Below are 56,661 nucleotides of genomic sequence, written 5' to 3'. Positions count from 1 at the left end.
GCACATCCAGTCCGATGACTCGTTTGTGTAGCGCTACCAGTTCCATGCCATCTCCCGTCGAATTACACTCAACAGTGGAAGGGGGCGGGTGCCAGAACTGAAAGTGCCTGAAGGCGACAAGTCGCCGACGGCCTGTTTAACGTGCGCTCTCTATGGAAGCAATCCGGGGTACGAGTCAGTTCGGCGGGTCACGTTAGCTTGCGGGGTCGAGCCGCCAAAAAATTGCGCGACCTCTTCCCGCCTCCTTCCACCCCGAATTCTCTTTCATCATCAGGGGTGGCGGCCATCGCAATCACCGTTAGCCCAGACGAACTTGCAGACTTGACCGATACCCCGGTCAAGTCCCTGCAGTGCAGCTGGCTTGACCAGAAGGGCTGGATCTACACTCTGTCTCGTATGGGCAACCCCAAGGTACTGCGTTCATACGCAGAACAGAAATTGGGAATGGCATCTGCTCACCCCGGTGATAGCGAGCCAGATTTTACCGCCTGGACGACAGCATGATTGGACGCAGGAAAACTGGCCTACACCTTGGGATGAGCCGTCTCTACGAGTACCGTGGTAAACGAGTGACGACCTACTTCACGGTCACACCCGACAACCGGCGGATCAACCTCGGCCACAACCTGAAAGACGCGAGGCGCAAGCTTCTCGAACTGGACGGAGAGGCACGTCCGGCCGGCACCATTGGCGACCACCTCGACGAGCTGATGAAGGAGCGTAAGCGCCTCATGGAGCGCCGGAAGCTCTCGCCTGAGACAATCGACAGCAACGAGCTAGAGCTCGTCGCGCTGAAGAAGGCATTCGGCAATATGGCACCCGAGGCCGTCCGCCCGAAGCACATCTGGGACTACTTGCACCTTTATCGCGGCGCTGAGGCGCCAGTTCGGGCCAATCGCGAGATCGCGCTGCTTTCCCGCATGTTCTCGCGCCTGGTCAATGCCGGCGCGCTCGACCTGAACCCCTGCACAGGCGTCGAGCGCAACGAAGAGAACGCGCGCGACCGCCTCGTGAGCGACGCCGAGTTCGACGCCTTCCTCACCTTCTGCCGCGCGAACGGACACCTCGACGAAGACAGCCCAGCAAAGCGGACCAGCGACGCCGGCCGCCGCCTCGCCCTCGCCGCCCACATTGCATACCTTACGGGGAAGGCACTCGGTCAGGTGCTGAAAATCAGCCGCACGCAGATCAAGGACGACGGGATCGAATTCGGCAAGCGCAAGCGCGGCGCCCGCACCTTGGTCGAATGGACCACCGAACTGCAGGCCGCGGTCGACGAGTGCCTTGCCCTTCCGTCGAAGATCACGAGCACCTACCTGATCTTCAGCGGCGACGGCCAGCCCTACACCGCAACCGGCTTCAAGTCGATGTGGCAGCGGATGATGAACGCGTGGGAAGAAGCCGGCAACGAACGATTTACCTTCCATGACCTCCGCGCGAAGACCGTCACAGACACGACCGAAGCCGGTCGCAAAGCGAGCGATTTGACTGGCCATCGCACCGAGGCGGTCGTGAGCAAGGTCTATGACAGAAGGCGCATAAGAAAAGCGCCGGCGGCCCGCTGATCTTACAAACTTCGTAAGAAGCGACACCGCCGGCGCCAAGGTATAGCTCGTAAGCTATTGAATTACTTGGGGCGACATACCGGGATCGAACCGGTGACAACTGGAGCCACAATCCAGTGCTCTACCAACTGAGCTAATGCCGCCACTTTCAAGGTTGCAGAAACTCTGCAACCAAAAAATCATTTGGCCTGCCCGACAGGGATCGAACCTGTAACCCCCGGCTTAGAAGGCCGGTGCTCTATCCAATTGAGCTACGGGCAGAAATCCCGCGGGCATTTCGGGGTTAGCTGGTCGGGGTGGAGGGATTCGAACCCCCGACATCTTGCTCCCAAAGCAAGCGCGCTACCGGACTGCGCTACACCCCGAGAGCGGCGAATAATACACACCTACTCGGCGTGCGTCAAACATGTTTCTTCGGACATGAAGAGTTTGTTGATGCGCGCCTCGCGAGGGAGCCGGATTGCTGCTCGAATCGCGGGCGAAACGGGGGCTTGCTTGCTCGTTACAGAAGATTCTGCTATTAGTTCGCTTCCTTCAATTACCAACCGGAAGTCGAAGTCATGCCAGACGACACACTGCAAAAGCAATTCCCGCCCTATGTTCCCGCCGAAGGCGAGGAGTACATGAGCGAGAAGCAGCTGGCTCACTTCCGCGGCATGCTCGAGACGGTCAAGCAGGAGCTGGTCGGGGATATCGAACGCACGGTGCACACGATGCAGGACGAAGCCACTGTGTTTGCCGACCCCAACGACCGGGCGAGCCAGGAATCCGATATTGCGCTGGAGTTGCGCAACCGGGATCGTGAGCGAAAACTGATCAAGAAGATCGACGAAGCGCTGGGCCGGATCAATGCGGGTGAATATGGCTATTGCGACAGCTGCGGCGTCGAAATCGGCCTGAAGCGCCTGGAGGCGCGCCCAACCGCGACGATGTGCATCGACTGCAAGACGCTCGAAGAAATGCGCGAACGCCAGGTCGCGAAGTAAACCGGCCCGCACCCGCTCTCCGGCGTCGCCGCGGGCGGGAACCGCTTCATGAAAAAAGGGACGCCATGGCGTCCCTTTTTCTTCAGCTCGGTTCGTCGCTTACTCGGCCGGCTGATCCAGCAGCGCCTTCATGCTCAGGCGAATCTTGCCGCGCTCGTCGGTCTCCAGCACCTTGACGCGCACCGCCTGCCCTTCCTTCACATAGTCTGCGACGTTATTGACGCGCTCGTTCGCGATCTGCGAGACGTGCAGCAGCCCATCGCGACCCGGCATGATGTTGACGATCGCGCCGAAATCCAGGAGCCGGACCACGGTTCCGTTGTAGACCTTGCCGACTTCGACTTCGGCCGTGATCGCCTCGATCTTTTCCTTTGCAAGCTGCGCGCCTTCGGCACTGACCGACGAGATCGTGACGCTACCGTCGTCCTGCAGTTCGATAACGGTACCGGTTTCTTCCTGCAGCCCGCGGATCACCGCCCCGCCCTTGCCGATGACATCGCGGATCTTCTCCGGATTGATCTTCATCGTCAGCATGCGCGGCGCGAACTCCGATACTTCGCCGCGATGCGACGCCAGCGCCTGCTTCATCAGCGCGAGGATATGGATCCGTCCCTCCCCGGCCTGGCCCAGCGCGACCTGCATGATTTCCTTCGTGATGCCCTGGATCTTGATGTCCATCTGCAGTGCGGTGATGCCGTTCTCGGTACCCGCGACCTTGAAGTCCATGTCGCCGAGGTGATCCTCGTCACCGAGGATGTCGGTCAGCACGGCGAAGCGATTGCCTTCCTTGATCAGGCCCATCGCGATACCGGCGACGTGCGCCTTCATCGGCACCCCGGCGTCCATCATCGCGAGCGACGCCCCGCATACCGAAGCCATCGAGCTCGAACCGTTCGATTCGGTGATCTCGGACACAACGCGAACCGTATAGCTGAAGTCCTCGTCTGCCGGCAGCGCCGCGATCAGCGCGCGCTTGGCGAGGCGACCGTGTCCGACCTCGCGGCGCTTCGTCACCCCCATGCGGCCGGTTTCGCCCGTGGAGAACGGCGGGAAGTTGTAGTGCAGCATGAAACTTTCGCGGTACTCGCCGGCGATCGCATCGATGATCTGTTCGTCGCGCCCGGTGCCGAGCGTGGCGATGACCAGCGCCTGGGTTTCGCCGCGGGTGAACAGAGCCGACCCGTGCGTACGCGGCAGCACGCCGACGCGGATGTCGATGGGTCGCACGGTACGCGTGTCGCGTCCGTCGATACGCGGCTCGCCCGCAAGGATGCGGCTGCGAACGACACCGGCTTCGAGGTCATGGAAGATGTCCTTCAGCTCGTTGCCCGACGGCGGGACTTCGAGGCCTTCGGTCACGATGGCAATCGTCTGCTTGCGGATTTCGCTGATCCGCTGGGTGCGGGCCTGCTTGCTCGTGATGCGGAAGGCTTCTTCGAGCTGGGCGCCGGCCAGTTCCTTGATGCGGGCGATCAGCGGCTCGTTTTTCGCCGGCGGCTGCCAGTCCCACTCGGGCTTGCCAGCCACTTCGACCAGTTCGTTGATGGCGCGGATCGCGACCTGCATCTGCTGGTGGCCGAACACCACCGCACCGAGCATGACTTCTTCCGACAGCTCCCTGGCTTCCGACTCGACCATCAGCACGGCCGCCTCGGTACCGGCGACCACCAGGTTGAGTTCGCTGGTCTTGAGCTGTTCGACCGTCGGGTTCAGCAGGTACTGGCCGTCGCTGTACCCGACGCGGCATGCGCCGATCGGGCCGTCGAACGGAACGCCGGAAATCGCCAGCGCGGCCGACGCGCCGATCATCGCGGGGATGTCCGGATCGACCTCCGGATTCAGCGACAGCACGGTGACGATGACCTGGACTTCGTTATAGAAGCCTTCCGGGAAAAGCGGGCGGATCGGACGGTCGATCAGGCGGCTGGTCAGCGTTTCCTTCTCGGTCGGGCGGCCTTCGCGCTTGAAGAAGCCGCCGGGGATGCGCCCCGCAGCGTAGAACTTCTCGACGTAGTCCACGGTAAGCGGGAAGAAATCCTGTCCCGTCTTGGCCTCCTTGGCGGCGACGACCGTCGCCAGCACGATCGTGTCGTCCATGTTAACGATCACGGCACCGCCGGCCTGGCGAGCGATCTCACCGGTTTCGAGCGTTACGGTATGGGCACCGTACGCGAAGGTTTTCTTGATAGCGGTAGGCAAGATGAAGATCCTCTCGATAAATGGTGCAGCAAACTACAACTGCGATGTTTAACAAATCCGACGCTGCAAAAACAAAGCCGGTGCGGCCCTTCGGGACCCGCACCGGCTTGCCGGCTTAAATTGCCTTTTTCGACGCTGTCGGATTCGCCACGGCCAGCGTGATTACTTGCGCAGGCCCAGACGCTCGATCAGGTTGCGATAGCTGTCGGCGTTCTTGCCTTTCAGGTAGTCCAGCAGCTTGCGGCGCTGGCTGACCATCTTCAGCAGGCCACGGCGCGAGTGGTGATCTTTCGCGTTGGCCTTGAAATGACCGGTCAGCCCGTTGATGCGGGCGGTGAGAAGCGCGACTTGGACTTCCGGGGAACCGGTGTCGCCTTGGGCGCGCTGGAAGTCGTTGACGATCTGCGACTTGGATGCGGTATCGAGAGCCATGTGGGTGTTTACTCTTTTCGTTCTGCCAATCAGAAGCGGACGATTATACCGAACGCTGCCCGGAAAACTCAATCGTTATCAAGATTGTTGCGCTGTGACGACCGTCGAAACGAGACGTTTCGGTGACAATGTGCCGTTTCCGTCGCATTCCCCCAGCCCGAGGTAACGGCCTTCGCCGTAAATGCGCACCAGTCCCGCGGTGCCGCAGGCAACCGCAAGCACGCGCCCCTGCAGAAGCAGGCCCGCCTGGGGGGCATCGAGTTCGATGCGCGGCAGATGAACCACCAGCGCATCGACCGGCGCCAGCAGCCCGGCGCGCGACTCCGGAGGCACCGCTTCCAGCGCCGTGAGCGTAACGGCGTCGTCTACATGGAATGGTCCGATCCTTGTCCGCCGCAGCTCAGTGAGATGCCCGCCGCAACCGAGCAAGCGGCCCAGATCGGTGGCCAGCGTGCGGATATATGTTCCCTTGCTGCAATCGACGCGGATCCGCAACGAATCACCCTCCACGCCGAGCAGTTCGAGCGCATGGATCGTCACGGGGCGCGCGGCGCGCTCGACCTCGATCCCCGCACGGGCGTATTCGTACAGGGGCTTGCCGTCGCGCTTGAGCGCCGAATACATCGGCGGAACCTGTTCGATTTCACCGGTCAGCGCCGCCAGCGCGTGGCGGATCGAATCGTCCGTCACGTGCACGGGAGCTGTTGCGATCGGCGCGCCGTCCGCATCGCCGGTGTCCGTTTCAATGCCGAGCCGCACCGTGGCCTCGTAGGCCTTGTCGGCATCGAGCAGCATCTGCGAGAACTTGGTGGCTTCGCCCAGCGTCAGCGGCAGCAATCCGGTCGCCATCGGGTCCAGCGTCCCGGTGTGCCCTGCCTTCGCCGCATTCAGGAGCCGACGCGCCGTCTGCAGTGCGGCGTTCGACGTCAGGCCCCGGGGCTTGTCGAGCAGCAGGACGCCGTCGACGATCCGGCGTTGATGCCGGAATTGTTTCGATGCTTTCAAATCTGCTCAGCTCTCCGGATCGTCCTTGTGGCGGGCGTCATCATCCCGGACCACCTGGTCGATCAGCTGCGACATGCGACTGCCGCGTTCGACCGAACTGTCGTAATGAAAATGCAGCTCGGGCAGGGTGTGGATGCGCACCCGTTTGCCGAGCTCGCGACGCAGGAAGCCGCTCGCGCGACGCAGCCCCGTCAGGATCTCGTCGAGCCCTTCCTCGCCCTTCATCGACGTGAAAAAGACTTTCGCGTGCGCGTAATCGGGCGTGATCTCGACATCGGTCAAAGTGATGAACCCCACGCGGGGGTCCTTTACTTCGAGCCGGATCAGCTCGGCCAGTTCGCGGCGGATCTGCTCCGCCACGCGCTGGCTTCTGGAAAACTCCTTGGGCATGATTTACAGGGTCCGGGCGATTTCCTGGATCTCGAACACCTCGAGCTGGTCACCTTCCTGGACGTCGTTGAAGTTGCGGATCGAAAGGCCGCATTCGAAACCGAACTTGACCTCCTTGACGTCGTCCTTGAAGCGCTTGAGCGACTCGAGCTCGCCGGTGTGGATGACGACGTGGTTGCGAAGAACACGCACCTGCGACCCGCGCTTGACCACGCCTTCGAGCACATAACAGCCCGCGACGGTCCCGACCTTGGGCACCTTGAACACCTGGCGCACCTCGACCAGGCCGATGACGTTCTCGCGGCGTTCCGGCGCCAGCATCCCGGACAGCGCGGCCTTCACCTCGTCGACCGCGTCGTAGATGATGTTGTAGTAGCGGATATCGATGCCGAAAGTTTCCGCCAGCTTGCGTGCGCCCGCATCGGCACGGGTGTTGAAGCCGATGATGACCGCTCCCGAAGCCTGGGCGAGGTTGACGTCCGATTCCGAAATCGCGCCTACCGCGGAGTGAATCGCGTTGACCCGGACTTCCTCGGTGGACAGCTTGTTCAACGCCTGCACCAGAGCTTCCTGCGAACCCTGCACGTCTGCTTTGATGATCAGCGGCAAGGTCTTGACTTCGCCTTCCGCCATCTGTTCGAACATGCTTTCGAGCTTCGCCGCCTGCTGCTTCGCGAGTTTGACCTCGCGGTATTTGCCCTGGCGGAACAGCGCGATTTCGCGCGCCTTCTTCTCGTCGGCCAGCGCGATCGCCTCATCGCCTGCGGCCGGCACGTCCGACAGGCCGAGAATTTCGACCGGAATCGACGGGCCGGCGTGATCGATCGCCTTGCCGTTCTCATCGAGCATCGCGCGAATGCGGCCGAACGTCGCCCCGACGAGCATGACGTCGCCCTTGCGCAGCGTGCCGGACTGCACGAGCAGCGAGGCAACCGGCCCACGACCCTTGTCGAGCCGCGCCTCGATGATCAGACCCTTCGCGGGCGAATCGACGGGCGCCGTCAGTTCGAGCACTTCGGCTTGCAGCAGCACGGCTTCGAGCAGCGAATCGATGCCCGCACCGGTCTTCGCCGACACGTTGATGAACATCACGTCGCCGCCGTACTCCTCGGGCAGCACACCCTCGGCGACGAGTTCCTGCTTGACACGATCCGGATTGGCGTCGGGCTTGTCGATCTTGTTGACCGCGACGACCAGCGGCACGTTGGCCGCCTTCGCGTGGTGAATCGCTTCGCGCGTCTGCGGCATCACGCCGTCGTCGGCCGCGACCACCAGGATGACGATGTCGGTCGCCTTCGCGCCGCGGGCACGCATCGCGGTGAACGCCTCGTGACCCGGCGTATCGAGGAACGTGAGCATGCCGCGCGGCGTCTCGACGTGATACGCGCCGATATGCTGCGTGATGCCGCCCGCTTCACCGGAAGCGACTTTCGCCCGCCGGATGTAGTCGAGCAGCGACGTCTTGCCGTGGTCGACGTGGCCCATGACCGTGACGACCGGGGCGCGCGGCTCGACCGTCGCGTCGTGATGCGCTTCGGCGCTCTCGAGGTAGGTATCCGGGTCGTCGAGCTTCGCGGCGAACGCCTTGTGCCCCATTTCCTCGACCAGGATCATTGCTGTTTCCTGGTCCAGCACCTGGTTGATCGTCACCATCGATCCCATCTTCATGAGAATCTTGATGACCTCGGCCGCCTTCACCGACATCTTGTGCGCGAGGTCGGCGACGGAAATGGTCTCCGGCACATGAACTTCACGCACGACAGGTTCGGTCGGAGCCTGGAAGCTCTTGTGCTCGTCCTGCGCACCGCGCCTGCCGCCTCCGCGCGCGCCGCGCCACGATCCGGTGGTGGCGCCGACTTCTCCGCGCGTCTTCAGGCCGCGGCGCTTCGCGCTTTCGCCAGCCGTCTCGCCGCGCGCGGTGCGCTTCGCGTCCTTGCCGGCCGGTTTTTCCTCGGTCTTGGCGGGGCGATGCAGCGTGCCGGCAGGCGCCTTCGGGGCCTCCTTGACCTGCGGCTTGGCTGCTTCGGCACGCCGCTCAGTCTCGGCACGCACACGTGCCTCTTCTTCGGCACGACGTGCTTCAGCCGCCGCCCGCGCGGCCGCTTCGCGGTCCTGTTTTGCCTTCAGGTCCGCCGCCTGGCGCGCACGCAGCTCTTCGTGCCGTCGTGCTTCACGTTCGCGGGCAGCGCGCTCTTCGTCGCTCAGGATCGACACTCGCAGCGGCGGCCGGGAGGGCGCCCGGGCGGGAGCCTCGGTTTTCGCCGCGGGTGCGGCAGCTTCCACTGTTGCGGGCTCTGATTCCGGCTCTGCTTCCGGCTCAGACTCGGGTTCCGGTTGAGCCTCGGGTTCGGAGCGAGGCTCAGGTTCCGGCTCGGGTTCGACGACGGGTTCCGGTTCGGGCTCGCGCACGGGTTCCGGTTCGGGAATGGCTTCCGCGACGGGCTCGACAATGTTTTCGGGTTCGGTCACCAGCTCGATTTCACCCATCGGCAGGCCGGCAGCTTCCTCTTCGATTTGCGCGCTCTCGAGCGTACCCGTCTCGGCGCTCACGTCATCGCGTTTCATGAAGACGCGCTTCTTGCGCACCTCGACCTGGACGGTGCGGGCGCGGCCCGACGAATCGGTCGCACGGATTTCCGACGTTTGCTTGCGGGTCAGGGTGATCTTGCCTTTCGGCTGGCTCTGGCCGTGAGACCGGCGCAAGTATTCGAGCAGTCTGGCCTTGTCCTGTTCAGTCAGCAGTTGATCGGCACCGGTCTTCTCGACTCCGGCCTTCTGCAACTGCTCGAGCAGCACCGAGGCCGGCATCTTAAGTTCGCCGGCGAACTGGGTTACGCTCATCTGTTCCATCAATGCCCTCCCGTCATTCTTCGAACCAGTGCGCCCGCGCGACCGAAATCAACGCACTTGCCCGTTCTTGTTCGATCCCGGCGATCTCGACCAGCTCATCCACAGCCAGGTCGGCCAGATCATCCCGGGTCAGGACACTGTGCCGGGCCAGCGTGGCGGCAAGCGACTTGTCCATTCCTTCCAGGTTGATCAGATCGTCGGAAACGTTCTCCAGATGCTCTTCCGTGACGATCGCCTCGGTAAGAAGCACATTTCGAGCCCTGTTGCGCAGCTCGTTGACCGTCCCCTCGTCGAATGCCTCGATCTCGAGCATTTCCGCGAGTGGCACGTATGCGATTTCCTCAAGCGACGAGAAACCTTCGTCGATCAGGATGTCGGCAAGTTCATCATCCACATCGAGCTTTTCCATGAACAGCTCGCGCAGCCCCTCGCGTTCCTGACCGGTCTTCTGGGCGGACTCTTCCTCGCTCATCAGGTTGATCGTCCAGCCCGTCAGTTCGGAAGCGAGCTTGACGTTCTGCCCGTTGCGCCCGATCGCGATCGCCAGGTTGTTCTCATCAACAACGACATCCATCGCGTGGCTTTCCTCATCGACGACGATCGAAACCACTTCGGCCGGCTGCAAGGCTGCGATCACGAACTGCGCCGGATCGGCGGACCAGACGATGATGTCGATCTGCTCACCAGCGATTTCGTTGCGCACCGCCGTGACGCGCGAGCCGCGCAGGCCGACGCAGGTGCCGATCGGGTCGATGCGCGGGTCGTTCGACTGCACCGCGATCTTCGCCCGCAGACCCGGATCACGCGCGCAGGCCTTGATCTCGAGCAGGCCGTCTTCGATTTCCGGGACTTCGAGATCGAAGAGCTTGCCGACGAATTCAGGCGCGGTGCGTGACAGGATCAGTTGCGGGCCGCGTGCGCCACGGTCGATGCGCAGCAAAAACGCCTTGACCCGGTCGCCGACGCGCAGGTTTTCGCGCGGAATCATCTGATCGCGCGGAATCACCGCTTCGAGCCGCCCGATCTCGATGATCGCGTTGCCGCGCTCCATGCGCTTGATCGAACCGGAAACCAGGTGTTCCTTGCGTTCGAGGAAGTCGTTCAGGACCTGCTCGCGCTCGGCGTCACGGATGCGCTGCAGGATGACCTGCTTGGCTGCCTGGGCGCCGATGCGGCCGAAATCGATCGGCTCGAGCGGCTCCTCGATGTATTCGCCCACCTGGATGTCCGGGGCGATGTCGCGGGCGTCGATGATGCCCATCTCGGCCTCGTCATTGACGACCTCCTCGTCGGGCATCACGACCCAGCGGCGGAAAGACTCGTAGTCGCCGGTATCGCGGTCGATCGTGACCCGCACGTCGGCTTCATCGTTGATGCGTTTCTTGGTTGCGGAGGCGAGCGCGCTCTCCAGGGCGCCGAACACGATGTCCTTGGCCACATTCTTTTCGCGCGCCAGCGCATCCACAAGCAGCAATATCTCGCGGCTCATTAATCAAAACCTCCACATCCGAAAGCTCAAAACTTGGGCACCAGGCGTGCTTTCTCGATTTCATCGAAGGGAAAGGCCACCTCGCCCTTCTCGGTGCGCAAACGCACCACGCCTTCGCTCAGTCCCTCGAGCACCCCGACGAAATTTCGCTAATTGCCGATCGGCATGCGTAGCCGGACCTGCACCTCGTCGCCCGCGAAGCGTTCGAAGTCGGCGGTTTTTTTCAGCGGCCGATCAAGGCCGGGCGAGGAGACTTCGAGCCGGTCGTAGTCGACGTTCTCGACTTCGAACACGCGGGTGAGCTGATTGCTGACCGTGGCACAATCGTCCACCGTCACACCCCGCTCGCTATCGATGAAGACACGCATCAGCCGCCCCTTCGGGGAAGTCTCGAAATCGACCAGCTCGAAGCCGAGCCCGCTGACCACCTGTTCAACCAGACCTTCGACGTCCATTTCCACGCCCACAAATAAAAAATGGGCTAACGCCCATCCCTGTTGATTCCAACCGAAAACTGGAGGACCGAAAATTAGACCCGCCAAAGCCTTAAAATTATAACTGTTATATCTACAACAGGCAATTCACGCAACCCTGCCCGCCGGCACTCCCGTCACGCGCGGCGGCTGTCCCGCTGGTCCTCTTTCGGGTCTCGCTCTATCATCGGCGCGATGGCTTCAATACGCCCCCGTACGTCCGCCCCATGCAAAACCTCACCCAGGAGACCGTAATGACGCACCCCCTTTCGGCGCCGCGACCGACTCCCGCCACGCCCGGAGGCGCCTATCCGCACCTGCTCGAGCCTCTCGATCTGGGTTTCTGCACGCTGAAGAACCGTGTGCTGATGGGGTCGATGCATACCGGCCTCGAAGAGTCCGGCAACGCATTCGAGAAACTCGCCGCGTTCTACGCCCGGCGCGCGCGCGGCGGAGTCGGACTGATCATCACCGGAGGCATCGCGCCCAATGCGGATGGCGTGATCTTTCCCGGCGCGTCGGTGCTGACGAGCGAAGACGAGGTCGCCCACCATCGTCCGATCGCCGCGGCGGTGCATGCCGAGGGCGGGAAGATCTGCATGCAGATCCTGCATACGGGCCGCTACGCCTACCATCGCGGCTCGGTCGCCCCGTCGGCGCTGAAAGCGCCGATCTCGCCCGCGACGCCGCGCGAGATGAGCGAAGCCGACATCGAGCGCACGATCGAGGATTACGCCCGCTGCGCGGCACTGGCCAAAAGCGCCGGTTACGACGGCGTCGAAGTGATGGGGTCGGAAGGCTACCTGATCAACGAATTCACCGTGCCGCACACCAACCACCGCACCGATCGCTGGGGCGGCAGTGTCGACAACCGGCACCGCTTTCCAATCGAGATCATGAAGCGCGTGCGCGAGCGCGTCGGCGCCGAATTCATCATCATCTACCGGCTGTCGATGCTCGACCTCGTCGAAGGCGGCGCACCGTGGGAAGAAATCGTCGCGCTGGCGAAAGCGGTCGAAGCCGCCGGCGCAACGCTGATCAACACCGGCGTCGGCTGGCACGAAGCGCGCATCCCGACGATCGCGACGATGGTGCCGCGCGCCGCGTTCAGTTGGGTCACGCGGCGCATGAAAGGCGAAGTCGCCATTCCGCTGATCACGTCGAACCGCATCAACACGCCGGAAGTCGCCGAAGACGTGCTCGCGCGCGGCGACGCCGACATGGTGTCGATGGCACGGCCGTTCCTCGCCGACCCGGACTTCGTCGTCAAGGCCGCCGCGGGCCGGGCCGCGGAAATCAACACCTGCATCGCCTGCAACCAGGCCTGCCTCGACCACATCTTCGAAGCGAAGCCCTGCACTTGCCTCGTCAATCCGCTCGCCTGTCGCGAAACCGAGTTCGTCATCACGCCCGCGACGGCGAAACAACGCATCGCGGTGGTCGGCGCCGGCCCCGCCGGCATGGCCGCGGCCGCGACAGCCGCCGAACGGGGCCACAACGTCACGCTGTTCGACAGCGCCGCCGAAATCGGCGGGCAGTTCAACCTTGCCAAACATATTCCCGGCAAGGAGGAATTCGCCGAGACGCTGCGTTACTTCCGCCATCGGCTCGACAAGGCCGGCGTCGAGGTGAAGCTCGGCCGGCGCGTCAAGGCGGATGATCTCGTCGGACGTTTCGACACCGTGCTGCTCGCGACCGGCATCTCGCCGCGCACACCGGACATTCCCGGTATCGACCACCCGAAGGTCGCGAGCTATGTCGACGTGATCACGCGCCGAAAGGCGGTCGGCCGGACGGTCGCGGTCATCGGCGCGGGCGGCATCGGCTTCGACGTCAGCGAATTCCTGACTCACGCCGACCTCGCCGACGACCCGATCGAGCACTACCGGCGCGAGTGGGGCATCGACGCGACCTACGCGCGGCGCGGCGGACTCGGGACGGCGTCGGAAGAAGAGCCGCCGCGGCAACTGTGGCTGCTGCAGCGCAAGCCGACAAAGGTCGGCGAAGGGCTGGCGAAAACCACCGGCTGGATCCGGCGCACGCTGCTCGCCCGTCGCGGCGTGAAGATGCTCGCCGGCGTCAGGTACGAGAAGATCGACGACACGGGCCTGCATCTGCGCATAGGCGACGAAAGGAAGCTGCTGGCGGTCGACACCATCGTCCTCTGCGCCGGCCAGGACCCGCTGCGCGACCTCGAGGCGCCGCTGCAGTCGGTCGGGATGCCGGTGATCCGCATCGGCGGCGCCGACGTCGCGGCCGAGCTCGATGCGAAGCGCGCCATCGATCAGGGCACGCGCGTCGCAGCCAAGCTCTGAGGTTCTCCCCGCCCGGATCGCTCACGACGAACCGGGCGGCGCGTGCAGGGCGTGCGTGACGAAGCACTGATCCCGGGGCGGACGCTCCAGCCAGTCGCGGTGTTGGAGCGTGCTGCGCATGTCCTCGAAGCCGCTCGCCCAGTGGTCGCGCATCGTCAGGAGGCTGAACTCGTAGTCTTTCGCGAGTCCGTCCCATTCCTTTTCCTGATAGATGAGGTGGATCACGCTGACCTGGCGCCCGCAGGCCCACGGGCCGGCCTTGCGGCACCACTCGTCGCCGAGGCGCGTCTCGTCCGGGATGTATTCGAGGAGTTCCCGGATCAGGCGGCGGAGCTCCTGCTCGCGCGCCATCAGATCGGTGATCGCGCGGGTGCGGCTCGAATACTGGATGTCCTTCTGGCGCTCCTGCGCGTCCCAGATATTCGTCGGAACAGTTCCCAGCGCGCTCCACAGGTCCACCTGGAAGGCCAGCGTGTCGCGACGAGGCTGGGCCTCGAGGACGTGGCTCAGCGGGGTATTCGATATGAGGCCGCCATCCCAGTAGAACTCGCCGTCTATCTCCACGGGCGGGAAACCGGGCGGGAGGGAGCCGGAAGCGATGAAATGTTCCAGCCGCAGGCGTCCCTTCCACGGGCCCGTCGTGTTGTCGAAATATTCGAAATTGCCGGTGCGCACATTGACCGCCCCGACCGATACCCGCGGCTGCCCGGCATTGATGCGGTCCAGGTCCACGAGCCGTGAAAGTGTGTCGCGCAGCTGGGAGGTGTCGTAATAACTCACCTCCGCTTCAGGTAGCGCCAGCGCCATCCACGGCGGCGGCAAACGGGGAGTGAAGAATCCCTTCTGGCCTTCGACCACCGCACGCCATGCGGCCACGGCGTTGAAGATGCGGCGCGCGTCCGCACCGCACCGCTCGACCCAGCGCTGCATCAGGTCGGCGGCAGGCTGGACGAAAACCGGTTGGCACACCGTTTCCCAGAAAGCTCTCAGGCGATCGACCCGCTCCCCGGGAGGCGTGCCGGCGATGAGGGCGATGTTCAGCGCACCGATCGAAATGCCCGCGAGCCAGTCCGGTTCGATGCCCGCTTCGTCCAGCCCCTCGAAGACGCCCGCCTGATACGACCCCAGCGCGCCACCGCCCTGGAGCACCAGGGCGACAGTCTCGAACGGCAATTTTTTGCGCTGCGAGCGGGATGGCATCGGTATCGAAGGAGGGGTGGGCACATCGCACCCGGGGGTGCGCGAAGGAATCGCCGCCCGCTCAGTGCATGTACCAGCCGTGACTCACCATGAACGACTGGCCGGTGAAGGCGGCGCCGGGGAACGCGGCGAGGAACAGCACGGTGCGGGCGATCTCGTCGACCGTCGCGAACTCCCCATCGACGGTATCACCGAGCATCACCTTGCTGACGACCTCTTCTTCGCTGATCCCCAGCTCCCTCGCCTGCTCGGGGATCTGTTTGTCCACCAGCGGCGTGCGCACGAAACCCGGGCAGACGACGTGCGAGCGCACCCCGTGCGCCGCCCCTTCCTTCGCCAGCACCCGTGCCAGCCCGAGCAGGCCATGCTTGGCCGTCACGTACCCGGACTTCAACGGCGACGCCAGGTGGGAATGGACCGAGCCGATGTAGATCACGACGCCGCCGCGCTTGCCGGCGTACATATGGCGCAGCGCCGCGCGCGTCGTGAGAAATGCGCCGTCGAGGTGGACGGCCAGCAGCTTCTTCCAGTCGGCGAACGAGAAGGCCACGATCGGGTTGACGATCTGGATGCCGGCATTCGAGACCAGCACATCGACGCTGCCATGCTTTGCCGCCACCTCGTCGATGCCGCGATCGACCGCCACTTCATCGGTCACGTCCATCGCGAGGCCGCTCGCCTGCCCGCCCAGAGCGACGATCCCGCCTGCCACTTCGTCGGCGCTCTTCAGGTCGAGGTCGGTGACCGCCACCGTCGCTCCTGAACGCGCGAGGTGCTCGGCGATCGCCTTGCCGATGCCGCTGCCGGCGCCGGTGACGACAGCGACCTTCCCATCCAGCCGTTCGCTCATCGGAAAACTCCTTTCCTGAATGGCAAGCCGTTAGAGATAGAAATCTGGGTCACGCGGACGGGGAAAGCAAGGAAGGGCCGTAAGCGCGTCTCTCCTGCCGCGTTCACTTGCCCGCCATTTCAATCGGCTAGAGCTGGGTGTCGACGCTCTCGACGGTGATCACGAGTGCGCCCCGCGCCCACGGAAAAGCCGCCTTGGCTCGCTCGGCGAGTTCGCCCTCTTCCAGGATGACGCCCGTTCCCCGAAGAACGCAGCCCTGGCCCGGACCGTGGCTCCCCTGGACGGAGCGGGACGCGACGAGCACCTGGACGCGCTTGTTGCGTTGCAGATTCTCCTCGGTCTTGCGGTAGTACCCGGCCGGCAGGACGAGGCGATCCTCGTCGAACCCCAGCCGGCGCAGATAGTCGCCCCAGTTGCCGACGACGTGGGGACCGTCCGGCCCTTCCGTGACGATGGTCAGGAATTCGGTCTTGTCCAGGAGATCCCGGGTCACGGTATCGATGACGCTCATTGTTCTTCCTTTTCGACAGGTAACGACGCCCGGGCGGCTCCCGCGCGGGAGCCGCCCGTTGGGGGCAATGGACTCGCCGGCCTCAGCTCTTGACGTGCGCCGCAAGCTTCAGCCAGGTGTCGATCACGGTGTCCGGGTTCAGCGAAATCGTCTGGATGCCTTCGTCCATCAGCCATTCGGCGAAATCCGCGTGGTCCGACGGTCCCTGTCCGCAGATGCCGACGTATTTGCCGAGGCGGTTCGCGGACTGGATCGCCATCGACAGCAACTGCTTGACGGCCGGATCGCGCTCGTCGAACGCGTGCGCGACGAGGCCCGAATCGCGGTCGAGACCGAGCGTGAGCTGCGTGAGATCGTTCGAGCCGATCGAAAAGCCGTCGAAATGCTCGAGGAACGCATCGGCGAGCAGCGCGTTCGACGGGATTTCGCACATCATGATCAGCTTGAGATCGTTCACGCCGCGCTTGAGGCCATGCGCGGCGAGCAGGTCGACAACACCGGCGGCCTCCTCGACGTTGCGCACGAACGGCACCATGATCTGCACGTTGGTCAGGCCCAGCTCGTTCCTGACCTTTTTCATCGCCGTGCATTCCAGTTCGAAGCAGTCGCGGAAGCTGTGCGCGATGTAGCGCGATGCGCCACGAAAACCCAGCATCGGGTTCTCTTCTTCCGGCTCGTAGATTTCGCCGCCGAGCAGCTTGCGGTACTCGTTCGATTTGAAATCCGACATGCGCACGATGACCGGCTTCGGATAGAACGCCGCGGCGATCGTCGCCACACCTTCGACGAGCTTCTCGATGAAGAACTGCTTGGGCGTCGCGTAGCCACGCGAACGTCGCAGAATCTCGTCGCGCAGGCTAGCCGGCACCTGGTTCAGATCGAGGATCGCCTTCGGGTGGATGCCGATCATGTTGTTGATGACGAACTCGAGGCGTGCGAGGCCGACGCCGCCGTTCGGAATCTGCGCGAACTCGAACGCGAGTTCCGGATTGCCGACGTTCATCATGATCTTGACGGGAATTTCCGGCAGGTTGCCCATGTCGGTCGTGACGACCTCGAAGTCGAGCCGGCCGCGATAGACGTAGCCGGTGTCGCCTTCGGCACAGGACACCGTCACCGAGTCGCCTTCCTCGAGCACTTCGGTCGCGTTGCCGCAGCCGACGATCGCCGGGATGCCGAGTTCGCGCGCGATGATCGCCGCGTGGCAGGTGCGCCCGCCGCGGTTCGTGACGATCGCGCTGGCGCGCTTCATCACCGGCTCCCAGTTCGGGTCGGTCATGTCGGTGACGAGGATGTCGCCGGCCTGCACGCGGCTCATCTCGGAGGCGTCGGCGACGACGCGCACCGTGCCGACGCCGATCTTCTGGCCGATCGCGCGGCCGTGCGTCAGCGACTTGCCGTACTGCTTGAGGCGGTATTTCTCCATCACGTGCCCGGACGACTGGCTCTTCACCGTCTCGGGACGCGCCTGCAGAATGTACAGCTTGCCGTCCTCGCCGTCCTTGCCCCACTCGATGTCCATCGGCCGACCATAGTGCTTCTCGATCACCATCGCATAGCGCGCGAGTTCGAGCACATCGTCGTTGGTCAGCGAGAACTTCACGCGGTCGGCTTCGGCGACGTCGACGGTGCGCACCGATTTGCCCGCCTCCTTCTTGTCAGCGAACACCATCTTGATCAGCTTCGAACCCAGATTGCGGCGGATCACCGCCGGCTTGCCGAGCGCGAGCGTCGACTTGTGCACGTAGAACTCGTCCGGGTTCACCGCCCCCTGCACGACCGTCTCACCCAGTCCGTAGGACGCGGTGATGAACACGACGTCGTTGAAACCGGATTCGGTGTCGATCGTGAACATCACGCCGGAAGCACCGATGTCGGAGCGCACCATGCGCTGCACCCCCGCCGACAACGCGACCTCGGCATGCGTGAAGCCCTTGTGCACGCGGTACGAGATCGCGCGGTCGTTGTACAGCGACGCGAACACTTCCTTCATCGCGTGCAAGATGTTTTCGTAGCCGTGGATATTCAGAAAAGTTTCCTGCTGACCCGCGAACGACGCATCCGGCAGATCCTCGGCAGTCGCCGACGAGCGCACCGCGAAACTCCCTTCGCCTTCGGCGGTCAGCGCGTTGTACGCTGCGTGAATCTCTTCTTCGAGCCTTGCCGGGAAAGGCGTGTCGATGATCCACTGGCGGATCTGCGCACCGGTCTTCGCCAGCGTGTCCACGTCATCCACGTCAAAAGCGTCGAGCGCCGCCCGGATGCGCTCGGCCAGTCCCTGATGGGCCAGGAATTCACGGAACGCCGCGGCGGTGGTCGCGAAACCGCCGGGAACACGCACGCTGGCAGGCAACTGGCTGATCATCTCACCGAGCGAAGCGTTCTTGCCGCCGACCTGCTCCACGTCCGACATGCGAAGTTCGGTGAAGGGAATGACGTAACGGGTCATGAATGGCCTTCCGATTTTGTGGGGGAGAAAGCAAAATGCGATTTTAGCGAAAAATGCTGCTCTGCCGCACGGCAGGTTTTCCACAATGCCACTTTTCTGGCGTAAAACATGAACGAAACTCCCATCCGTACCGTCTTTTTCATCTCCGACGGCACGGGCATTTCTGCCGAAACGATGGGCCACAGCCTCCTCGCCCAGTTTCCGGAGGCGCGCTTCCGGCAAGTGCGCGTGCCGTTCGTCAATGACCTCGACAAGGCGCTCGACTGCGCGCGGCAGATCCGCGAAACCGCGGCGAACGACGGCATCCGCCCGATCGTCTTCAGCACGCTGGTGAACCCCGACCCGGCGAGCGGCCTGCGCGAAGTCGATGCGCTGTTCATCGATCTGTTCGAGCAGTTCATCAATCCGCTCGAGGCCGAGCTGGGGCAGCGCTCCACGCACACCGTCGGCCGCTTTCACGGCATCGCCGACAGCAGCGACTACAAGGCGCGCATCGAGGCGATCAACTTCGCCATGTCCCACGACGACGGGGTATCGACGGACGGAGAACTGGCCGACGCGGACATCATCCTCGTCGGCGTCTCACGCTCGGGCAAGACGCCCACGAGCCTGTATCTCGCGGTCCAGTTCGGCGTCAAAGCCGCGAACTATCCGCTGATTCCGGAGGATTTCGAGCGCAACAAGCTCCCCGGCGAACTGCATCGCCACCGCGGCAAGCTCTTCGGCCTGACGATCGCGCCGGAGCGCCTGGCGCAGATCCGCCAGGAGCGGCGGCCGAACAGCCGCTACGCGGCGATCGAAAACTGCCGCTTCGAGATCGACGCGGCACAAAAGCTGATGCGCCGCGAAAACATCCAGTGGCTCGATTCCACCAGCAAGTCCATCGAAGAGATATCGGCTACCATTCTGCAGGCCGTGCGGCTGAACCGCCCGGCGTACTGACTGCGACAGCGGCGATCGATACCCAAACAGGAATTTCCATGAAACGAACACGTCAAAAGCGCCGCGGTGGTTTGGGCCGCGAAGCCGAACAGTTGATCTGGCTCGCAACCGGCTTGGCCGAATCCGGTAGCCGTGCCGAAGACCATTACTGGGACCGCCACCTGTGCGCGGCCCTCGACCGCCTGCTCGCCGACAGCGACGAGGAAACCCTGAACGCTGCGCTCGACCACCTGTACAGCGCTGATTCGCCCGGCTACGACGAACTGGCCGACTTCATCGAATCGCGCGCCGAAAGCGCACCGGGCGTCTCGCCCGAGCACGACATCCTGCTGATCGCCGCGCCGGTGCTCGCGTGGTCGCGCTACCGCATCCCAACGACGACCGTTTCGCCCGCAGCGCTCGCGAACCTGCGGGTGCATCTGCAGGCCCACGTCCTCGCCGATCACGTCAAGCTCGCGCTGGCCGATTTCCTGTTCAGCCCCGACCAGTTGCCGCAAGGCTACAGCGCCACCGCGGAATTCGCCGCGAAGCTGGGGCAGTCGGCGCTTTCCGGCCGCGACCTGCATATCGAGACCGAAGGCATGCCCGAGACAGCGCAGTTCCTGTCGGACACCCGCTACCTGCTCGCCGCGATCGTGGTGCCGAAAGGCGAAGCGCTGTTCGGCTGGCAGCAGGCGGGCGGCTCGCGCGACCAGTCGCTCAGCCAGTGGCGCAAGCAAGGCGGCGCGTGCCTGATGCCGCTGCTGCCGGGCTGCGCGATGGAAGTCGTGTTGCCCGACGCCTATTTCGCCGCCAGCCGACAGGCCGACAAGGACAGCCGGCCGTACGCGATCCGCGCGTCGGTGGCCTTCCTCGGCGCCGAAATGGAAGCGCCGGCCGGAAACCTGCGCGCGGTGATCGCGCCGTTCCACGAGCGCGATCTCGAGGAATACCGTGTCGGCCTGACCTTGCGCGGCAAGGACGAGGTGGTGCACGGCGTCGTGTGGCCGCTGCTCGGGGCCGAGGACGACAACGCCGACAGTCCGGCGCAGATCGAAGCCGTGCTGCGCGACTGCGGCGTCACCGAAATCGTGAACCTCGACCACCGTTTCCCGCTCGAATACTGCGATGACTGCGGCGCCCCGCTCTACCCTTCACCCGAAGGCGAGATCGTGCACGCCGAAATGCCCGAAGAACACGGCGAGCCGACGCCCCGGCACCTGCACTGAAGCACTGGGCAGCGGGTCGCTCCGACACGAGGAGTCGTCCATGAGCCGCAAGATCGAGAAGTCCGAAGCTGAATGGCGCGCGCAGCTCACTCCCGCGCAATTCCAGGTCACGCGGGAAAAAGGCACCGAGCGCGCCTTCACCGGGGAATACTGGGATTGCTGGGACCAAGGCGAGTACCGCTGCATAGGCTGCGGCGCACCGCTGTTTCGTTCGGAACACAAGTTCGACGCCGGCTGCGGCTGGCCGAGTTTCTGGACCGCCGCGGTGCCCGAAAACGTCGAGACCGCAGACGACCGCAGCCACTTCATGCAACGCACCGAAGTGCTGTGCCACGAATGCGGCGCCCACCTCGGGCACGTGTTCGAGGACGGCCCGCAGCCGACGGGCTTGCGCTACTGCATCAATTCGGCATCGATCCGGCTCGAACCGGAACCGTCCGGCGAGGACGACCAGGCGCGAGGACCGCAATCGACCGGCTAGCAGCGGTCGCCGTGCAGCCGCTCATCCCCCGGCGCGAGTCTGCACCAGCGAGGCGAGAACCGGCGACGAGAAGTCGCGGCGATAGAGCACGACCACGACGATCGTCGTGACCGCAATGAACAGCCACGGCTGGATGAACCAGGTGACCGCGGCGATGCCGAAATAATAGGCGCGGATGCCGCGGTTGAACTCGTCGCCGGCCAGCCAGTTCACGGTGGCGAGCCGGTTCACCGTCGCCTCGGCATCTTCGCCGCGGCGTATGTACGGGCTCGCGCCGATCAGGATCGACAGCAGGTTGAACTGGCGCAGCGACCACGTGAACTTGAAATACGCGACGACGAACACCGTCAATAGCAGCAGCAGCTTCACTTCCGATACTGCACGCGAGGTTTCCCGCGCGAACGGCAGGTCGGCGGCAAAGCGGATCACCTGGTCGAGTGCGCCGAGCACCGCGAGCAGGCCGGCGATGATGTAGATCGTCGTGCTCGCATAGAACGACACGCTCTGCATCAGATTGCCGACCAGCGCCGCATCGGTCATGCGCATCTCGCGCTGCACGAGCTGGCGTGCCCACTCCAGCCGGTAACGGTGCGTGACCCCCATCAGGCCGTCGCGGGCCCAGCGGCTGCGTTCCGAAAACCAGCCATAGCCCACCCACGCGGCGAGGAACCAGCACAGCCCCGCCCAATCGGATCCCGAGATCGCCGTCATGAATTCCTTCATCGCAGCCGTTGTTCAGGAGGCGCGCAGGAAGTCGGTCACGATGCGGATTTGCGATGCATCCATCAACACCGGCGCGTGACCGACGCCCGGAAACTCCGCCACCTGCGCGCGCGGTCCGGCCTGCGCCATGCGGGCGACGGTCTCCGCTTCCAGCAGATCCGATTCCGCCCCGCGGATCACCAGCGTCGGGCAGCGGATCGCCTTGTACACGTCCCACAGATCGACATCGACGGTGATCGGCGTGTGGCGGAAGACATCCCCGATCCCTGGGTCATAAACCATGGCGAAGCCGCCTTCGACCGGCCTGACCGAATATTCGGTGAGGTGTCGCCACTGCGCGTCGGTCAGCGGGCCGAACGGCGCGCTGACTTCGCGTATCCAGGCTTCGGCGGCGGCCATGCTGGGGAATTTGGGCGCCTTGCCGACGTATTCGCCGATCCGGCGCAGCGACACCGCGGTGATCACCGGGCCGACGTCGTTGAGCACCAGGCGCGAGATCGGCGTGTGCGGCTGGCTGGCGATGAGCATGCCGATGATGCCGCCCATCGACGTGCCGACCCAGTGCACGGTGTCGGCATCAACCCGCGCGAGCAGCGTGATCATGTCGGCGACGTACAGCGGAAAGCCGTAATCGGTCTTGACGCCGAGCCAGTCGCTGCGTCCGCGGCCGACGACATCGGGGCAGACGACGCGGTAGTCGTCGGCGAGCGCCTGCGCGAGAAAGTCGAAATCCCGGCCGTTGCGCGTCAGGCCATGCGCACAGATGAGCACCTTGCGGTTTGCCGGGTCGCCCCATTCCGTATAGGCCATGCGATGCAGGCCGTGGGGGCCGATGCACTGCACCGACTTCTCGCGCAGTCCGCGATATGGGCGGGTCGGCAGCGGCGCGGGTCGAAACAGGCGGCGCAGGGTGTCGAGCAGGCTCATCGATTCAGGCCGTTGGATTAGGAAGCCGGAGTTTAGCAGCCCGGATGCCTAGCGCCCGTGCCAGTAGCGCGGTGCGATCAGGCGTTGCGCCTCGACGCTCACGCCGCCGCCGCGCACGTCGACGCGGATCGCGCCCTGGCTGTCGGTGCGCCAGTTGCGCGCCCCGGCAGCCGACCATCTGGCCCATACCGCAGGATGCGGATGGCGGAACGGATTGAGGTAACCGACCGTGAAGATCGCGGTTTGCGCCTCGACGGCCGCGACGAACGCCGCGCTCGATGACGAGCGGCTGCCGTGGTGCGGCACGAGCACGACGTCGCTCGCCAGCGCGCGTGCCGAGCGCGCCAGCAAGTTGCGCTCGGCGGCGGTCTCGATGTCGCCGGCGAACAACACCGACCCGCCGGGCGCGGCGATCCGGAGCACGCACGACTTGTCGTTGTCGCGACGCGGGTTCTCGCCTGCGGCCGGGTGCAGTACCTCGAAATCGACGCCATCCCAGCGCCAGCGCTCGCCGGCGACACAGGAAACGGGCGCAACGCGTTCGCCGGCGCGCAGCGGATGCTCCGGAGGCAGGCCCGATAGCATCGCGGTGACCTCGATGCCGTCAACGAGCGACGCGGCGCCGCCGGTGTGGTCGAGGTCGTCGTGCGAAATCACCAGCCGATCGAGCCGGTGCAGACCGGCCGCCGCCAGATAGGGCAACAGCACCCGCTCGCCCGCGTCCACGTCCGGCCCGTAGGCCGGCCCGGTGTCGTACATCAGGTCGTGGCGGGCCGTCTGCAGGTGCGCTGCCATGCCATTACCGACGTCGAGCACTGTCAGGCGAAACTCGCCCGGCGCCGGGCGCGGTGGCGACCATGCGAGCATCGGCAGCATCGCCAGCACGCCGGCGTGGCGTGCTGGAGTGCCTCGCGGCAGCAGCAGCCACAGCACGCCGGCGATCCCCGCGAGGGCGAGCAGCGGCGGCGGCGCGGCCTGCTGCCACATCGCGAATGGCATGTCCGCGAGCCATTCGAGGGCGACCATCATCAGCCCGGTCAGCCAGTGCGCCAGTTCCAGCAGCGGCGGGAACGGCAGCACGATCGCGGCCAGCACGAGCGGGGTGATCAGGAAACTCACCAGCGGAATCGCGAACGCATTGGCAAACGGCGACAGCAGCGAGAACGCGTTGAACAGCACGAGCAGCGCCGGAACGGTCGCCAGCGTGATTGCGAGCTGCGTCGTCACCGCGACACGCCAGCCCTGCACGCCGCCCGTGCGCCCGCCGACGACGTACATGATCGCCGCGACTGCACCGAACGACAGCCAGAATCCTGCCGACAGGACCGCCCACGGGTCGACCACCAGCACGCTGAACAACGCGAGGGCGATGACGCGGCTGCCTGCCGACTCGCGCCCGAGCAGCAGCGCCACTGCCACCACCGAGAGCATGAGCAGCGAGCGCTGCGTCGGAATGCCGAGACCCGCGAGCAGCGAATAGGCGGTCGCGGCGGCGAGCCCCGCGAGCGCCGCCGCCTTCCTTGCCGGGAACCTCAGCGTCAGCGGCGGGATGCGCCGCCACCCCCAACCCGCTACGCCGCCGACCACCAGCGCGATCATCGACACGTGCAATCCGGAGATGCTGACGAGGTGGGCCACGGCCGTCTTGCGGAATACCGTCCACTGCTCCTGCGGGATCGCGTTCTGATCGCCGACGGCCAGCGCGACCAGAACGCCGGCGTATTCGGCAGCGGGGAGCGTGGCGAGAAAACGGGTGCGCACCGAATCGCGCAGGCGATGGACGAGGACCATCGGATCGGCCACCAGCGGGTCGAGCAGGACGTTTTCCCCTTTCGCCCGTACATGGCCCGTTGCCCGCAGGCCGCGCTCCAGCAACCACGCTTCGTAATCGAAGCCGCCGGGATTGGCCAGGCCGTAGGGGCGCTTCAGGCGCAGCGTCAGCTTCCAGCGCTCGCCTGGTCGCAGCGACGGGACTTGTCCCTCGTCGCCCGCGTCCTCGTCGGCGTCGGCGTCGGCGCCGGCGTGGGGGCGCGGACGGTACCACGACAGCAGCATCCGCCGCGGCACCGGGGCGGACGCCGATTCGACGCGCAGCACGAAGCGCACGCCGCGACCCACGGTTCGCGGCAGCTCGTCGATGATCCCGGTCACGACCACGTCGCGTCCTTCCCAGGTCATCGGTAGCTCATCGGTGAGACGCCATTGCGCCCGCGCGGCCGACCAGACGAAGCCTGCGGCGAGCGCCAGCAGGCACATGCCGGCGAGCTGCGTGCGAGCGTCGGCGCGCCATAACGCGGCCGCGACAGCCCCGCTCGCCACGAGAAGCGCGAGCAGCCAGGCGGTGCCGGGCAGCTCCGGAAGACCCTGGCAGAGCCAGACGCCCAGCGCGAAGGCGATTATTGACGTTCGCATATTCCGCCCATCATGCCTGCGGCCGGGAAGCGCTGGCAAGCTCACCGCCGCGTTTGGGTCTTGCCGGGCGAACCATTAGAATCGCCGCTCCAACCCGGACGACCATGCGCAAGATCCTCAAGCGTTTTCTGCCGAAGCACGAAACGATTCGCTCCAACCGCTGGCTGCGGCCGTTCGCGAGCACGCTGCTGCACCCGCGGCTCTGGCACCTGAATCGGCATTCGGCAGCCGGGGGCTTCGCGGTCGGATTGTTCTGCGGCATGATCCCCGGGCCGCTGCAGGCGGGCGCGGCGGCGATCTGCTGCCTGGTGTTCCGCGTCAACCTGCCGCTGGCGATAATCACGACGCTGTATTCGAACCCGGTGACGATCGTCCCGCTGTATTTTCTCGCCTACAAGATCGGCAGCTGGGCGATGGGCATCAACGGACAGGGTTTCGCCCCGCCGCCGGAACTCGGCGAGATGACGCTGATCGCGTGGGGCGGCGCGCTCGTGGACTGGATGGCGGGCTTGGGCAAGCCGCTCGGGCTCGGCCTGATCCTGCTCGCGGCGACGCTGTCCCTGCTCGGCTACCTCGCCGTCAAGGCCGCGTGGCGAATCTGGCTGATCCGTACCTGGCACGCCCGCCGCACCCATCGCAACGGCCGCTGAACGTCCTGCGGGTCACGCCAGCCGGCCGTCGTCGAGCCGCAGCGTGCGCTGGGCGCGCCCGGCGAGTTGCTCGTCGTGCGTGACGATGATGAAGCTCGTCGCGAACCGCTCGTTGAGGCTCAGCATCAGGTCGAACACGCTCTCCGCAGTGCGCCGGTCGAGGTTGCCGGTGGGCTCGTCCGCGAGCACGCACGCCGGCTGCGTCACCAGCGCCCGCGCGATCGCCGCGCGCTGGCGCTCGCCCCCGGACAACTCGCCCGGCGCATGATCGAGCCGGTGCCCGAGACCGACTTCTTCGAGCATCGCGACCGCCCGTTCGTTCGCCGCCTCGCGCTCCATGCGCCGGATGTAGAGCGGCATCGCGACGTTCTCGAGCGCCGAGAACTCCGGCAGCAGATGGTGAAACTGGTACACGAAGCCGAGCGCCTCATTGCGCACCCGGCCGCGCTCGGCATCCGACATGCGCGAGAAATCGCGTCCGCGCAAGCGCACCGCGCCGGCGCTCGGTACGTCCAGCCCGCCGAGCAGATGCAGCAAGGTGCTCTTGCCCGAGCCCGAGGCACCGACGATCGCGATGCGTTCGCCGCGCGCGACCGCAAGCGTCACGCCGTTGAGCACCTGCAGCGCATCGGCCCCTTCGCGGAAGGTTTTCGACAGGCCCTCGCAGGCCAGCACCGGTTCGTTCGTCGCTTCACTCATAGCGCAAGGCCTCGGCCGGATTCACGCGCGACGCGCGCCAGCTCGGATACAGCGTCGCCACCAGCGTCAGCACGAAGGACAGCGATACGATCGTGATCACGTCGGCCGGCAGCACTTTCGACGGCAGCTCGCTGATGTAGTAGACCTCCTTGTTCCACAACGTCGCGCCGGTGACCTGCTCGAGCGCCGGAATCACGACGTCGAGGTTGTGCGCCAGCAACAGCCCGCCCGCGACCCCTGCGGCAAGGCCGACGAGCCCGATGATCGCGCCCTGCAGCACGAAAATCGCCATGATCGACGTGGGACTCGCGCCCAGCGTGCGCAGGATCGCGATGTCGGCATACTTCTCCTGCACCGCCATCACCAGCGTCGACACGATATTGAACGCCGCGACGGCGACGATCAGGAACAGGATGATCGTCATCATCGTTTTCTCCAGCGCCACCGCGCGGAAGAAATTCGCGTGGCTGCGCGTCCAGTCGCTGACCATCACATCGGCTTCGATCAGGCCTGGCAGTTCGCGCGCGACACGCGGCGCGGCGAACAGGTCGTCGAGCTTCAGCCGCACCCCGCTGACGCGCTCGTCCATGCGGTACAGCGCCTGCGCATCGCGCAGGTGGATCAGCGCGAGGCCGGAGTCGTACTCGAACATCCCCGCCTCGAAGATCCCGACGACCTCGAACTGCTTGACCCGCGGCAGCACTGCCGCTGGCGTCACCAGCCCTTGCGGGGCGATCAGCGTCACCTTGTCGCCGACCTGCGCCTGCAGCGCGAACGCGAGATCGCGCCCGAGCACGATGCCGAAGCGCCCGGGCTGCAGCGCGTCGAAGCTGCCCGAGCGCATGAAGCGCACGAAATTGGCGACGCCGTCCTCGGCCGCCGGCAGCACGCCGCGCACCAGCGTGCCGCGTACCGCCTGGTCGAACGACAGCATCCCCTGCTCCTGGATGTACGGCGCTGTGGCGACGACGTCCGGATGGCGTGCAGCCTGGTCGGCGACCTGTTGCCACGCGTCGAGCTCGCCGTCGAAACCGGAGACCTGCACGTGCGATGCGACGCCGAGGATGCGCGTGCGCAACTCTTCCTGGAAGCCGTTCATCACCGACAGCACGACGATCAGCGCGGCGACACCCAACGCGGTGCCGAGCATCGACACCAGCGAGATGAAGGAGATGAAACGGTTGCGCCCCTGCGCCCGCTTGCGCGACCGGGTGTAACGCAAACCGACCAGGATTTCGTAACGCATCGGGTGGGGGCAGCGGCGAAAAGGCGCCATTCTGCCGCAAGGACAGGTCCGGCGCGACGAACGACCGGCAGGATCGCGAAAAATCGCGACGAACCCGCTCTTTTTTACGCGCCGCGACCCGGCCCGCTCCGAGCGCAGCGTCGGCTCCCTGCCGGGCCCGATCGCGTCGTCCCGCCGGAGCCACCGGGCGCTGTGCTAGACTCGATCCGCTCCTTGTTGCGGTCGCTCCATGCAGATTCACCTCGTCATTCCCGGCCTGATCTGGCCCGGCGCTTCGCTCGTCGCCCCCGCAGCGGGCATTGAACTTCCCGCACTCGCACGACTCCTCGGCCTCGGACGGCGCGAGCACCGGGACTTCGAGCCGCTGGACCTCCAGCTTGCGCGCCTGTTCGGTCTCGGCACCGGCTCGTCCGACGGCCCGCTGCCGCTGGCCGCGCTGCGCCGCCTCGGCGAATCGGTACCGGTTGCGCCCGATCCGGACGGCGACTGGCTGTGCGCCGACCCCGTGAACCTGTCCTTCGCCCGCGAACACCTGCTGCTCAACGACTTTCCGGCCGATGAACTCGGCGACGACGACGTCTCCACGTTGATTGCCGCCCTCAACGACAATTTCGGCGATCTCGGCCGCTTCGAAGCGTGCGCGCCGACGCGCTGGTACCTCCGGCTTGCCGCGCCGACCCGCGCCAGGCTCTTTCCGCTGCATGACGTCATCGGACGGCCGATCCGCCAGTTCCTGCCCGAAGGCGAGGACGCCCGCCTGTGGCAGCGCACGATGAACGAAGTGCAGGTGCTGCTGCACAACCATCCGCTCAACCAGGCGCGCGAAGCCGCCGGGCGGCGTCCCGCGAACAGCCTGTGGTTCTGGGGCGCAGGCGCGCTGGAAACCGGCGCGGTTGCGACGCTGCCGGTAGTGCAGACGGCCGAACCGCTCGCCCGCGGCATGGCGCGTGCCGCCGGAGCCGAAGCCGCGGCGCCGGACCTCGCGGCCGCGTTGCGTGAGGACACGATCATCGTCCTCGACGCGCTCCTCCACCCGGCACGACAGCTCGATCTCGACGCCTGGCGCAACAATCTCGCCGCGCTCGAACGCGACTGGATCGCACCGCTCGCCGGGGCGCTGGGCGACGGCCGCCTGCAGAAACTGACCCTCACCGCGCCTGGCGACCGCGGCACATTCGAACTCGTCGTGCGCTCCGGCGAGCGGTGGAAATTCTGGCGCAAACCGCTCGCTTTCGACACCCTTCTCAAATCGCTCACCCCGGCGGCTCCGTCTCTCCCCGCAGAGCCGGTCGCCGACCCTGACCGCCCCGACCGATGACACGCATCCAGTCCCGCAACGCCCCACCCCGCGCCGTCCAGCGCCTCATCGACGGCGGCACCCATCCGCTGCTCGCGCGCATCTATGCGGCGCGCGGGGTCTCGCAGCGCGAGGAGCTCGACTACGGCCTCAAGGCGCTGCTGCCGCCCGCGGCGCTGCGCGGCACCCATGAAGCCGCGCAACTGCTCGCCGACGCGATCGAGGCCGGCGCGCGGATGGTGATCGTCGCCGACTACGACTGCGACGGCGCCACCGCCTGCGCGGTCGGCATCCGCGCGCTGCGCGCTTTCGGCGCCGACGTCGGCTATCTCGTGCCGAACCGCTTCGAATACGGCTACGGCCTCACCCCGGCGATCGTCGAACTGGCCGCGCGGATGGAGCCCGACCTGCTGATCACCGTCGACAACGGCATCGCCAGCGTCGAAGGGATCGCTGCGGCACGCAGCTACGGCATGGCGACGCTGGTCACCGACCATCACTTGCCCGGCGACACGCTCCCCGATGCGGACGTCATCGTGAATCCGAACCAGCCGGGCTGCGACTTTCCGAGCAAGGCGCTCGCCGGCGTCGGCGTGATGTTCTACACGATGCTCGCGCTGCGCGCCGAACTGCGCGAACGCGGCGCGTTCTCCGGGCAGCAGGAACCGAACCTCGGCGAGTTGCTCGACCTCGTCGCGCTCGGCACCGTCGCCGACGTCGTGAAGCTCGACCACAACAACCGCATCCTCGTTGCACAGGGGCTCGCACGCATGCGCGCCGGACGCATGCAGCCCGGCATCCGCGCGCTGTTCGCCGCGGCTGCCCGCGAACCTGAGCGTGCAAACACTTTCGACCTCGGTTTCGCGCTCGGCCCGCGCCTCAATGCCGCTGGGCGGCTGTCGGACATGAGCCTGGGCATCGAATGCCTGATCAGCGACGACATGGGCCGCGCGCTGAACATCGCGCAGGAACTCGACAAGCTCAACCGCGAGCGGCGCGGCATCGAACAAGGCATGCAGGAAGACGCGCTGGTACGGCTCGCGGGTTTCGATCCCGGGCAGAGCGCAACCGTGAGCCTGTTCGAGCCCGACTGGCACCAGGGCGTCATCGGCATCGTCGCCGGGCGCATCAAGGAGAAACTGCACCGGCCCGTCGTCGCGTTCGCGCGCGGCGCGGACGGCGAACTGAAGGGATCGGGGCGCTCGATCGCGAACGTGCACCTGCGCGACGCGCTCGACCTCGTCGCCAAGCGGCATCCCGACCTGATCCTGCGCTTCGGCGGCCACGCGATGGCGGCGGGCCTGACGATCCGCGAAACGGATTACGCGCGCTTCCAGGCGGCGTTCGAGGAGATCGTTCAATCACTCGTCGGCACCGCCGACCTGACGCGCACGCTGGAAACCGACGGCGTGCTCGAAAGCGGTTACATGACGCTCGACTCGGCGCGCCTGATCGAGCAGGACATCTGGGGCCAAGGCTTCGCCGCACCGGTGTTCGAGGACCGTTTCCGCGTCGACAACCAGCGCCTGCTCAAGGACAAGCACCTGAAGCTGCAGCTGTCGAAGAACGGCGTGCGCTTCGACGCGATTCGCTTCAACTTCGCCGAGGGTGCGGGGGCGAGCATCCATGCCGCCTACCGGCTCGCGCCGAACGAATACAACGGCGTCACCAGCCTGCAGCTGATGCTCGAACACTTCGACACCGTGTAACGTCCCGGGCTTCTTTCCGCCCTCCATCGCACCTCAATCAATTTCATCTATCTACTCAAAAGAAATATTATTGTGCAGTGCACATAACCATGCTACTGAAATGGGTACAATCGGAAGCGACCAACAACCGCAAGAGGACCGCACCATGAAACCTTCCCTGCTCATTTCCTCCCTGCTTGCCCTCGCTGTCGCCAGTCCGGCTGCGTTCGCGCACAAAGAGGGGGACATCCTGGTGCGTGCCGGTGCAACGATGGTGGATCCGGACATCGGCGATTCCAGCGTCTCGACGCCGGCCGGAAAGATTCCGGGGTCGGATGTCGAGGTGAGCGACGACACGCAGCTCGGCCTGACGCTCGGCTACATGCTCACCGACCACGTCGGCATCGAACTGCTCGCCGCAACGCCGTTCGAACACGACGTCACGCTGAAGGGCATTGGCGGTCTCAATGGCAAGCTCGCCACGATCAAGCAGCTTCCACCGACCCTCTCGCTGCAGTATTTCCCGATGGATCCGTCGTCGAAGTGGCAGCCGTATGTCGGCGCCGGCATCAACTACACGTATTTCTTCGACGAAGAGCTGAAGGATGCACGCAAGGCCCAAGGCTTCTCGCAGCTGGACCGCGAAAGTTCGTGGGGACTCGCCGTCCAGGCCGGCATCGACTACATGTTGACCGACCGCATCATGCTGAACGCCGCCGTGTGGCGCGTCGACATCGACAGCGAAGCGACCGCGCGCCTGAACGGCGCCAAAGTGAAGGTCGATATCGACATCGATCCGTGGGTGTACATGGTCGGCGTCGGCTACCGTTTCTGAGCATCGCCTGTCCTTCCCCCCGCGCGCAAATCGGCGGCTCCATCCGGGCCGCCGATTTCTTTTGTGCAGGACACCTGCCGGCAGCGCGTCGCGCAGCGGAACCTCCACCGCGCGGCCCTTCGTCATCGCGGGTATACTTCGCGGTTTTCTGAATTTCCCGGAGCATCGCCATGGAAGCCGAACGCCTCAACGCCATCGCCCAGCAACTCGACGACCTCCGTTCCCGGGGTCGTGAACTTCGGAGGTATCTTTGACTACGATGAGAAATCATCGAAGCTCGAAGAAGTAACCCGCGCGCTCGAGGATCCGGCCGCCTGGGACAACGCTGCCCGCGCCCAGGAACTGGGCAAGGAAAAGCGCCAGCTCGAAGACGTGGTGCACAACCTGCGCGATATCGAGCGCCTGTCTTCGGACCTGAAGGACCTGTTCGATCTTGCCGAAGCCGAGGACGACGAAGACACGCTCGCCGCGGTCGAGGCCGACCTGGGGGAGCTCCAGGCGAAAGTGCATGCGCTCGAATTCCGCCGGATGTTCTCCAATCCGATGGACCCGAATCCCTGCTTCATCGAAATCCAGGCCGGTGCCGGCGGCACCGAGGCGCAGGACTGGGCCGGCATGCTCGAACGCATGTACCTGCGCTACTGCGAGCGCAAGGGCTTCAACGTCGAGCTGATGGAAGAATCCGAAGGCGAAGTCGCCGGCATCAAGGGCGCGACGATCAAGGTCAGCGGCGACTACGCGTACGGCTTCCTGCGCACCGAAACCGGCATCCACCGCCTGGTGCGCAAGAGCCCGTTCGACTCCAACGCGCGGCGCCACACCAGCTTCTCGTCGGTATTCGTGTATCCGGAAGTCGATGATTCGATCCAGATCGACATCAACCCGGCCGACCTGCGCATCGACACCTATCGCGCTTCCGGCGCGGGCGGCCAGCACATCAACAAGACCGACTCGGCGGTGCGCATCACGCACGAGCCGACCGGCGTCGTCGTGCAGTGCCAGAACGATCGCTCGCAGCACAAGAACAAGGCCGAGGCGATGTCGATGCTGAAGGCGCGGCTGTACGAACTGGAGCTGCGCAAGCGCCAGAGCGAGCAGCAGAAGCTCGAAGACTCGAAGAGCGACATCGGCTGGGGCCACCAGATCCGCTCCTACGTGCTCGACCAGTCGCGCATCAAGGACCTGCGCACGAACTTTGAGGTCGGCAACACCCAGGCCGTGCTCGACGGCGACCTCGACGACTTCATCGCGGCGAGCCTGAAACAGGGGGTCTGACACCCTCGACCCTCCGGCGCTGCTGCCTCAATCGCGGCGTCAGCGCCAGGTGGGCATTTTCTCCCGGCGCTCACACGCGATTGCGCTCGGGCGACCGGATGGGGACAGGCACTGCGCGGACGCAGCCCGGGGCCGCCGCGCGGGAATTCCGCGCCCGATGCGCCGCCCCCTATCGCCGGCGCGAATCGTTCATGGCCGAAGGCCTGGCGAATATTCCGGACACCTATCCTGCAGGCGGCTTTATGATGGCGCCTGGCCGAGCGGCGGGCCGAAGGCTTGCCATCCGGACCCCGACCGGGCCGCTGCCCGTCCGCAACAATCGATGGAGGGATGCACCGCATGTTCGAGAGACTTTTCCGACGCTTCTCCGTGGTCGTCGCTGCGTGCGCGCTGCTCGGCCTTGGCGGCTGCGGCTACAACGATTTCCAGCGCCTCGACGAGCAAAGCAAGGCAGCCTGGGCCGAGGTGCTGAACCAGTACCAGCGCCGCGCTGATCTCATCCCGAACCTCGTGAACACCGTCAAGGGCGAAGCGAATTTCGAACAGGAAACCCTGACCCGCGTCATCGAAGCGCGCTCGCGGGCGACGGCGATCCAGGTCACGCCCGAGATGCTGAACGATCCGCAGGCGATGGAACGCTTCCAGCAGGCGCAAAGCCAGCTCGGCGGCGCCCTGTCGCGGTTGCTGGCAGTTGCCGAAAACTATCCGAACCTGCGGGCGAACCAGGCTTTCCAGGACTTGCGCGTGCAGCTGGAAGGGACCGAGAACCGCATCACCGTCGCGCGTAACAGCTATATCAAGACGGTCCAGGAATACAACGTGCTCGCGCGCAGCTTTCCGACGAACCTGACCGCGATGATCTTCAGCTACGAGCCGAAAGCCGGTTTTACCGTCGCGAACGAACAGGAGATTTCGCGTCCGCCGACCGTCGATTTCGGCACTTCGGGAGCGCGCTGAGTCACGGCGCGCCCCGGCGCGATCATCGCCCCGACCTGATCTGATGGGCTGCCACCCCTGTCCCGCCCCCTTCGCCGCCGGTCTGTGGGCCGTCGCAGCCACTGCCCGCCGCTGGCTGGCAAGCGCTTCGATCGCATTCGTTGCATTCGTCGCGCTCGCGGCACTGCTGTGCCCGGCGTCGTCGTCCGCCCAGGATCTGCAGCCGGTTCCCGCCCTCACTGCGCGCGTCATCGACCAGACCGGCACGCTTGACGCGGGCGAACGGCAGGCGCTCGAAGCGAAGCTCGCCGCCTTCGAGGCGGAACGCGGGGCCCAGATCGTCGTGCTGATCGTGGCGACGACCGCTCCCGAGGACATCGCCGCCTACGCCTACCGCGTCGCGGCCGAGTGGAAGATCGGCCGGCGCGACATCGGCGACGGCATCCTGATGGTGGTCGCGAAAGACGACCGCCGGGTGCGCATCGAAGTCGCCCGCGCGCTCGAAGGCGCGGTGCCGGATCTCGCCGCCTTCCACATCATCGACCGGGCCATCACGCCGGCTTTCCGCAGGGGTGAGTTCGCCGCCGGCATCGACGCCGGCATCGACGCGTTGATGGCGCGCATCCGCGGCGAAAACCTGCCGCTACCGGAGCCGGACGTGCGCGGGCGCAGCGATGCGCCGTCGCTCGAAGACCTCGGAGCGTTCCTGTTCGTCGGCGTACCGATCGTCGGCGCGGTGCTCGTCGGCATGTTGGGGCGCAAGCTCGGCGCTCGCCACCGGTGGCGTCGCCGGCCTGCTCGCGCAGTTGCTGCTCGGCAGCCTGCTGCTGGCGATCATCGCCGGCGTCGTCGCGTTCATCTTCGTGCTCGTGCTGGGCATCGGCGGAGGAGGCCGCGGTGGCCGCGGCGGGAGGCGGCGGCTTTGGCGGCCCGATCATCTGGGGAGGGCGGCCGAGGCGGGGCGGATTCAGTTCCGGAGGCGGCGGCAGTTTCGGCGGCGGCGGCGGCGCTTCGGGACGATGGTAGCCCTACGCAACCGGACCGGGAGTCATCGATGAACATCGTGATGCGCGTGATCCGCCACCTGTGGCTCGATGCCGACGACGTGCGCCATGCGGTCGGGGACGACACGCTGCAACGCCTCGAGGCGCGCGTGCACGACAGCGAACGGCGTCACACCGGCGAGATCTGCGTGTGCATCGAAGCGAGCCTGCCGCTGAGTTACCTGTGGCGCCATCTGCGCCGCCGCGTGCCAATCGAGCATGTGGTGCGCGAGCGCGCGCTGACGGAATTCGGCAAGCTGCGCGTGTGGGACACCGAACTGAACAACGGCGTGCTGATCTACCTGCAACTGGCCGAGCACCGCATCGACATCGTCACCGACCGCGGCCTCGCGCGGCACATCGATGACGCCTACTGGCGAGAGACGCTGGCCAGCATGAGCGCGGAGTTTCGTGCCGGGCGCTACGAAGAGGGCCTCGCCCGGGCGATCGACGCCGTAACGGCGGCGCTGGAGCGGCACTTTCCCGCCAGTCACGCCCCTGGCGAAACCCCGCCGCAGCGGGAGGATCAGCTCCCCAACCGTCCGGTGCTTCGCTGATCGTCCTGGCGGCATAGACGACCCGCTGATCCAGCCTGCGCCGGGTACCCGGGAGGTTCAACTCCCCCTCAGCTGCCGGGCGACCAATGCAGGATTGTCTTCGTTGTAAGCGGCCTTGATCGCGTCCCAGGCTTCGTCGGCAGTCTCCACGTAGCGGAAAAGCTCGACGTCCTCCGGACTGATCACGCCGTGCTCGATCATCACGTCGAAGTCGATCAGGCGCGCCCAGAAATCGCGGCCGATCAGGATGATCGGCCGGCGACGGATCTTGCGCGTCTGCGTCAGGGTCAGCACTTCGAACAATTCGTCGAGGGTGCCGAAACCACCGGGAAAGCTCACGACCGCGACCGCGCGCATCAGGAAATGCATCTTGCGGATCGCGAAGTAGTGGAACTGGAAACACAGCTCCGGCGTGATCCAGGGGTTTGGCGCTTCCTCGAACGGCAGGAAAATGCTCATGCCCATGCTGCGCCCGCCGGCGTCGTGGGCGCCGCGATTGCCCGCCTCCATGACGCCGGGGCCACCCCCGGTAGCGATGATGACCGGCTCGCCGAGCACGTCGGGTTCCTGCGTGACCAGCTCGGCAAAACGGCGCGCTTCGGCATAGTAACGGGCGTTCTTCACCATCTGCTCGGCGCGCCGGATCGCGACCGGATCGTCGCCGGCGCGCGCCTCGTCGAGCATCGCCGCCGCCACTTCGGGCGACTTGAAGCGCGCGCTGCCGAACACGACCACCGTGGATTCGACGCCCTGCTCCTGCTGGATCAGCTCCGCCTTCAGCAGTTCGAGCTGCAGCCGCACCGGGCGCAGTTCCTCGCGCAGCAGGAATTCGTTGTCCGCGAACGCCATGCGGAAAGAGCTGCCGGGCGCGTCGTACGGCGAATGAGGCTGGGCGGCCTCGACTTCGTCCTGGGCGGACGGGAAATTGCGGGCGCGGAGGTGGTGCGGCTTCTTCATGCTCGATTGTGCTCCGGAAAGTTTTATTGATCGGCTCTCATGATCGCATCTTCAGCCGCGGATTTAGGTGTCACGAAAGCAACCGGAGGGCCCGCCAGGCGGGGCGATGGCTGCGCGGTCCCGGGAAAGTATTTCAGCCCTTGCTGATGGGTCGCTACACGGAACCGTTCAGCCGCGGCAAGCAGCCCCATCTTCATTTCCGGCCGGCGGGCCGGAATCCTGCTCGTCCGGCGCGCTCGTGTAGCACCGCTTTCCCCTGGCCTTGGAGCGATACATCGCCGCGTCCGCCTGCTCCAGCAGTCTCTCGCACGTGGTTTCCGTGCCGGACGATATTGCAATGCCGATACTTGCAGAAATGCCGATCGGGATTTCGCCCACGTGGTACGGCTCGGAGAGCGTTTCGACCAATTTGCGGGCCAGCGCCGCCGCCCCCTCCGCTCCCGCCGCGAACATCACGACGACGAACTCGTCGCCGCCAAGCCGGGCGGCCACGTCGGAACACCGAATGGCCCCGTTGATACGACGCGCCACGACGCGCAGCAGTTCATCGCCGATTCCATGGCCGTGACAGTCGTTTACCGCCTTGAAGCCATCGAGATCGATGTAAAGGAGAGCAAGCTCGCTGTCGCATCGCTGTGACAGCGCCAGCTGATTGTTGAGGATTTCGTCGAGCAGCGCGCGGTTCGCCAGCCCCGTGAGTTCGTCGTGGAGTGCCTTGTGCCGAGTCTGCTGCAACATCGCGGAGGCCTTGATCAGCGCTCCTCCGACCTCGTCGGCTTCGCGTAGCCGGAAGCTGGGAACGACGATCGCCTGGCCGGAGCCCAGGGCCACGGCGGGACCGGTCAATCCGCTGAACGCGCCGGCAATCCGGCCGCCGAGCCTCCAGGCGAGAAGCAGGCTACTGCCGAGCAGAACCACCGTACCGAGGACCAGCCAGCCAAGCGACTGCTGCAGCCGGTTCGTCAGCGCTTCCCGGGGAATGCTGATGACCGTCGTCCACCGGGAAACGGCGGATCGACTGAAAACGGATATGACAGGAAGGCCCGCGCCGGTAAGGATTTCGACCGATCCCTCGGCGGCTTCGGCGAGCCTCTCCGTCAACGCCTGCGCCCCCTTCCGCCCGATGAACTGCTCCATTTCGCCGGTGTGGGCAGCGACAATGCCTTCGCCATCCAGTATTTCGCCGGTCCAGCCGGGGGGCAGGCGCTGCTCGGTCAGGATCCCGGACAGGCGATCCGGAAAAAAACCCATGCTCAGAACGTAGACGATCCGCTCACCGCGGTGCACCGGCACCGAGACGCTGAGCGCTGGCCGGTGCGCAACCGGTCCGACAAAAAGCCCGGAGATATATGGGCGCCCTGTTTCCAGGACGTGCCTCAACTGCGGCATCACTCCTTCGAAAGGCAAGGGGTCGCCGAACGGCCGCAACGTGTTGATCCGCTGCCGGCCGGTCGTATCGGCCAGCACGACGTTATTGGCCGACCGGGTTTGCAGAACCTGCATCGCCTGGCGGTGAAAAGCCGCGAGATCGTCGGAAACCAGGTAGGGCGAGGTCGCAAGGACGGTCAGCGCCGACTCCGTCGTGGCCAGTTCGCGCTCGACGGCGGACGTCAGCGCGCGGGCAGTCGCGATCACCTCGCCCACGAGTTGAACGTTCTCGCGCTGATAGTTGTAATGGATCAGCGCCGCGGTCATCAATGATGCCGGCAGGATGCACGCCGTGACGAGCAGGGCGAGTCGGGAGCGGATGGTCGGAGTGCGCGCTGCCGTCATGGGCGATGGACGCCGAGCTGGCCGGATTTTCGTTTTTGGTCTTGCACGGCAGATGCCGCGAGGCCCAAGGGTAACGCCTTCCCGCTCCCATGGCCAGCCGGCCGAATAACGCAAGTTGAATAATGTCGGTCCGACGAGTACCGTCTGACCACAGCCGCCTCCCGGGCAACAAATTTTCCGGCGCACGAGCGGTCAAAGCGCCAGCAGGGAGAACTCCCGATGACTGCCGTTTGCCTTCATCCAGGCCGATTGACGCTCGCCGAACTGCGCACGATCGCGTTCAGCGACAGCCGGCTCGAGCTCGAACCGGCCTGCTTTCCGGGGATCGCGCGTGGCGCCGCGACGGTCGAGGCGATCGCGCGCAGCGGCGAGCCGGCCTACGGCATCAACACGGGTTTCGGCCGCCTCGCGCAGACGCACATCCCCGACGACCAGCTCGAACTGCTGCAGAAAAACCTCGTGCTGTCGCACGCGGTGGGCGTCGGCGAACCGCTTTCGGTGCCGACGGTGCGCCTCGTGCTGGCGCTGAAGATCGCGAGCCTTGCACGCGGACACTCCGGTGTGCGCATGGAACTCATCAATGCGCTGCTCGGACTCTTCAACGCCGGCGTCGTGCCCCGCGTGCCGTCCAAAGGCTCGGTCGGCGCGAGCGGCGACCTGGCACCGCTCGCACACCTTTCGGCGCTGCTGCTGGGGATCGGCGAAGCCGACGTCGGAGGCCGACGCGTATCCGCAACCGAGGCTCTGGCGATCGCGGGACTCGCGCCGATGACGCTCGCGGCGAAAGAAGGCCTTGCGCTGCTCAACGGCACCCAGGTGTCGACTGCGCTGGCGCTCGTCAATCTGTTCGCGATCGAGACCGTGTTTCGCACCGCGCTCGTCGCCGGAGCGCTGTCGGTCGACGCCGCGGCCGGCTCGTTCAAGCCGTTCGATGCCCGGATCCACGCGTTGCGCGGCCAGCCGGGGCAGATCGACGCTGCCGCCACCTACCGGCAGCTGCTCGAGGGCAGCGGCATCAACCTTGCGCATCGCGACTGCGGCAAGGTGCAGGACCCGTACAGCCTGCGCTGCCAGCCGCAGGTCATGGGGGCCTGCCTCGACCAGATGCGCCACGCCGCGGGCGTGCTGCTGATCGAAGCGAACGCCGTGTCCGACAACCCGCTGGTTTTTCCCGACAGCGGCGAAGTGCTGTCGGGCGGGAATTTCCATGGCGAACCGGTCGCTTTCGCCGCGGACGCGCTCGCGCTGGCCGCGGCCGAAATCGGCGCGCTGGCCGAGCGGCGCATCGCGCTGCTGATCGACGCCACGCTGTCGGGCCTGCCGCCTTTCCTCGTCACCGAAGGCGGCGTCAATTCCGGTTTCATGATCGCGCACGTCACGGCGGCCGCGCTCGCCTCCGAGAACAAGCTTCTCGCGCATCCGGCGAGCGTCGATTCGTTGCCGACGTCGGCGAACCAGGAGGATCACGTTTCGATGTCGACGTTCGCCGCACGCAAGCTCGGCGAGCTCGCCGACAACACCGCGACGATCCTCGCGATCGAGCTGCTCGCCGCGGCGCAGGGCGTCGAGCTGCGCGCACCGCACCGTACCTCGCCGCGCCTGCAGGCCGTGCTCGCGCTGATCCGCCGCCGCGTGCCGCATTACGACATCGACCGCTATTTCGCGCCGGACATCGCATCGATCAAGGACGAGGTGTCGGCCGGCGCCTTCGCTCGCCATTGTCCCCTGTCCTTCGACTCCGAACGCGTGGCGGATGGCGACGCGTCCCGCTCCGTGACACCGGATGACGAATCCCTCTGAAGCGCCCCGAAGGAGGCCGCGATGACCGAAGTCCACAGCACCGATCCTCGCTACGCGCCGGGCCGCGTCGTGCGCTCGCCGCATGGCGCGACGCTGCACTGCCGCAACTGGCTGATCGAGGCCGCGTGGCGGATGATCCAGAACAACCTCGACCCCGAAGTCGCCGAGCACCCCGAGCATCTCGTCGTCTATGGCGGCATGGGGCGCGCGGCGCGCGACTGGGCGTGCTTCGACCAGATCCTCGCGACGCTGCGCGAACTGGGCGAGGACGAGACGCTGCTGGTGCAGTCCGGCAAGCCGGTCGGCGTGTTCCGCACCCACGTCGATGCGCCGCGCGTGCTGATCGCGAATTCCAACCTGGTGCCGAAGTGGGCGACCTGGGAGCACTTCAACGAGCTCGACCGCAAGGGCCTGATGATGTTCGGCCAGATGACCGCGGGCTCGTGGATCTACATCGGCTCGCAGGGCATCGTGCAGGGCACGTACGAGACGTTCACCGCCTGCGCCGATCGTCATTTCGGCGGGCACGCCGCGCGGCGGTGGATCCTCACCGGGGGGCTCGGCGGCATGGGCGGCGCGCAGCCGCTCGCGGCAACGATGGCGGGCTTCTCGATGCTGGCGGTCGAGTGCGACGAGACGCGCGTCGACCTGCGTCTGAAAACGCACTACCTCGACCGCAAGGCCGCTTCGCTCGACGAGGCGCTCGCATTGCTCGACACGGCGCGGGCCGAGGGCCGCGTGCTGTCGGTGGGCCTCGTCGGCAACGCGGCCGACGTGTTCGAGGAGATCGCGCGCCTCGGCGTCAAGCCCGATGTCGTCACCGACCAGACCAGCGCGCACGATCCGATCCACGGCTATTTGCCGCAAGGCTGGACGCTGCAGCAATGGCGCGAGCGCCAGCGCAGCGACCCGCAGAGCATCATCGAACCGGCGAAGCGCTCGATGGCCAACCAGGTGCGCGCGATGCTGGCGCTGCAGCGAGCCGGTGCGGCGGTGTTCGACTACGGCAACAACATCCGCCAGATGGCCCACGACGCCGGCGTCATCGATGCGTTCGCGTTTCCCGGCTTCGTCCCGGCGTACATCCGCCCGCTGTTCTGCCGCGGCTACGGCCCGTTCCGCTGGGTCGCGCTGTCGGGCGACCCGAAGGACATCCATCGCAGCGACGCGAAAGTGAAGGAGTTGATCCCCGACGACCGGCACCTGCACAACTGGCTCGATCTCGCCCGCCATCGCATCACGTTCCAGGGCCTGCCGGCGCGCATCTGCTGGCTCGGCCCGAAAGATCGTTACCGCGTCGGCCTCGCGTTCAACGAGATGGTGCGCCACGGCGAACTGCATGCGCCGATCGTCATCGGCCGCGACCATCTCGATACCGGTTCGGTCGCGAGCCCGAACCGCGAAACCGAGGCGATGCGCGACGGCTCCGACGCGGTGTCCGACTGGCCGCTGCTCAACGCGCTGCTCAACACCGCGAGCGGCGCGACGTGGGTGTCGTTTCATCATGGCGGCGGCGTCGGCATGGGGTATTCGCAGCACGCGGGCCAGGTGATCGTCTGCGACGGCACCGACGGGGCGGCGCGGCGAATCGCACGGGTGCTGTTCAACGACCCGGCGAGCGGCGTGATGCGCCATGCCGACGCGGGCTACGAGGAAGCGCTCGCGACGGCGCGGGAAATCGGCCTGCGCCTGCCGATGCACGACGCCTGATCACATGGCCGCCTGGGACCTGCTGTTCCGCCGCGTGCATCTCGCGACGTTCGCCGGCAGCGAACCGTACGGCACGCTGCGTGACGGCGCGCTCGCGGTGCGGGCCGGGCGCATCGTCTGGCTCGGCGCCGAACGCGACCTGCCGCGCGAGGCCCGCGCCGCACAGGAGATCGATGGCGCCGGCGGCTGGCTGCTGCCGGGGCTGATCGACTGCCACACGCATCTCGTCCATGCCGGCAACCGCGCCCGTGAGTTCGAACTGCGTCTGCAGGGCGCGAGTTACGAGGAGATCGCGCGCGCCGGCGGCGGCATCCGCGCGACGGTCGCGGCGACGCGGGCCGCTGACGAGGCGGCGCTCGTTGCCGCGAGCCGGCCGCGTCTCGCGCGACTGATGGCCGAGGGGGTCACGACGGTCGAGATCAAGTCGGGGTACGGGCTGGAACTGTCCGCCGAGCGGCGCATGCTGCGCGCGGCGCGCGCGCTGGGAGAGACCGCGCCGGTACGCGTGACGACGACCTTCCTCGGCGCGCACGCGCTGCCGCCCGAATACGACGGACGCGCCGACGCCTACATCGCCGAAGTCTGCGACGTGATGCTGCCGGCGCTCTATCGCGAAGGCCTCGTCGATGCCGTCGACGCGTTCTGCGAGCGCATCGCGTTCAGCCCGGCGCAGACCGAAGCGGTGTTCCGCGCGGCCCGGGCGCTCGGGCTTCCCGTCAGGCTGCATGCCGAGCAGCTCTCGGATTCGGGCGGCGCGGCACTGGCGGCCCGGCACGGCGCGCTGTGCGCCGATCATCTGGAACATCTCTCCGAAGCCGGTGCAGCGGCGCTCGCCGCGGCCGGCAGCGTCGCCGTGCTGCTGCCGGGGGCATTCTATTTCCTGCGCGAGACGCACCTTCCACCGGTCGCGCGACTGCGCGCGCTCGGCGTGCCCATCGCCATCGCCACCGACTGCAACCCCGGCACCTCGCCGCTCAGTTCGCTGCTGCTCGCGCTCAACATGGCCTGCGTGCTGTTCCGTCTCGCCCCCGCCGAGGCGCTCGCCGGCGTCACGCGCAACGCGGCCCGGGCGCTCGGTCGCGGCGACGACCTCGGCACGCTGGAGGCCGGAAAACTCGCCGATCTCGGCCTGTGGAACGTCGATACCCCGGCCGAGCTGTGCTACCACCTCGGCTACAACCCGCTCGCGCTGCGCGTGTTCGGCGGACAAATCAGCGGAGCAGGTGATGCCGCACAAGGATGAGGAGGATCGGGGGCCGTGGCAGGGCCGCATCGACGTGCATGAAGGCCCGCGGGCATTGCGCTGGCACCAGCGCGTCACGATGCTGCCGCCGCAGGCGCCCCCCGGCATCGCGCTGCTCGGTTTCCCCTGCGACCTCGGCGTGCGGCGCAACCATGGCCGCCCCGGAGCCGCTGAAGGCCCCGCGGCGCTGCGCCGCGCGCTCGCGAACCTGGCCTGGCACGGAGGGCGGCCGGTGTACGACGCGGGCGATGTGTACGACGCGGGCGATGTGGGCGATGTGGGCGATGTGGGCGATGTGGGCGATGTGGGCGATGTGGGCGATGTGGGCGCCAGCACGCCCGACGCCGGCGAAAAGACGCTCGAGACGATGCAGGCCGGCTACGCTCAACGCATCACGGCGCTGCTCGACGCCGGGCATGTGCCGATCGGCCTCGGCGGCGGCCACGAGATCGCGTGGGCGGCCTGGCAGGGGCTCGCCGCACATGCTGCACGCGAACCCCACCCGCCGCGTATCGGCATTCTCAACGTCGACGCCCATTTCGATCTGCGCGCGGCGCCCGCGGGCAATTCGGGCACGCCGTTCCGCCAGATCGGCGAGGACTGCAGAGTCCGCGGCTGGAAATTCCGCTATTGCGTGCTGGGGATTGCCGAAGCGGCGAACACGGCCGCGTTGTTCGACCGCGCCCGTGCGCTCGGCGTCGCGTTTCGCCTCGACGAGGAAATGGGCGCGCGCGATCTCGATGCGATCGTCAACACGGTGGGCGATTTCCTCGCCGGCATCGACTGGCTCTACCTGACGCTGTGCCTCGACGCGCTGCCGGGCGGGTGCGCGCCCGGCGTCAGCGCGCCGGCGACGATCGGCGTCGAGCCGGCCGTCGTCGAAGCGGTGATCCGCATTGCCGCTTCGAGCGGCAAGCTTCGCCTCGCCGACGTCGCCGAACTCAATCCTTCCCTCGACTCCGACGGCCGGACCGCGCGCCTGGCCGCACGGCTCGTCTGGCGGCTCGCGCGCGAAATCGACCGTCGCCCATGTGATGTGCGGTCTGGGCTGCATCTCCCCGCGCGCGATTGAGCCAAGCGGCAGAGGCGGGATTTCGGTACGATGCGCTTCATTCGCGAAGCGCCCCGTTTCTCTCGACGGCTCGGCGCTTCCTCCCTTTCCGCTGCCCGCACCAGACCTCCATGACTTCCCCCATCGAAAGCTTCGCCCAACTCGATCTCCGTGCACCGCTGCTCGACGCGCTGTCCGAAATCGGCTATGAAACGCCGTCGCCGATCCAGGCGGTCTGCATCCCGCATCTGCTCGCCGGGCACGACCTGCTCGGCGAGGCGCAGACCGGCACCGGCAAGACTGCCGCGTTCGCGCTGCCGCTGCTCGACCGGCTCGACCTGAGCATCAAGAATCCGCAGGTGCTCGTGCTCGCGCCGACCCGCGAACTCGCGATCCAGGTGGCCGAGGCTTTCCAGCGTTATGCCAAGAATCTGCCCGGTTTCCACGTGCTGCCGGTGTACGGCGGCCAGAGCATGGTCGTGCAACTGCGCCAGCTCGCCCGCGGCGCCCACGTCATCGTCGGCACGCCGGGCCGCGTCATGGACCACATCGAGCGCAAGAGCCTCAATCTCGACAGCCTGACGACGCTGGTACTCGACGAAGCCGACGAGATGCTGCGCATGGGGTTCATCGACGACGTCGAATGGATCCTGCAGCACACGCCGGCCGAGCGCCAGACCGCGCTGTTCTCGGCGACGATGCCCGATGCGATCCGCCGCGTCGCGCACCGTTACCTGCGCGACCCGCGCGAAGTGAAGATCAAGGCCAGCACGACCACGGTCGCGGCGATCCGCCAGCGCTACTGCCAGATCAGCGTCGCGCACAAGCTCGACGCGCTGACGCGCATCCTCGAAGTCGAGGAGGATTTCGACGCGGCGATCATCTTCGTCCGCACCAAGACCGCGACCGCCGAGCTCGCCGACAAGCTCGAGGCGCGCGGCTACTCGGCCGCCGCGCTCAACGGCGACATGACGCAGCAGCTGCGCGAACGGGTCATCGAACAGCTCAAGGGCGGGCAGCTCGACATCGTCGTCGCGACCGACGTCGCCGCGCGCGGGCTCGATGTCTCGCGCATCAGCCACGTCATCAACTACGACATCCCGTACGACACCGAAGCGTATGTGCATCGCATCGGCCGCACCGGACGCGCGGGCCGCACCGGCAGCGCGATCCTGTTCGTCGCGCCGCGCGAGATACGCATGCTGAAAGTCATCGAGCGTGCGACCCGCCAGCCGATCGAGGCGCTGCAACTACCGTCGCGCGAAGCCGTCGCCGACAAGCGAGTCGCCGCGTTCCGCCAGCAAGTCGCCACAGTGCTCGAATCCGAAGACCTCGCGTTCTTCCGCGATGTCGTCGCCGGCATGGAATCGAGCCACGAAGCCGAACTCCACGACATCGCCGCCGCGCTCGCCTTCCTCGCGCAGCGCGAGCGCCCGCTGCAACTGCCGGAGTCGAAAGGCCCTGACATCGCGCGCCTCGCCGAACCGCAGCGTGAACCGGGCGCCGAGCGCGCGCTGCGCGAAAACCGCGAGAAAATACTCGAACGCCGGCGCGAGTTTTCCGAGGGCAATCTGCAGCGCTACCGCATCGAAGTCGGCCGCAACCAGCAGGCAACGCCAAAGGACATCGTCGGCGCGATCGCCAACGAGGCCGGCATCGAAAGCCGCTATATCGGGCAGATCAATCTCTACGAGGACTACAGCACCGTCGAGCTGCCGAGCGGCCTGCCGCATGACGTGCTCGACATCCTGCGCCGGGTGCGCGTGCGCCAGCACCAGCTGAACATCCGCCCGCTCGACGCCGAGGAAGCGAAGCGCGACGCGGCCCGCGTGCGGCCGGGAGCCCCTCGTCCCGGAGCAGCACCGCGTCACGCCGCCCACCCCGGCGGCAAACCCGCCCGTCCAGGAAGCTCCGGCCCGAGATCCTTCAGCAGTGAAAAGCGCCCCTCCTCCACTGGGTTCAAGCCCGGCAAGAAAAAACCGCATGATCGCTGAAGCCGGCTGCGCGGCCAGGCCCAGTCGGAGCCGTTGTGCAGGGGTGTCAGCCGCGGGGTAGAATGCGCCACCCATCGGCGCCGGGGTGGTGAAATCGGTATACACAGCGGACTTAAAATCCGCCGCCTTCGGGCTTACGGGTTCAAGTCCCGTCCCCGGCACCAGCTAGCGCGCTGCGCGTGATTTTCTCCAGGACTTCCTGCGGTGATCGTTCTGAACCTTTGCTGCGACCACGAGCACCTGTTCGAAGGCTGGTTCGGCTCGGCTGCCGCGTTCGAAGCACAGCGTGAGCGCGGACAGGTCGTCTGTCCCGTTTGCGGCTCAGCTTCGATCAGCCGGCGCCCGACCGCTCCGTACGTCAACACCGGCTCGACTCCGCCCGCCGCTCCGCCACCGCGCCCCTCGTCGCATCCCGCAACCACCCGGCAGATGGACGCGGTCGCCACGGCCGTGGCGATGCTGCGCCGCTTCGGCAAGGAGTCGGAGGACGTCGGCGAGCGGTTCGTCGAGGAAGCCCGCCGCATCCACTACGGCGAGAGCGAAGCGCGCAACATCAAGGGGAAAGCGTCGCACGACGACATCGGGGAACTCATCGACGAAGGCATCATGGTGCTCCCCGTCCCGCCGGACGACGAAGAATTGCACTGACCCGGACAGCCCGCTCCAGGCAACCCTCAGCAGCGGGCGTGAATCAGCGGCACCCACATTTCCTGCGGCGACAGTCCGCCATGCACGCCGATCATCCGGTGCGCGTGTTCGCCGGGCACGCTGTCGGTGATCGTCCAGCCGGGTTCCATCAGCAGTGCATGGCTGCCGAGGCGTTCGCGCAACTGCCGGTGTCGCGGCCCCGGGCCGAAAAACCCGCTGCGCAGCAGCTCCGGCGAACGGACCAACACTGCCTTGCCCCCCAGCTCCGCCTCGACGAACGAGCGGAAATCGTCCTCCGCCCCCCGGCGAAGCTCACATAGCGCAGCCCGACGTTCGCCGAACAACGGCCCGGCGAGCATTGCCGCAGCCTCCGGAAACCGTTCGAAGCGGATCACGCGCTCCGCAGGCGAATCGATGAAGCCGTGATCCGCGCTCGCGACGACGTCGACGCCGGTTCCGGCCAGTTCATCGAGCAAGGCGGCGAACGCGGCGTCGATGTGGCGAAACTGCGCGACGGCCTCGTCGGACTCGCAGCCGTGCGCATGGCTCAGTGCGTCGAACACAGGATAGTAGGCGTGGATATAACCACCCGCTGCACTCTTCAGCGCCCTTGCTGCAGCCGCTACCGCAGCGACCATCCCCTGGAGCCCGCGATACGCGACGATGTCGGCGCCACGGCCATGCCTCGTGGAGTATGGCGAATACGCGAGGCTGCGCGGATTGACGTAAATCGACTTGCGCCTGCGGTTCTGGAACAGGCTCGGGTACGGGAAGAGCCGCTCTCGCGCCATCGAGCCGCGAATGAGTCCGCCCGAACGTTTCCTCATCGGCAACGGCGCGACCACGCCGCCGAAGCGCCGGTCGTGAATGAACCAGCCGGTCAAGCCATGCCGGGCCGGCGCCAGCCCGGTGAGCGTGGTCGTTACCGCGCTCGCTGTCGTGCTCGGGAAAACCGAAGTCATCCGCCGCCGCCGGTGCGCGAGCAGCACGCTTCCCGTCCCAAACTGCTGCAGGAAGGTGTCGCCGAGGCCGTCGATGAGCAGGAACACCAGCACCGGCGCCCGTTCATCCTGCTCGGGATCGGCGCGTTCCTCGCCGGGCACCGCCCAGTGCTGGCCGTCGAGATAGTCACGGATCGCGCCGACGAGGCCATAGAGGCCGTTCGCCCCGTAATCGGGCACGACCGCAGCGCGCGGCAACGAAAATGGAATGTTTCGGCAGGCGGACATGGCCAGAGCCGGTAAACGACAAAAGGAAGGTGCGCTTGCACCTTCCTTTTGTCAATTTCTGGAGCGGGAAACGAGTCTCGAACTCGCGACCTCAACCTTGGCAAGGTTGCGCTCTACCAACTGAGCTATTCCCGCATGTACTTCTGGAGGCGCGAACCGGAATCGAACCGATGTACACGGCTTTGCAGGCCGCTGCATAACCACTCTGCCATCGCGCCAGGTTACTGGCCTGCCTTCCCGATGCGCCTCCACCGGGAGGGAAATCCAAATTGGATTTCCCGGAAATTCTGGAGCGGGAAACGAGTCTCGAACTCGCGACCTCAACCTTGGCAAGGTTGCGCTCTACCAACTGAGCTATTCCCGCTGAAAGACCGCCATTATAGGTCCGGATTTTTACCTGTCAACCGCTTTGCTTCGAACCTCTCGATCATAGCGGGCGAGTTGCGGCATCGCACGGTGAAGGTAATACCCCATCGACCATAATGTGAGGGCTGCCGCAATATAAATCAGGACGTTACCGATCGCTCTCAGGTCCAGCGACAGCAGCGGTGCGTTGTAGAGCAGCAGCGGAATGGCCGTCATCTGCGCCGCGGTTTTCAACTTCCCGACAAAAGCGACCGCAACCCCGGCCGATTGCCCGACCCGCGCCATCCATTCGCGAAGTGCCGAAATCGTGATCTCCCGGCCAATGATGACGACGGCGATGATCGAATCGACGCGCGCGAGCTGCACAAGCAGGATCAGCGCCGCCGCAACCATCAGCTTGTCCGCAACCGGATCGAGAAACGCGCCGAAGGCCGAAGTCTGGTTGAGTGCGCGGGCGAGATAACCGTCGAACCAGTCGGTGACGGCTGCGACGATGAAAATGGCCGTTGCGGCGAAGTTTTTCTCTTCGGCGTCGAGCCAGCTGTCGGGAAGATAAAATACGCCGACGAACAGCGGGATCAGCGCAATGCGCGCCCAGGTCAGCGAATTCGGAACATTGAATAGCATTGAATGAGGCCCTTCGGGCCGATGGGAGCGCGTCAATGCAGCGCATTGTATATCGCTTCCGCAGTCTTTCGGCTGACCCCGCCGACGCGGCACAGGTCCTCGATGGTCGCGGCGCGCACGCCGTCGAGTCCGCCGAAGCTCGCAAGCAGGTTGCGCCGGCGCGTCGGACCGATGCCGGGAATGTCCTCGAGCCGTGACCCGATACGCGCTTTCGCCCGCCTGGCGCGGTGCCCCGTGATTGCGAAGCGGTGGGCCTCGTCGCGGATTTCCTGGATCAGGTGCAGTGCCGGGTGATCGATTGCGAGGTTCTGCGTACGGCCGTCCGGAAAGACCAGCGTCTCCAGGCCGGGCTTGCGCTCCTCGCCTTTGGCCACCCCGACCATCGCAACCGATTCCAGCCCGACGTCAGCCAGCACCGAACGTGCCGAACTGACCTGCCCCTTGCCGCCGTCGATCAGGATCAGGTCGGGGCACACGCCGTCGCCGGCCGCGACCTTACCGTAGCGGCGCTCGAGGACCTGGCGCATGGCGGCGAAATCATCGCCGGGCGTGATTCCGGTGATGTTGTAGCGTCGGTATTCAGAGTTCTTCATCGCCCCATCGACGCTCACGACGCATGACGCGACGGTCGCCTCGCCCATCGTGTGACTGATGTCGAAGCACTCGATTCGCCGCGGTACCTCAGCCAGGTCGAGCGCCTCGCGCAGGGCTTCGAGGCGCATTTCGGCCCGGCCGGTGTCGCGCGCGCGGGCGACGATGGCGAGGCGCGCGTTGTTCTCCGCCATCCCCATCCACACTTTTTCAGCCTCCAGACGCGGCGCGAGCAACACGCAGGGTTTGTCGCGGATCTCGTCCATCAGCACCCTCACCGGGGCGAGCGGCACATTCACGAGCAGCTTCGCCGGCAGCTCGTGTTCGCGGTAGTGCTGCTCGATGAACGCGAGCGCAGCGTCCAGCGTGCCAATCCCGGCCGTTGCACTCGGGAACTGCGGGCGGTCGCCGAGATGCCGGCCGCCGCGCACCATGGCGATGTTGACGCAGGTCACGCCGCCCTCCTCGACTGCGGCGAGGATGTCGACATCCTCGTCCTTGCGGCTGTCGACGAACTGGCGCGCGAGCACCGCCTGCAGGACGCGCACCTGGTCACGGCACGCCGCGGCCTCCTCGAACGCCAGGCGTTCGGCCGCGGCGTGCATGCGGGCCGTGAGATCGTCGATGACTTCCGAAGCCCGACCGTCGAGGAAACGCGCCGCGAGCCTGACGTCGGCGGCGTAGGCGTCCTTGTCGATCAGGCCGACGCAGGGCGCGCTGCAGCGCTTGATCTGGTGCAGCAGGCACGGGCGCGAGCGGTTCTGGAACACCGGGTTTTCGCAGGTGCGCAGGCGGAACGTCTTCTGTAGCAGGTGGATGCTTTCGCGCACCGCCCATACGTTCGGGAACGGGCCGAAATAGCGCGCGCCTTTGGTGAACGCGCCGCGGTGGTAAGCAAGACGTGGGAACCCGTCGCCGGACAGTTCGATGTACGGATAGGTTTTGTCGTCGCGAAACAGGATGTTATAGCGCGGCGCGAGACTCTTGATGAGGTTGTTCTCGAGCAGCAGCGCTTCAGCCTCGGAGCGCGTCGGCGTGATGTCGACACGCAGGATCTGCGCGACCATCATCGCGATCCGCGGGCTCGGCTGGGTGCGCTGGAAATAGCTCGACACCCGGCGCTTGAGATTCTTCGCCTTGCCGACGTAGAGGACCCGCTCGTCGGCGCCGATCATGCGATAGACACCAGGTTCCTCGGGGACCGTCCTGAGGAAGGTCCGCGCGTCGAACGGTGTACCGGGAGCAGCCATGGTGAAGACCCCCGCGAGCGCGATCTAGGCCGCGTCCTCGACGAGGCCGGCGACGACGTCACGCGCCTGCCGATAGACGGGATGCAGTTCCAGCGCGAACGGATCGGCAGCGTGCGGACGCGAGCGCAACGCCTCGATGCGCGCCCGGCTTTCCGCAGCGATGTCGGGCGCCCAGCGGTCGAGCAGGTCGACCGCGAGGTCAGGCCGGTTGCACACCAGCACCATGTCGCACCCGGCGCTGAACGCGGCGCGCGCGCGGGCGAGGATGTCGCCGACGACCGTCGCGCCTTCCATCGTCAGGTCGTCGCTGAAGATCACGCCGCCAAAGCCGACGCGCCCGCGCAGGATGTCCTGCAGCCAGAAACGCGAGAAACCGGCCGGATTCGGATCGACACGAGGGTAGAGGACGTGCGCGGGCATCACGCCGGCCAGCTGGCGCCCCAACCGGTGGCGGTACGGTGCGATGTCCTCGGCCCAGATCGCCTCGAACTCGCGTTCATCGACCGGGATCTCGACGTGCGAATCCGCTTCGGCATAGCCGTGACCCGGAAAATGCTTGCCGACGCAGCCCATGCCTGCCTCCGCCATGCCCGACACCAGCGACTGCGCGAGCGCGGCGACGACGAGCGGATCGCGGTGGAAAGCCCGGTCGCCGACGACGCGGCTGCAACCGTAGTCGAGATCGAGCACCGGCGTGAAGCTGAGATCGACGCCATGCGCGAGGAGCTCGGCGGCGAGGACATAGCCCGCGCAGCGCGCGGATTCGAGGGCGGCGACATGGTCGCGCTCCCAGAGGCGGCCCAGGCAGCGCATCGACGGAATGCGCGTGAAGCCGCCGGTGCGAAAACGCTGCACCCGACCGCCTTCGTGATCGACGGCGATGATCAGCGCCGGGCTGCGCAGCGCATGGATCTCGGCAGTCAGCGCCCGCAACTGTTCCGAGTCGCGGAAGTTGCGGGCGAACAGGATCACGCCGCCGACCAGCGGGTCGAGCAGCCGCTCGCGCTCTTCATCCGTGAGCGCAAGGCCTGCGACATCGAGCATCACCGGCCCGAGCGGCCGGACGGTGGCGGGCGAACCGGATTGGAAAGTCATCGTTTCTCGATCAGGGCGAAGGCGACGACGTAGTCCGCCTCGTCGGTGAGGCTCAAATGCGCATTGAGGCCGCGCTCGGCCAGAAAGCCGGCCAGCGCCGCGTCGTAGCAATACAGCGGCTTGCCGAGCTCGTCGTGGTCGACCGCCACCGCGTGCAGCGTTGCCGGAACCGCGACGCCCGTTCCGAGCGCCTTGCCAAACGCTTCCTTTGCCGCGAAGCGCTTGGCGAGGAAACGTGCAGGGTCGCGGCTCGCCGCAAAGCCGTCGTGCTCGGATGCGGCAAGAATCCGCGCGGCGAAGCGCGCCCCATGACGGTCCAGCGAGCGCTGCACGCGTCCGATCTGCACGATGTCGGTGCCGATGCCGTGGATCATGCGCCCCCGCTCATCGCCCGGCGCCGGCGGCCTCGCGCATCAGCCGCTTCATTTCGCGCACCGCCTCGCGCAGGCCGGTGAACACCGAACGGCTGACGATGGCGTGCCCGATATGCAGTTCGCGCACCCCCGGCAAACACGCGATCGGCTGCACGTTGTAGTAATTCAACGCATGGCCGGCATTGAAGCGCATGTCGAGCGCCCGAATCGCCTCGCCAGCGCGGCGGACCTTGTCGATCTGCTCCACGACCGCAGCACTTTCCGCATCGCGGCCGGCGGCATGGAACGCATGGGCATAAGGGCCGGTATGGATTTCGCAGACCCGGGCGCCGATGCGGGCGGCCGCCTCGACCTGCTCGAGTTCGGCGTCGATGAACACGCTGGTGACGATGCCGGCGTCGGCGAGCCGTGCGACGACGTCCTTCAACCGCTTTTCCTGCGCCCCCACGTCGAGTCCGCCCTCGGTCGTCACCTCGTGGCGCCCTTCCGGCACCAGCATCGCCATCTCCGGCCTGAGCGCGCACGCGATGCCGACCATCTCGTCGGTCGCGGCCATCTCGAGGTTCAGCTTGATCTGCGTGAGCTCGCGCAGCCTGCGCACGTCCTCGTCCTGGATATGGCGACGGTCCTCGCGCAGATGCACCGTGATGCCGTCCGCTCCGCCCAGATGGGCTTCCATCGCTGCCCAGGCGGGATCCGGTTCCCACGTGCGGCGCGCCTGGCGCAGTGTCGCGACGTGGTCGATATTGACGCCGAGTTCGATCACAGTTCCTGCAACTCCTTCAGCACCCGGCGCGACTGCAGCGGCTGTCCGCCGAGATAGTGGTTGATCAGCAGGCGCAGCAGCGCCTTGCTCTGGAAAAGGGTTTCGGCGCGGGAAAAATCGCCATGCGCCATGTCGAGCAACGTCTGGCCGCTCACCCCCGGCAGGCCTTCGTCGTCGCCGGCGAGCCGTACCGGACCTTTCTCGATTATATAGAGGTACTGCTGCGCGGGATCGACGGCCCGGTTCGAGTCGCCCTCGATGTCCAGGCCGACGCCGTAACCGAGTTCGCGCAGCAGCGTGAGTTCGAAGCGCCGCAGGATCGGCGCCACGTCGCCGCGTCCTAACTGCGAAAGCGCGTCCGCGTAAGCATCGAACAGCGCCGGATGCGCATCCTCGCGTGCGGTGAGCCGCACCAGCAATTCATTGAGGTAGTAACCGCACATCAGCGCCCGGCCGGTGAGCAGCGGCTGCCCGCCGCGCCATTCCGCGCGCACCAGGGTCTTGACCTCGCCTCCGCCGGACCAGTCCATCAGCAGCGGCTGGAACGCCATGATCACGCCGCGCAGCGCCGACATCGGCCGGCGCGCGCCCTTGGCCACCAGCGCGACCCGGCCGTGATCCCGCGAGAAAATCTCGACGATCAGGCTGGTTTCGCGCCACGGATAAGTGTGCAGGACGAATGCAGGTTGCTGGTCGATGCGCTGCTTCTGGCTCACGGCCCCACGCGCAGGGTCGGATTATTCGTAGCCGAGACTCTTGAGCGCCCGTTCGTCATCGGCCCAGCCGCTCTTGACCTTGACCCACACTTCGAGGAACACCTTGCTGTCGAAGAGCTTTTCGAGTTCGACACGCGCCTCGGAGGCGATGCGCTTCAGCTGTTCGCCGCCCTTGCCGATGACGATGCCCTTGTGGCTGGACCTGTCGACCACGACGGCTGCATAAATGCGACGCAGGTTGCCTTCTGTCTCGAACTTCTCGATCTCGACGGCGACGCCGTAGGGCAGTTCGTCGCCGAGCAGGCGGAACAGCTTCTCGCGCAGGAATTCCGCCGCCAGGAAACGTTCACTGCGGTCCGTGATCTCGTCGGGGCCGTACATCGGTTCGCCTTCGGGGAGCAACGGCGTGGCCGTTTTCACGAGCGCTTCGACGTTCGTGCCGCGTTCGGCACTCAACGGCACGATTTCGGTGAAGGGATGGACTTCCGCCATCTTCGCGATGAACGGCAGAAGCTGGCTCTTGTCGCCCAGCCGGTCGACCTTGTTGATGACCAGCACCACTTTCGCGTCGGCCGGCAGCACCGAGACGACCTTGCGGTCGTCGTCGCCGAAGCGCCCCGCCTCGATCACCAGGAACACCAGATCGACGTCGCCGAGCACCTGCGACACGGTGCGGTTCATCGAGCGATTCAGCGCGTTGCGATGTCGTGTCTGGAAACCGGGCGTATCGACGAACACGAACTGCGCAGTGTCGCTCGTCAGAATGCCGGTGACGCGATGGCGCGTGGTCTGGGCCTTGCGCGAGACGATACTGATCTTCTGCCCGATCAACCGGTTCAGCAAAGTCGACTTGCCAACGTTGGGGCGCCCGACGATGGCGACGAAGCCGGTGCGAAACGGCGCCTTGTCATCGGCTTGCGGCGTGTTTTCCTGATTCATTGCTTCCTCAACTTGGCCAGCGCGAGTTCGGCCGCTTGCTGTTCTGCGGCACGGCGGCTGGTGCCGCGGCCGGTGGTGCGAAGGTTCAGTGCGTTGACCTCGCACACCACCTCGAATTCCTGCGCGTGGGCTTCGCCGTGGACCTTGGCCATCACATAGGTCGGCAATGGCAGCTTGCGCCCCTGCAGCACTTCCTGCAGTGCCGTCTTCGGGTCTTTCGCGGCGACCTGCGGATCGATCGCGGCGATCATCGGGCCGTACAGGCGATCGATCACCGCTTTCGCCGCGGCGAAGCCCTGATCGAGAAATGTCGCGGCGAACACTGCCTCGAGCGCATCCGCGAGAATCGACGGACGGCGAAAGCCGCCGCTCTTCATCTCGCCTTCGCCCAGGCGAAGATAGTCACCGAGGTCGAGTTCCAGCGCGACCCGGTGCAGGCCGTCCTGGCACACCAGCGATGCGCGCAGGCGCGACATCTCGCCTTCGCGCAGGCTCGCGAAACGCTCGAACAGCGCAATCGCGACGACACAGTTGAGGATGCTGTCGCCGAGAAATTCCAGGCGCTCGTTGTTCGGCTGTCCGAAACTGCGATGCGTGAGTGCCTGTTCCAGCAGCGCCGGATTGTCGAACCGGTGGCCGAGGCTGCGCTGCAGGCGGTCGAGCTTGTCTGCCACTATTGTTCGGCCGACGTGGCCTGGAAGTCGAACAGCAGGCTGACGTTCCCTGCCACCGGCACCTTGCGTTCGTAAACGACTTCGACGACCGTCTTCCCGCCCGGCTTGGAGATGTCGAGGTCTGCTCCGCTGACCGTGACGACGTCGTCGATCTGCCGGCGCCGGTCGAAGCTGCGGCGCAGTTCGGGCGCCGCCACGCCGTTGTCGCCTTCTTCCGCGACCAGTTTCACGTTGCGCTTGATGGCCAGGTATTCGTTGATCGCCGGCACGGTGCGGAAAGCGACCAGCAACGCCGAGCCCAGCAGTGCCCCGACAATCAGCACGCCGATCAGGCTAAGGCCCAGTTGTCTGCTTTTCATGCGATTAAGTTCTCCGTATCAATGGAAACCACCGATGCGCTTCATGTCGCTGAAGTTGAACCAGATGAAAAATGCGCGCCCGACGATGTTCCCGTCCGGCACGAAACCCCACACGCGGCTGTCGCTGCTTGCATCACGGTTGTCGCCCATGACGAAATAATGGCCCTGCGGTACGGTGCAGGTTACACCGGCCGTCGTGTAGGTGCAGTTTTCGCGGTAGGGGAAATCCAGCACATGCGGAACGAAGGCCGGCGTGTCACGCTCGATCAGCACCGAATGGTTGGTGTCGCCGAGTTTCTCGGCGAACCGCGGGGAATAGTAGAGGCGATCCGGGTGAAGGTAGTCGGGCTGGGGGACGAGTTCGACCAGTTCACCGTTGATCCGCAGTCGCTTGTTCAGGTATTCGACCTTGTCGCCAGGCAGGCCGACCACGCGCTTGATGTAGTCGAGCGAAGGATCGGCGGGATAGCGGAACACCATCACGTCGCCGCGTTTCGGGTCCTCGACGTCGATGATCTTCTTGTTGATCACCGGCACGCGAATGCCATAGACCCATTTGTTGACGAGGATGAAGTCCCCGACGAGCAGCGTCGGAATCATCGAGCCCGACGGAATCTTGAACGGCTCGACGAGAAAGGATCGCAGCGCGAACACGATCAGGATGACGGGGAAAAAACTCGCCCCGTACTCGACCCACCACGGCGGCGGCGAACCGGGGGCGCGTCGTTTGCGCGCGACGAAGCGATCGATCAGCCACAGCACTCCGGTGGCGACGAGCAGCAGAAACAATACCAGGGCGAAATTCACACGGACTCCCTATCGAAGCGTTCCGGCGCCATCACGCCCGGCTGCGCATCATTTGCCTT

General features: G+C 66.0%; 50 protein-coding genes, 7 tRNA genes and 2 pseudogenes (2 of these 59 only partly in view). 22 read left to right on the top strand and 37 right to left on the bottom strand.

Features of this window, described 5'->3' with window-relative positions; all coding sequences use genetic code 11:
- Window positions 1-46, bottom strand: partial view of an IS110 family RNA-guided transposase gene (locus GO606_RS02295; RefSeq protein ID WP_246979205.1) — the start only. Its footprint begins 1,175 nt before the window's first position; the window shows 46 of its 1,221 coding nt (coding positions 1-46); the start codon lies at window positions 44-46; its stop codon lies beyond the left edge, outside the window.
- 95 nt (window positions 47-141) lie between these two features.
- Between GO606_RS02295 and GO606_RS22050 the strand changes: the two genes are divergently transcribed.
- Together GO606_RS22050 and GO606_RS02290 are read left to right on the top strand one after the other, a co-directional pair.
- Window positions 142-504 (top strand): DUF4224 domain-containing protein, encoded by a 363-nt coding sequence (locus GO606_RS22050; protein WP_425532180.1) that lies wholly within the window; start codon window positions 142-144, stop codon window positions 502-504.
- Complete coding sequence (locus GO606_RS02290) at window positions 501-1,565, top strand: site-specific integrase (RefSeq protein ID WP_169119061.1); 1,065 nt, start codon at window positions 501-503, stop codon at window positions 1,563-1,565. The genes GO606_RS22050 and GO606_RS02290 overlap by 4 nt, the downstream gene beginning before the upstream one ends.
- A 67-nt stretch (window positions 1,566-1,632) precedes the next feature.
- On the opposite strand, the gene GO606_RS02285 is transcribed toward GO606_RS02290, so the two are convergent.
- The 3 genes from GO606_RS02285 to GO606_RS02275 all read right to left on the bottom strand — a co-directional run bounded on the left by GO606_RS02285 (window position 1,633) and on the right by GO606_RS02275 (window position 1,930).
- Window positions 1,633-1,708 (bottom strand) — tRNA-His (locus tag GO606_RS02285).
- Window positions 1,709-1,749: 41 nt separating this feature from the next.
- Window positions 1,750-1,826 (bottom strand) — tRNA-Arg (locus GO606_RS02280).
- A gap of 27 nt (window positions 1,827-1,853) precedes the next feature.
- Window positions 1,854-1,930: transfer RNA gene (locus GO606_RS02275), tRNA-Pro, on the bottom strand.
- 195 nt (window positions 1,931-2,125) lie between these two features.
- On the opposite strand from GO606_RS02275, the gene dksA reads away from it, so the two are divergent.
- The gene (gene dksA, locus GO606_RS02270) at window positions 2,126-2,551 is read left to right on the top strand and encodes an RNA polymerase-binding protein DksA (protein ID WP_169119060.1); all 426 of its coding nucleotides are present in this window, start codon (window positions 2,126-2,128) and stop codon (window positions 2,549-2,551) included.
- Window positions 2,552-2,650: 99 nt separating this feature from the next.
- Here dksA and pnp read toward each other — a convergent pair whose 3' ends face one another.
- The 7 genes and pseudogenes from pnp to rimP all read right to left on the bottom strand — a co-directional run bounded on the left by pnp (window position 2,651) and on the right by rimP (window position 11,371).
- Window positions 2,651-4,750 (bottom strand): polyribonucleotide nucleotidyltransferase, encoded by a 2,100-nt coding sequence (gene pnp, locus GO606_RS02265; RefSeq protein ID WP_169119059.1) that lies wholly within the window; start codon window positions 4,748-4,750, stop codon window positions 2,651-2,653.
- Between the two features lie 162 nt (window positions 4,751-4,912).
- A complete protein-coding gene (gene rpsO / locus GO606_RS02260) occupies window positions 4,913-5,182 on the bottom strand; it encodes a 30S ribosomal protein S15 (protein ID WP_011239109.1) in 270 nt (89 codons plus the stop codon).
- Between the two features lie 78 nt (window positions 5,183-5,260).
- Entirely contained in the window at window positions 5,261-6,187 is a 927-nt protein-coding gene (gene truB, locus GO606_RS02255; RefSeq protein WP_169119058.1) for a tRNA pseudouridine(55) synthase TruB, read from the bottom strand.
- Window positions 6,188-6,193: 6 nt separating this feature from the next.
- Window positions 6,194-6,577 carry a 30S ribosome-binding factor RbfA gene (gene rbfA / locus GO606_RS02250; RefSeq protein WP_169119057.1) on the bottom strand — a complete coding sequence of 128 codons (384 nt, stop codon included), beginning with the start codon at window positions 6,575-6,577 and terminating at the stop codon, window positions 6,194-6,196.
- 3 nt (window positions 6,578-6,580) lie between these two features.
- Window positions 6,581-9,427: a translation initiation factor IF-2 gene (gene infB, locus GO606_RS02245; RefSeq protein WP_169119056.1), complete on the bottom strand. Its 2,847-nt coding sequence runs from the start codon at window positions 9,425-9,427 to the stop codon at window positions 6,581-6,583.
- Window positions 9,428-9,440: 13 nt separating this feature from the next.
- Window positions 9,441-10,916, bottom strand: a complete 1,476-nt coding sequence (nusA, locus tag GO606_RS02240) for a transcription termination factor NusA (RefSeq protein ID WP_169119055.1) — start codon at window positions 10,914-10,916, stop codon at window positions 9,441-9,443.
- Window positions 10,917-10,942: 26 nt separating this feature from the next.
- Window positions 10,943-11,371, bottom strand: a pseudogene (gene rimP / locus GO606_RS02235) (ribosome maturation factor RimP).
- A 272-nt stretch (window positions 11,372-11,643) separates the two neighbouring features.
- Between rimP and GO606_RS02230 the strand changes: the two are divergent.
- Window positions 11,644-13,704 carry an NADPH-dependent 2,4-dienoyl-CoA reductase gene (locus tag GO606_RS02230; RefSeq protein ID WP_169119054.1) on the top strand — a complete coding sequence of 687 codons (2,061 nt, stop codon included), beginning with the start codon at window positions 11,644-11,646 and terminating at the stop codon, window positions 13,702-13,704.
- 21 nt (window positions 13,705-13,725) lie between these two features.
- Here the strand turns inward: GO606_RS02230 and GO606_RS02225 are convergent, their stop codons facing one another.
- The 4 genes from GO606_RS02225 to ppsA form a co-directional block, all read right to left on the bottom strand.
- Window positions 13,726-14,904 (bottom strand): DUF3734 domain-containing protein, encoded by a 1,179-nt coding sequence (locus GO606_RS02225; protein ID WP_211166690.1) that lies wholly within the window; start codon window positions 14,902-14,904, stop codon window positions 13,726-13,728.
- A gap of 61 nt (window positions 14,905-14,965) precedes the next feature.
- Window positions 14,966-15,754 (bottom strand): 3-hydroxybutyrate dehydrogenase, encoded by a 789-nt coding sequence (locus GO606_RS02220; protein ID WP_169119052.1) that lies wholly within the window; start codon window positions 15,752-15,754, stop codon window positions 14,966-14,968.
- Window positions 15,755-15,881: 127 nt separating this feature from the next.
- On the bottom strand, window positions 15,882-16,265 hold the full coding sequence (locus GO606_RS02215) for a pyridoxamine 5'-phosphate oxidase family protein (RefSeq protein WP_169119051.1): 384 nt from the start codon (window positions 16,263-16,265) through the stop codon (window positions 15,882-15,884).
- 82 nt (window positions 16,266-16,347) lie between these two features.
- Entirely contained in the window at window positions 16,348-18,714 is a 2,367-nt protein-coding gene (ppsA, locus tag GO606_RS02210) for a phosphoenolpyruvate synthase (RefSeq protein ID WP_169119050.1), read from the bottom strand.
- Window positions 18,715-18,822: 108 nt separating this feature from the next.
- On the opposite strand from ppsA, the gene ppsR reads away from it, so the two are divergent.
- The 3 genes from ppsR to msrB are packed head-to-tail and all read left to right on the top strand — an operon-like array spanning window position 18,823 to window position 21,345.
- Window positions 18,823-19,656 (top strand): posphoenolpyruvate synthetase regulatory kinase/phosphorylase PpsR, encoded by an 834-nt coding sequence (gene ppsR, locus GO606_RS02205; RefSeq protein ID WP_169119049.1) that lies wholly within the window; start codon window positions 18,823-18,825, stop codon window positions 19,654-19,656.
- A 38-nt stretch (window positions 19,657-19,694) separates the two neighbouring features.
- Window positions 19,695-20,864 carry a DUF2863 family protein gene (locus tag GO606_RS02200; RefSeq protein WP_169119048.1) on the top strand — a complete coding sequence of 390 codons (1,170 nt, stop codon included), beginning with the start codon at window positions 19,695-19,697 and terminating at the stop codon, window positions 20,862-20,864.
- A gap of 40 nt (window positions 20,865-20,904) precedes the next feature.
- Window positions 20,905-21,345 (top strand): peptide-methionine (R)-S-oxide reductase MsrB, encoded by a 441-nt coding sequence (gene msrB, locus GO606_RS02195; protein WP_169119047.1) that lies wholly within the window; start codon window positions 20,905-20,907, stop codon window positions 21,343-21,345.
- A gap of 21 nt (window positions 21,346-21,366) precedes the next feature.
- Here the strand turns inward: msrB and GO606_RS02190 are convergent, their stop codons facing one another.
- From GO606_RS02190 to GO606_RS02180, 3 genes are read right to left on the bottom strand one after another with little or no spacing between them, the layout of a single operon-like run.
- Window positions 21,367-22,056 carry a DUF599 domain-containing protein gene (locus GO606_RS02190; protein WP_169119046.1) on the bottom strand — a complete coding sequence of 230 codons (690 nt, stop codon included), beginning with the start codon at window positions 22,054-22,056 and terminating at the stop codon, window positions 21,367-21,369.
- A 24-nt stretch (window positions 22,057-22,080) separates the two neighbouring features.
- Window positions 22,081-22,995, bottom strand: coding sequence for an alpha/beta fold hydrolase (locus GO606_RS02185; RefSeq protein ID WP_169119045.1), 915 nt, complete (start codon window positions 22,993-22,995; stop codon window positions 22,081-22,083).
- Window positions 22,996-23,043: 48 nt separating this feature from the next.
- Entirely contained in the window at window positions 23,044-25,407 is a 2,364-nt protein-coding gene (locus GO606_RS02180) for a DNA internalization-related competence protein ComEC/Rec2 (protein ID WP_169119044.1), read from the bottom strand.
- A 104-nt stretch (window positions 25,408-25,511) separates the two neighbouring features.
- Between GO606_RS02180 and GO606_RS02175 the strand changes: the two genes are divergently transcribed.
- Window positions 25,512-26,057: a DUF2062 domain-containing protein gene (locus tag GO606_RS02175; protein ID WP_169119043.1), complete on the top strand. Its 546-nt coding sequence runs from the start codon at window positions 25,512-25,514 to the stop codon at window positions 26,055-26,057.
- A 12-nt stretch (window positions 26,058-26,069) separates the two neighbouring features.
- Here GO606_RS02175 and lolD read toward each other — a convergent pair whose 3' ends face one another.
- Window positions 26,070-26,756 carry a lipoprotein-releasing ABC transporter ATP-binding protein LolD gene (gene lolD / locus GO606_RS02170; RefSeq protein ID WP_169119042.1) on the bottom strand — a complete coding sequence of 229 codons (687 nt, stop codon included), beginning with the start codon at window positions 26,754-26,756 and terminating at the stop codon, window positions 26,070-26,072.
- A complete protein-coding gene (locus tag GO606_RS02165; RefSeq protein ID WP_169119041.1) occupies window positions 26,749-28,002 on the bottom strand; it encodes a lipoprotein-releasing ABC transporter permease subunit in 1,254 nt (417 codons plus the stop codon). Before GO606_RS02165 ends, lolD begins: the two co-directional genes overlap by 8 nt.
- A 229-nt stretch (window positions 28,003-28,231) precedes the next feature.
- Here GO606_RS02165 and GO606_RS02160 point away from each other — a divergent pair, with 229 nt between their 5' ends.
- From GO606_RS02160 to GO606_RS22040, 7 genes and pseudogenes are all read left to right on the top strand, one after another.
- Window positions 28,232-29,320 carry a hypothetical protein gene (locus GO606_RS02160; RefSeq protein ID WP_169119040.1) on the top strand — a complete coding sequence of 363 codons (1,089 nt, stop codon included), beginning with the start codon at window positions 28,232-28,234 and terminating at the stop codon, window positions 29,318-29,320.
- Entirely contained in the window at window positions 29,317-31,008 is a 1,692-nt protein-coding gene (recJ, locus tag GO606_RS02155) for a single-stranded-DNA-specific exonuclease RecJ (RefSeq protein WP_169119039.1), read from the top strand. Before GO606_RS02160 ends, recJ begins: the two co-directional genes overlap by 4 nt.
- Window positions 31,009-31,153: 145 nt before the next feature.
- The gene (locus GO606_RS02150) at window positions 31,154-31,822 is read left to right on the top strand and encodes an OmpW/AlkL family protein (protein ID WP_169119038.1); all 669 of its coding nucleotides are present in this window, start codon (window positions 31,154-31,156) and stop codon (window positions 31,820-31,822) included.
- Between the two features lie 170 nt (window positions 31,823-31,992).
- A protein-coding gene (prfB, locus tag GO606_RS02145) for a peptide chain release factor 2 (protein ID WP_169119037.1) occupies window positions 31,993-33,097 on the top strand; the annotation gives its coding sequence in 2 pieces (ribosomal slippage) (window positions 31,993-32,073 and window positions 32,075-33,097; 1,104 coding nt in all).
- 339 nt (window positions 33,098-33,436) lie between these two features.
- Complete coding sequence (locus GO606_RS02140; protein WP_169119036.1) at window positions 33,437-34,054, top strand: LemA family protein; 618 nt, start codon at window positions 33,437-33,439, stop codon at window positions 34,052-34,054.
- Between the two features lie 43 nt (window positions 34,055-34,097).
- Window positions 34,098-35,059: pseudogene (locus GO606_RS22045) on the top strand (TPM domain-containing protein).
- A gap of 28 nt (window positions 35,060-35,087) precedes the next feature.
- Window positions 35,088-35,633, top strand: a complete 546-nt coding sequence (locus GO606_RS22040; protein WP_169117834.1) for a TPM domain-containing protein — start codon at window positions 35,088-35,090, stop codon at window positions 35,631-35,633.
- Between the two features lie 57 nt (window positions 35,634-35,690).
- On the opposite strand, the gene GO606_RS02130 is transcribed toward GO606_RS22040, so the two are convergent.
- Together GO606_RS02130 and GO606_RS02125 are read right to left on the bottom strand one after the other, a co-directional pair.
- Window positions 35,691-36,590: an LOG family protein gene (locus tag GO606_RS02130; protein ID WP_169117835.1), complete on the bottom strand. Its 900-nt coding sequence runs from the start codon at window positions 36,588-36,590 to the stop codon at window positions 35,691-35,693.
- A gap of 168 nt (window positions 36,591-36,758) precedes the next feature.
- Window positions 36,759-38,363 (bottom strand): bifunctional diguanylate cyclase/phosphodiesterase, encoded by a 1,605-nt coding sequence (locus tag GO606_RS02125; RefSeq protein ID WP_169117836.1) that lies wholly within the window; start codon window positions 38,361-38,363, stop codon window positions 36,759-36,761.
- A 219-nt stretch (window positions 38,364-38,582) separates the two neighbouring features.
- On the opposite strand from GO606_RS02125, the gene hutH reads away from it, so the two are divergent.
- The 7 genes from hutH (at window position 38,583) to GO606_RS02090 (ending at window position 46,809) form a co-directional block, all read left to right on the top strand.
- Entirely contained in the window at window positions 38,583-40,163 is a 1,581-nt protein-coding gene (gene hutH / locus GO606_RS02120) for a histidine ammonia-lyase (RefSeq protein WP_169117837.1), read from the top strand.
- A 21-nt stretch (window positions 40,164-40,184) separates the two neighbouring features.
- On the top strand, window positions 40,185-41,873 hold the full coding sequence (gene hutU / locus GO606_RS02115; RefSeq protein ID WP_169117838.1) for a urocanate hydratase: 1,689 nt from the start codon (window positions 40,185-40,187) through the stop codon (window positions 41,871-41,873).
- 4 nt (window positions 41,874-41,877) lie between these two features.
- Window positions 41,878-43,116 carry an imidazolonepropionase gene (hutI, locus tag GO606_RS02110; RefSeq protein WP_169117839.1) on the top strand — a complete coding sequence of 413 codons (1,239 nt, stop codon included), beginning with the start codon at window positions 41,878-41,880 and terminating at the stop codon, window positions 43,114-43,116.
- Window positions 43,100-44,188: a formimidoylglutamase gene (hutG, locus tag GO606_RS02105; RefSeq protein ID WP_169117840.1), complete on the top strand. Its 1,089-nt coding sequence runs from the start codon at window positions 43,100-43,102 to the stop codon at window positions 44,186-44,188. The genes hutI and hutG overlap by 17 nt, the downstream gene beginning before the upstream one ends.
- A 110-nt stretch (window positions 44,189-44,298) precedes the next feature.
- Entirely contained in the window at window positions 44,299-46,161 is a 1,863-nt protein-coding gene (locus tag GO606_RS02100; RefSeq protein WP_169117841.1) for a DEAD/DEAH box helicase, read from the top strand.
- A 79-nt stretch (window positions 46,162-46,240) separates the two neighbouring features.
- Window positions 46,241-46,325, top strand: a tRNA-Leu gene (locus GO606_RS02095).
- A 40-nt stretch (window positions 46,326-46,365) separates the two neighbouring features.
- Window positions 46,366-46,809 carry a DUF1178 family protein gene (locus GO606_RS02090; protein ID WP_169117842.1) on the top strand — a complete coding sequence of 148 codons (444 nt, stop codon included), beginning with the start codon at window positions 46,366-46,368 and terminating at the stop codon, window positions 46,807-46,809.
- Between the two features lie 26 nt (window positions 46,810-46,835).
- Here the strand turns inward: GO606_RS02090 and GO606_RS02085 are convergent, their stop codons facing one another.
- From GO606_RS02085 to lepA, 15 genes are all read right to left on the bottom strand, one after another.
- On the bottom strand, window positions 46,836-48,038 hold the full coding sequence (locus GO606_RS02085; protein WP_169117843.1) for an alkaline phosphatase family protein: 1,203 nt from the start codon (window positions 48,036-48,038) through the stop codon (window positions 46,836-46,838).
- Window positions 48,039-48,097: 59 nt separating this feature from the next.
- A tRNA-Gly gene (locus GO606_RS02080) sits at window positions 48,098-48,173 on the bottom strand.
- A 9-nt stretch (window positions 48,174-48,182) separates the two neighbouring features.
- Window positions 48,183-48,256 (bottom strand) — tRNA-Cys (locus tag GO606_RS02075).
- Between the two features lie 70 nt (window positions 48,257-48,326).
- Window positions 48,327-48,402 (bottom strand) — tRNA-Gly (locus GO606_RS02070).
- Window positions 48,403-48,431: 29 nt separating this feature from the next.
- A complete protein-coding gene (gene pgsA / locus GO606_RS02065; RefSeq protein ID WP_169117899.1) occupies window positions 48,432-49,031 on the bottom strand; it encodes a CDP-diacylglycerol--glycerol-3-phosphate 3-phosphatidyltransferase in 600 nt (199 codons plus the stop codon).
- A 32-nt stretch (window positions 49,032-49,063) separates the two neighbouring features.
- A complete protein-coding gene (gene uvrC, locus GO606_RS02060) occupies window positions 49,064-50,872 on the bottom strand; it encodes an excinuclease ABC subunit UvrC (RefSeq protein ID WP_169117844.1) in 1,809 nt (602 codons plus the stop codon).
- Window positions 50,873-50,896: 24 nt separating this feature from the next.
- Window positions 50,897-51,967 carry a beta-N-acetylhexosaminidase gene (gene nagZ / locus GO606_RS02055; protein WP_169117845.1) on the bottom strand — a complete coding sequence of 357 codons (1,071 nt, stop codon included), beginning with the start codon at window positions 51,965-51,967 and terminating at the stop codon, window positions 50,897-50,899.
- Complete coding sequence (gene acpS, locus GO606_RS02050) at window positions 51,964-52,341, bottom strand: holo-ACP synthase (protein WP_169117846.1); 378 nt, start codon at window positions 52,339-52,341, stop codon at window positions 51,964-51,966. Before acpS ends, nagZ begins: the two co-directional genes overlap by 4 nt.
- 10 nt (window positions 52,342-52,351) lie before the next feature.
- Complete coding sequence (locus tag GO606_RS02045; protein WP_169117847.1) at window positions 52,352-53,107, bottom strand: pyridoxine 5'-phosphate synthase; 756 nt, start codon at window positions 53,105-53,107, stop codon at window positions 52,352-52,354.
- Window positions 53,104-53,823, bottom strand: a complete 720-nt coding sequence (gene recO, locus GO606_RS02040; RefSeq protein ID WP_169117848.1) for a DNA repair protein RecO — start codon at window positions 53,821-53,823, stop codon at window positions 53,104-53,106. Before recO ends, GO606_RS02045 begins: the two co-directional genes overlap by 4 nt.
- 21 nt (window positions 53,824-53,844) lie before the next feature.
- Window positions 53,845-54,762 (bottom strand): GTPase Era, encoded by a 918-nt coding sequence (era, locus tag GO606_RS02035; protein ID WP_169117849.1) that lies wholly within the window; start codon window positions 54,760-54,762, stop codon window positions 53,845-53,847.
- Window positions 54,759-55,436, bottom strand: a complete 678-nt coding sequence (gene rnc / locus GO606_RS02030) for a ribonuclease III (RefSeq protein WP_169117850.1) — start codon at window positions 55,434-55,436, stop codon at window positions 54,759-54,761. Before rnc ends, era begins: the two co-directional genes overlap by 4 nt.
- Window positions 55,436-55,795, bottom strand: coding sequence for a DUF4845 domain-containing protein (locus GO606_RS02025; protein ID WP_169117851.1), 360 nt, complete (start codon window positions 55,793-55,795; stop codon window positions 55,436-55,438). Before GO606_RS02025 ends, rnc begins: the two co-directional genes overlap by 1 nt.
- Window positions 55,796-55,813: 18 nt before the next feature.
- The gene (gene lepB, locus GO606_RS02020; RefSeq protein ID WP_169117852.1) at window positions 55,814-56,602 is read right to left on the bottom strand and encodes a signal peptidase I; all 789 of its coding nucleotides are present in this window, start codon (window positions 56,600-56,602) and stop codon (window positions 55,814-55,816) included.
- A gap of 48 nt (window positions 56,603-56,650) precedes the next feature.
- Window positions 56,651-56,661, bottom strand: partial view of a translation elongation factor 4 gene (lepA, locus tag GO606_RS02015; protein ID WP_169117853.1) — the final stretch only. The gene runs 1,786 nt beyond the window's last position; only the last 11 of its 1,797 coding nucleotides appear in the window; its start codon lies beyond the right edge, outside the window; its stop codon occupies window positions 56,651-56,653.

The sequence above is a fragment of the Aromatoleum anaerobium genome (genome assembly GCF_012910705.2).
Lineage (GTDB): Bacteria > Pseudomonadota > Gammaproteobacteria > Burkholderiales > Rhodocyclaceae > Aromatoleum > Aromatoleum anaerobium.
This window is presented reverse-complemented; position numbering and strand designations above follow the sequence as displayed.

Excerpts from the sequence above, each read along its gene's own strand:
- ppsR (WP_169119049.1), top strand. The coding sequence starts at position 18,823 with ATGAACGAAACTCCCATCCGTACCGTCTTTTTCATCTCCGACGGCACG.
- hutI (WP_169117839.1), top strand. The coding sequence starts at position 41,878 with ATGGCCGCCTGGGACCTGCTGTTCCGCCGCGTGCATCTCGCGACGTTC.
- GO606_RS02160 (WP_169119040.1), top strand. The coding sequence starts at position 28,232 with ATGCAGATTCACCTCGTCATTCCCGGCCTGATCTGGCCCGGCGCTTCG.
- GO606_RS02100 (WP_169117841.1), top strand. The coding sequence starts at position 44,299 with ATGACTTCCCCCATCGAAAGCTTCGCCCAACTCGATCTCCGTGCACCG.
- GO606_RS02175 (WP_169119043.1), top strand. The coding sequence starts at position 25,512 with ATGCGCAAGATCCTCAAGCGTTTTCTGCCGAAGCACGAAACGATTCGC.
- GO606_RS02165 (WP_169119041.1), bottom strand. The coding sequence starts at position 28,002 with ATGCGTTACGAAATCCTGGTCGGTTTGCGTTACACCCGGTCGCGCAAG.
- GO606_RS02220 (WP_169119052.1), bottom strand. The coding sequence starts at position 15,754 with ATGAGCGAACGGCTGGATGGGAAGGTCGCTGTCGTCACCGGCGCCGGC.
- recJ (WP_169119039.1), top strand. The coding sequence starts at position 29,317 with ATGACACGCATCCAGTCCCGCAACGCCCCACCCCGCGCCGTCCAGCGC.
- GO606_RS02180 (WP_169119044.1), bottom strand. The coding sequence starts at position 25,407 with ATGCGAACGTCAATAATCGCCTTCGCGCTGGGCGTCTGGCTCTGCCAG.
- rbfA (WP_169119057.1), bottom strand. The coding sequence starts at position 6,577 with ATGCCCAAGGAGTTTTCCAGAAGCCAGCGCGTGGCGGAGCAGATCCGC.
- GO606_RS02290 (WP_169119061.1), top strand. The coding sequence starts at position 501 with ATGATTGGACGCAGGAAAACTGGCCTACACCTTGGGATGAGCCGTCTC.
- nusA (WP_169119055.1), bottom strand. The coding sequence starts at position 10,916 with ATGAGCCGCGAGATATTGCTGCTTGTGGATGCGCTGGCGCGCGAAAAG.
- GO606_RS02130 (WP_169117835.1), bottom strand. The coding sequence starts at position 36,590 with ATGAAGAAGCCGCACCACCTCCGCGCCCGCAATTTCCCGTCCGCCCAG.
- GO606_RS02025 (WP_169117851.1), bottom strand. The coding sequence starts at position 55,795 with ATGAAAAGCAGACAACTGGGCCTTAGCCTGATCGGCGTGCTGATTGTC.
- GO606_RS02185 (WP_169119045.1), bottom strand. The coding sequence starts at position 22,995 with ATGAGCCTGCTCGACACCCTGCGCCGCCTGTTTCGACCCGCGCCGCTG.
- GO606_RS02200 (WP_169119048.1), top strand. The coding sequence starts at position 19,695 with ATGAAACGAACACGTCAAAAGCGCCGCGGTGGTTTGGGCCGCGAAGCC.
- hutG (WP_169117840.1), top strand. The coding sequence starts at position 43,100 with ATGCCGCACAAGGATGAGGAGGATCGGGGGCCGTGGCAGGGCCGCATC.
- GO606_RS02085 (WP_169117843.1), bottom strand. The coding sequence starts at position 48,038 with ATGTCCGCCTGCCGAAACATTCCATTTTCGTTGCCGCGCGCTGCGGTC.
- pgsA (WP_169117899.1), bottom strand. The coding sequence starts at position 49,031 with ATGCTATTCAATGTTCCGAATTCGCTGACCTGGGCGCGCATTGCGCTG.
- nagZ (WP_169117845.1), bottom strand. The coding sequence starts at position 51,967 with ATGACTTTCCAATCCGGTTCGCCCGCCACCGTCCGGCCGCTCGGGCCG.
- GO606_RS02230 (WP_169119054.1), top strand. The coding sequence starts at position 11,644 with ATGACGCACCCCCTTTCGGCGCCGCGACCGACTCCCGCCACGCCCGGA.
- GO606_RS02125 (WP_169117836.1), bottom strand. The coding sequence starts at position 38,363 with ATGACGGCAGCGCGCACTCCGACCATCCGCTCCCGACTCGCCCTGCTC.
- GO606_RS22040 (WP_169117834.1), top strand. The coding sequence starts at position 35,088 with ATGAACATCGTGATGCGCGTGATCCGCCACCTGTGGCTCGATGCCGAC.
- rpsO (WP_011239109.1), bottom strand. The coding sequence starts at position 5,182 with ATGGCTCTCGATACCGCATCCAAGTCGCAGATCGTCAACGACTTCCAG.
- ppsA (WP_169119050.1), bottom strand. The coding sequence starts at position 18,714 with ATGACCCGTTACGTCATTCCCTTCACCGAACTTCGCATGTCGGACGTG.
- acpS (WP_169117846.1), bottom strand. The coding sequence starts at position 52,341 with ATGATCCACGGCATCGGCACCGACATCGTGCAGATCGGACGCGTGCAG.
- era (WP_169117849.1), bottom strand. The coding sequence starts at position 54,762 with ATGAATCAGGAAAACACGCCGCAAGCCGATGACAAGGCGCCGTTTCGC.
- lolD (WP_169119042.1), bottom strand. The coding sequence starts at position 26,756 with ATGAGTGAAGCGACGAACGAACCGGTGCTGGCCTGCGAGGGCCTGTCG.
- infB (WP_169119056.1), bottom strand. The coding sequence starts at position 9,427 with ATGGAACAGATGAGCGTAACCCAGTTCGCCGGCGAACTTAAGATGCCG.
- uvrC (WP_169117844.1), bottom strand. The coding sequence starts at position 50,872 with ATGGCTGCTCCCGGTACACCGTTCGACGCGCGGACCTTCCTCAGGACG.
- GO606_RS02140 (WP_169119036.1), top strand. The coding sequence starts at position 33,437 with ATGTTCGAGAGACTTTTCCGACGCTTCTCCGTGGTCGTCGCTGCGTGC.
- GO606_RS02150 (WP_169119038.1), top strand. The coding sequence starts at position 31,154 with ATGAAACCTTCCCTGCTCATTTCCTCCCTGCTTGCCCTCGCTGTCGCC.
- msrB (WP_169119047.1), top strand. The coding sequence starts at position 20,905 with ATGAGCCGCAAGATCGAGAAGTCCGAAGCTGAATGGCGCGCGCAGCTC.
- hutH (WP_169117837.1), top strand. The coding sequence starts at position 38,583 with ATGACTGCCGTTTGCCTTCATCCAGGCCGATTGACGCTCGCCGAACTG.
- dksA (WP_169119060.1), top strand. The coding sequence starts at position 2,126 with ATGCCAGACGACACACTGCAAAAGCAATTCCCGCCCTATGTTCCCGCC.
- GO606_RS02190 (WP_169119046.1), bottom strand. The coding sequence starts at position 22,056 with ATGACGGCGATCTCGGGATCCGATTGGGCGGGGCTGTGCTGGTTCCTC.
- GO606_RS02225 (WP_211166690.1), bottom strand. The coding sequence starts at position 14,904 with ATGCCATCCCGCTCGCAGCGCAAAAAATTGCCGTTCGAGACTGTCGCC.
- hutU (WP_169117838.1), top strand. The coding sequence starts at position 40,185 with ATGACCGAAGTCCACAGCACCGATCCTCGCTACGCGCCGGGCCGCGTC.
- GO606_RS02215 (WP_169119051.1), bottom strand. The coding sequence starts at position 16,265 with ATGAGCGTCATCGATACCGTGACCCGGGATCTCCTGGACAAGACCGAA.